We start from the raw sequence: 54,463 nt of genomic DNA on the forward strand, positions 1-54,463 counted from the left end.
GCGCCCGTCGGACGCCGCCACAAGCAGCCTGTCGGTCGTGAACGCCGGAACCAAAAAGGCCAGGGCGTCGCCTTCCTTGAATTTCAACTCGGACGGATCCTCGACCTTGCCCTTGGCGGCGCGGATCCAGCCGCGTTCGGACAGGATGACCGTGATCGCCTCGCGCGGCACGAAGGCGTCGATCGGCGGCGGGGCCGAGACGTCGACGGCCTCGGCGATGGTCGTGCGGCGCGGCGAGACCAGCGCCTTGCGGACGTCCGCCAAGCCCACGGCCAGCAACTTCGTCTGCTTGGCCGGCGAGGCGAACATCTCGTTCAGCCCGGCCAGTTCTTCCGACAACTCCTTGAACTCATTCTCTATCGCCATCTCCTCGATCCGCGCCAACTGGCGCAGACGGGTGTCGAGGACGTAGTCCGCCTGGACCTCGCTCAGGCCGAAACGCGCGATCAGCACGGCCTTCGGCGTCTCCTCCTCGCGCACGATGCGGATGACCTCGTCCAGGTTCAGGAAGACGATCCTCAGGCCTTCCAGCAGGTGCAGCCGCGCCTCGATCTTGTCCGCCCGCCAGCGCGAGCGGCGCAGCAGCACCTCGCGCCGGTGATCCAGGAAGGCGACCAGACACTGTTTCAGGCCCATGACCCGCGGCGTGCCGTCGGCGTCCAGCACGGTCATGTTGATGGGAAAGCGGATTTCCAGGTCCGACAGGCGGAACAGGCTCTCCATCATCACGTCGGGCGTCACCGTGCGGCTCTTGGGCTCCAGTACGATCCGCACGTCCTCGGCCGACTCGTCGCGCACGTCGGCCAGCAGCGGCGACTTCTTCTGCTCGATCAGGTCGGCCAGCTGCTCGATCAGCCGGCCCTTCTGGATCTGATAGGGCACCTCGGTGACGACGATGCGCCACATGCCGCGGCCCAGGTCCTCCGTCTCCCAACGCGCGCGCAGTCGCACGCCGCCACGGCCGGTTTCATAAGCTTCCAATAGGCCGGCGTGCCCTTCCACGGCCACGCCGCCGGTCGGGAAGTCCGGGCCGGATACGAGAGCGACCAGCTCTTCCGTCGTCGTCTCAGGCCGCTTCAGCAATTCCTGGCAGGCGTCGATCAGCTCGACGGCGTTGTGCGGCGGGATCGACGTCGCCATGCCCACGGCGATGCCCGACGAGCCGTTGGCCAGCAGGTTCGGGAACCCCGCCGGCAGCACGACCGGCTCGGTGTCCTGGTCGTCATAGGTGGGACGGAAGTCGACGGCGTTCTGGTCGATGCCCTGCAGCATCAGGGTTGCGGCCGGCGTCAACTTGCACTCGGTGTACCGCATGGCCGCGGCGTTGTCGCCGTCGATGTTGCCGAAGTTCCCCTGCCCGTCGACCAGTGGGTACCGCTGAGCGAAGTCCTGGGCCAGGCGGACCAGGGCGTCATAGATCGAAGCGTCGCCGTGCGGGTGATAGCCGCCCATCACCTCGCCCACGACCTTGGCGCACTTGCGGGCCGCCGCCTGCGGGTTCAGCCGCATCTGGTGCATGGCGTACAGGATGCGGCGGTGCACCGGCTTGAAGCCGTCGCGCACGTCCGGCAGGGCGCGGTTGGTGATCGTCGACAGCGCATAGGCCAGGTAGCGCCGGCTCAGCGCCTCGCTCATGGGCTCTTCGACGATGCGGCCGCCTTCCGGCGGCGGGGCGTGAATGGTCATGCTGTCCAGAATCAAGAAGCGGAGCGCCAGTCTAGCGCCCCGCTCCCCGATGGTCTCAGTCCGCGCTGTGGATCAGTTGGCGGGACGCTGCGCCGTCGGACGGTCCGGCGAGGCGAACGGGCTGTCGGCGTACCAGAGGGGCCGCTCGCCGTTCGCGATCGTACGGGCGATCGAGGTATTGACCACGGCGAACCGGGCCGCGGCGTTCCAGTCGAACGGCAGATCGATCTCGTCGGAGACCTTATGATAGTGGTTTTCCAGGAAGTCGGCGCTGGCCACCTCGCCCGGACCGGCCGGACCTGGGTCCAGATAGACCGACGGCACGCCCGCCTTCACGAACTCATAGTGGTCGGAGCGGACGAAGAAGGCCTCTTCCGGCGTCGGATCGGGCGTCAGCCCCACGCCCACAGCTTCCGTGGCTTCCTTCACCACCACGCCCAGCGTCGAATGCTCCGCGCCGAAGGCCACCAGATCCTCGAAGGCGTAGGTCAGGATCGGCATGTCCAGGTTCACCGCCGCGACGATGTTCTCCAGCGGCACGGTCGGGTTGGCGGCGAAGAAGCTGGAGCCCAGGAGGCCCTTCTCCTCGCCGGTAACGGCCAGGAAGATCACCGAACGCTTCGGGGGGTTCTTCGACAGCTCGCGCGCCACCTCGATCATCGTCGCGATGCCCGACGCGTTGTCCATGGCGCCGTTGAAGATCTTGTCGTCGCCTTCCTGCTCCGGATCGACGCCCTCATGGTCAAGGTGGCCAAGGACCACGACGTATTCGTTCTTCAGTTCGGGATCCGAACCCTCCAGCACGCCGACCACGTTCGGGCTTTCGATCATCTCGGCCGAAGTCGAGATGGAACCGCTCATGCGACCCGGCAGGGCGAAGCCCTCGACCCGCTCGGTCGCGCCCTTGGTCTGGACCTCCTGCGCCGACATCGGGGCGCCGACGAACAGGGCGTCGGTCATCGCCGTCGACAGGTAGCCTTCGAACTGCAGCCCCTTGGCGTCGGATTGCGGGCGGCCCTGCGCGTCGGTCCACTTCATCTGGGGTTCGCCCAGGAAGGTCATCAGATAGGCCCAGGGCGCGGGTCGCGCCTGAGCCGGCAGCAGGGTGAGCACGCCGATCGCGCCGCGCTCGGCCGCCGTCGTGGCCTTGGACGACTGGATGTGGGCGCTCAGCTCGCTGGGCAGGCCCTGGGGCATGTCGTAGAGCACCACGACGACCTTTCCGCGCACGTCCAGCCCGGCATAGTCGTCGATGCCCTCGGTCGGGGCGACCACGCCGTGTCCGACGAAGACCATCTCTGCGTCGAAGGTCTGGTCGCCGATCACGGTGCTGTACAGGGCGGCGTGTTCGGCCTGGTTGAAGACCTGGTCGCCGACCCGCATCGTGCCGCCGGTGGTCGTGATGTTCGCGAAGGTGATCGGCTGGCGCCAGCTGGTGCGCTCGGCGTTGCCCAACGGCTTCAGGCCGAACTCGGCATAGTGGCGCTCGACGTATTCGGCGGCCAGGATGTGACCGGCCGAGCCGGTGTCGCGGCCCTCCAGCTCGTCGGACGCCAAATAGGTGATGTGGCCCTTCATCCGGTCGCCCAGTTGGGCGTCGACGTTCTGTGCCATCGCGGCGGACGACGCGCCCGCCAGCAGGAGGGCCGACAGGCCGGCGACGAAGACGCGCTTGAACATGGTGAGGTATCCCCGATCTCGATGCGCCGCAGCTAACATCGCGGCCGCGGCGAAGTCACGCGCGCCCGGATTACGTTTCGGTCATCAAGCCAGCCCGGCGGCCCACAGGCGTTCGATCATCCGGTCTCGCGCCTCGGGCAACGGGCGGTTCAGCGGATCGAACACGCAGCGCGTCAGGAAATGTCCGGACAGGTCCAGCCCGGCGCGGACGTCGCCCTCCCCCAGCCCCGCCTGGGCGCCCAGCAGGAAAGGCGGCAACCGCAGCAGGCGATCCATGTAGGGCGCGCCCGCGCTCATCGACACGGCGCGTCCCGTGCGTGGGCTGACCCAGGTCAGGTAGTCCCGACTGCCCGATACGGCGCAGACGCTGAGATCCAGCCCGAAGCCCAACTCCTCCAGCAGACCCAGCTCGTAGCGCACATAGACCGCGGGCCAGACGTCCGGCAGGCTCAGGACGCCCGACAGGGCCTCCAGCGCGAAGAAGGCGCCCGGATGAGCCTCCCGTTCCGGCAGGGCCCCCTGCGCCACCGCCGCGGCCGCCGAGAGGCCCGCCAGCGCCAGAGGGTCGTCGAACAGGGCGCTGGGCCCCTCGCCCACCGGCTCCAGCCGTGCCGAACCCAGTTGATCCGAGGTGCGTGCCCTCAGCTCCACCTCCACGCGCGCCCCGGCCTGCAGGAACGGCTTCATCCGCCGCGACGCGCCGCCGGCGACGTAGGCCAGACGACGCCCATGCTCCCGCGTCAGCAGATCGACGACGGCGCCCGTGTCGCCATGCGCCCGGGCCGCCAGCACGAAGGCCTCGTCGGTGATCTCCATGCCCGAGGCTTAGGGGCCCGGGCCTCGCACGGGAAGCCTCTTGCCGCGACCGGCGCATTGAAGCTTACTGGCGCAAGGGGGAGTTGCGTCATGGACAAGTTTTCAGGCTCGCGTCGTCGCACGTGGCAATCGCGCGTGCCCAGCTGGCCGTTTCTGGTCGTCGGAGCCGTCGCCGTCGCCGGCGCGGCCTGGTGGGCGTCCGGCGCCCTGGACGTCGAGGCGTTCGGAGACGGCACCGACCGCGGCAGCCTGAACATCTGGGTCACGACCGTCGGCACGCTGGTCCTGACCTCCTTGCTGATGGCCGCGGCCGTGGGCGGCCTGATCAACGCCGTGATCCTTCAGCCCGCCAACCGCCGGCACGGCATGGCCTACGCCGCCGGGCTGGCCGGATTGGCCCTGGTGGCCGGCGCGCCGCAGACCGTGGCGCGCACGATGGAGGCTGATCGCGCGGGCTATGCCGCCCGGCTGCTGGAGGCTCTGCAGGACTCCCGCAACAAGCAGGCGTGGGCCTATGCCGCCGTGCATCGGGAGCTGAACTTCGCCGCCGGGCGCAGCTCGTTCAGCCCCCGTGGACTGGACCGCGCCGGCGGCTTCGACGAGGCGCGGGAGCGATTGAAGCTGGCCGAAGACCTGATCCAGGCCGCGCCCGGCAAGCTGGCCGCCGCCGACGCCGCCGCGCGCCAGGTGCTGGCCGACAACGTCATGGACCGCGAGGCGCGGGAGGCCGTCCTGGCCCGCTTCGACGTCGGAGCGCAGGACAAGGCGCCGCTGCTGGCCCGTTATTGGGCGCTCCAAGCCGAGCTGCTGGATCTGGTCGGCGAGCACCTCGACATGCTTCAGGCCAATCGCGGCGCGTGGGAGCCGATGGGCGGCATGTTCATGTTCCGCAGCCAGGGCGTGTTCCGTCAGTTCGAGGCGCGCCGCGTGCGGTCGATGGAGCTGATAGACGAAGGTCTGGAGATCGAGCGCGAGCTGATGGCCATCGACCGGCGGACCAATGCGGCGGTCGACGCCGTCATCGAGGACGAGGCCGACGGCGCCCTCATTCGGCGGGAGCGGCGATCACCTGAACGACCTGCGCCGCTCGATCGTTCGGTACGGTCAAGCTGAGCACGTACTGGTCGATCTTCCAGCCGTCCTCGGTCAGGCGCAGCACGCCCGAACCCCGCAGATCGCCGTAGCTGTCGTTGGTCAGCTTCTCGTCGAACCAGGCGACGCAGCGGCAGTCGATCGGCGCGATCGTCACCACTCGGTCGCGCGGGACGTAGGTCCAGCCGCGCCCCCGCGCGAAATAGGGCTCGGCATAGGCGCGGAACGCCGCCAGCGGCCAGTGCTCGGTCGCGTCGGTGCCGACGAAGCGCGCCTCCGGCGTGAACTGGGCGAAATAGGCGGCGCCGTCGGCCGCCGAGGCGGCGGCGTGCATGCGGTCGATCGTCGCCTCCACCGCCGCGGTCTCGGGATCGCCGCCGAACGGCAGCAGCAGGGCGACGGCGAGGGAAGCGAACATGGCGGTCTCCGGACGATCGCCGGAGCCTAGTCCTCTTCGTCGCTCTCCGGAACCGGATAGGTGGTCTTCGAGATCGCGCCCGCGATGGCCAGCATGTTGCGCGCGGCGTTGCGGCCGACGCGGTCCGAATAGTCGTGGCCCTGATCCGTCTCGACGTAGTCCGGGCCGGGGCCCGGACCCAGGTGCCAATAAGTCCAGCTCTGCCCCGGAAGGGTGAAGCCCAGGTCGATCAGCGACTGACCGACGGTTCCGACGATGTGGTGCGCGCCGTCCTCGTTGCCGGTGATGACGATGCCGCCGACCTTGCCGAACAGATGCGGCCGGCCGTCGTCGTCGGTCTCCGAGAAGAAGGCGTCCATCCGCTCCAGCGCGCGCATGCAGACGCTGGACGCCTGCCCCAACCAGATCGGCGTCGCCATGATCAGGATGTCGGCGGCCAGGATCTTCTCGCGCACGCCGGGCCACTCGTCGCCATCGCCCATGTCGGCCTCGACGCCCGGCTTGATGTTCAGATCGACCAGCCGGACGAACTCGACCTCCGACCCGCCCTCCTCGAGCTCCGCGGCAACGACCTTCGCCAAAGCCTCCGTGCTGGACGGCTCGGGAGACGGCTTCAGGGTGCAGTTCAGGATCAGCGCGCGCATGGAAGTCTCCGGGTTGAGCGGGACGAACGGCGAGCGTGGGTCGGCGTTCCGACACTTTATTCAACTAGTCGGTTGACTTCGGCGTCGCAGGATCGTATTCAACCTCTCAGTTCAATGAAGGTTCGCCATGTCGACCGACCCGCTCAGCCAGAAGTTCGCCGCCCTCGCCGATCCGACGCGTCGCGCGATCCTGGCGCGCCTTTGCGAAGGTGAGGCCTCGGTGAACGAACTGGCCGAGCCGTTCGACATGAGCCTGGCGGCCGTGTCGAAGCATCTCAAGGTGCTGGAGCGCGCCGGCCTGATCAGTCGCGGCCGCGAGGCGCAGTGGCGCCCCGCCAAGCTGGAGCCCATGGGGCTGAAAGGCATCGCGGAGTGGATCGAACACTACCGCCGCTACTGGGACCAGAGCTTCGACCGCCTGGAAGAATACCTTCGCAACATTCAGAAAGGAAACGACGATGGGAAAAGAAATTGAAGCCAACCCCTGCGACACAGACGGCGTCGCCCATACCTTCGACCTGGTTCTGGAGCGCACGATCGACGCGCCGCCGGAGAAGGTGTTCCGCGCCTACACCGACCCCGCGATCCTGTCTCAGTGGTTCGCGCCCAAGCCCTGGAGCATCAGCGACATGGTGCTGGAGCCCCATCCGGGCGGCCGTTTCAACTTCGTCATGCACGGGCCGGAGGGCGAGCGCTTCCCGAACTCGGGGATCTACCTCGAAATCGTCGAGAACCGCCGCATCATCTCGACCGACGCCCTGACGCCGAACTGGAAACCCGCCGGCGCCCCCTTCATGGTGGCCCGCATCGACCTGGAACCGACGGCCGACGGCAGGACCCGCTACAAGGCCACCGCCAGTCACTGGACCGAAGAGGCCATGAAGCAGCACGAGCAGATGGGCTTTCACGACGGCTGGGGCCAGGTCGCCGATCAGCTGAACCAGATCGTGAAGACCCTCTGACATGGCCGTCGCCGCAGCCCTGCCCGAGTTGCCGACGCTCCTGCCGCACCGGTTGGACCTGACGCGCACCTTCGCCGCGCCGCGCGCCCTGGTCTGGATGGCCTGGACCCGGCCTGAGATGCGCGTGAACTGGATGGGGCCGGTCGACTGGCCGATGGTCTCCGGAACCAACGATCTGCGCGTCGGCGGCGAATGGCGGGCCTGCCTGCGCTCGGTCGAGACGGGCGAGGATCTCTGGCAGGGCGGCCACTATCGCGAGATCGTGGAGCCCGAGCGGCTGGTCTTCACCTTCCGTTGGGACGAGAGCCACGAGGACGGCCCGCCGGCCGACACCCTGGTCACCGTCCTGCTGCACGAGACCGCCGACGGTCGGACCCGCATGGACTTCACCCACGAGGGCCTGAAGTCCGAACGCAGCCTGACCGGCCACGAATACGGCTGGAACTCCACGCTGGATCGGCTGGAGACCTGGCTGGCCGCCCATCCGGACTGAAACCAAATCAAGGGAGAGACGACCATGAAGATCGTGACGAGCCTGAGCTTCAAGGGCGAATGCCGAGCCGCATTCGAGTTCTACGCCGAGGTGCTGGGCGGCAAGATCACCGCCGCCATGCCCTATGGCGACGGCCCGCCGGACATGCCGGTGCCGCCGCACTACAAGGACTGGCTGATGCACTGCTGGCTGGAGGTCGGCGACCAGGCGATCATGGGGGCCGACATGGATGCCCAGTGGGCGCCCAACATCGACAAGCCCAAGAACGGCTTCGACGTCACCTTCCACACCGACGACATCGAGGAAGGCCGTCGCGTGTTCCGCGCCCTGGCCGAGGGCGGCAAGGTCGGCATGGACTTCTCCGAGACCTTCTGGTCGCCGGGCTACGGCAGCCTGACCGACAAGTTCGGCATTCCGTGGATGGTGAACACCAATCCGTCGCAAGGCTGGACGCCGGGCCAGGCCTGACATGGAGAAGGCCAAGCCCGGGCTGACGCCCGACGCCTACGCCGCCTCCTTCGACGACTGGCGCGGCGAGGAACTGCGCCGTCTCCGCGCCGCCGCCCTTGCGGCGGGCGGCGTGGAGGAGGTCATCAAGTGGGGCCACCTCGTCTATCTGTCGAACGGCCCGGTCGCCCTGATCCGGGCGGAGGGCAAGCGAGTGCTGTTCGGCCTGTGGCGCGGCCAGCGACTGCGGGAAACCGAGCCGCGCCTCAAGCCCGGCGGCCAGTATGAGATGGCCTCCATCAGCCTGGCCGAGGGCGAGACCCTGGACCCCGCCGTGGCGACCGCCCTGGTCCGCGCCGGCGTCGCCCTGAACGCCGAGCTCGGCGACCCGACCAAGGCCGCCAAGACCTGAGGAGACGCTCCATGCGCAAGGTTCGACTGTCGACCTTCCTGACGCTCGACGGCGTGATGCAGGCCCCCGGCGGTCCGACCGAGGACTGGACCGGCGGCTTTCCCTACGGCGGCTGGCTGGCCCCGCATTTCGATGAGACGGTCGGCGAGATGATGGAGGGCTGGATCGGCCGCGACTATGACCTCCTGCTGGGCCGCAAGACCTATGAGATCTTCGCCGCCCACTGGCCGGAACAGGACGACGAGATCGGCCGCGTCTTCAACGCCATCGACAAGTTCGTCGTCGCGGGACCAGACACGCCCCTGACCTGGGCCAACAGCCACCGGCTGGACGGCGAGGCCGGCGAGGCGGTGCGGCGGCTGAAGAGCTCCGGCGACCGCGACCTGCTGATCCAGGGCAGCGGCCAGCTGGTGCAGGCGCTGTTGGCGGCGGACGTGATCGACGAGATCACCCTGATGGTGTTTCCGATCGTGCTCGGTCAGGGCAAGCGGCTGTTCCGCGATGGGGTCGGCGCGACAGCCTGGCGGATGTCTGAGACGCGCCACTCCCCGTCTGGCGTGGTCTGCAGCCGGTACGTCCGCGCAGGCTCCGTCGAGGTCGCCGCCATCGCTCCCCAGGTCCAGAACGACCGCGAGACGGCTCGACAGGCGCGGATGCGCCGCGAGGGCTAGCGGAGCAGCGCGGTCGGGAACGGCCGTCCCAGCGCTTCGGCCAGCGCCTGCTGGCTGATCAGGAACACTTCCGGCTGGCGGTGATAGTTGTTCGACAGGACGATCACCGTCACGTCGCCCTCCGGCTGATGCGCCACCATGTTGCGAAAACCCGACCAGCTGCCGGTGTGATAGATCTGGCGGTCCGGAAACCCCGGCGTCACCCGCTCCCCCAGCCGGTTGGCGAACAGACCATAGCCCCAGTCCCGGCGCGGTCGGCCGCGCTCGGGCGGCGCGTCCGCCGGGCCGTGGTCCCGGATCATGTCGGCGTAGCTCTGGTCCGTCAGCAGGCCCCCGCCGTGCAAGGCGCGGTTCCAGACCAGCAGGTCGTCGGCGGTCGAATAGAGCGCGCCCGCGCCCGTGATGACGCTGACGTTGGCGTTCGGCTGGGGCGTCACCCCGCCGGCGAGGTCGGCGTAGCCCATGACGATCGTGCCGGACCCGTCATAGCCGGTGTCGAGCATGCCCAGCGGCGTGAAGAAGTTGGCCTGCAGCCAGGCGTGGAACTCCATCCCGCTGGCCGCCTCCACGACGGCCGCCAGCAGGTTGTAGCCCGCGTTGGAGTAGCGAATCTTCGTCCCCGGCTCGAACTGCAGGCGATAGAAGCTCGACGCCGTCGTCAGGTCGGCCAGCGTCGTCGGCGCGACTCGGCGCCGGCCCCAGTTCGCCTGCGCCATCAAATCCGGCACACCGGCGGTGTGCGACAGGAGGTGCCGCAGCCGGATCGGCGCCCACGCCTCCGGGCACGGCTGGATCCAGCGGCACAGCGGATCGTCGACCGACAGCATGCCTTCGTCCTGAAGACGCAGGATCGCGGCGGCGGTGAACTGCTTGCTGATTGACGCAAGGCGAAACCGCGAATTCAGCCGAATCGGTTCACCGGTCGCCCGATCCGCTGGGCCGTGGACTTGGCGAAACAGGATGCGGTCGCCACGCGCCACCAAAACCGCACCGCTGAACCGCCCACGCGCGGCCTGATCCTCCAGTGCCGCCTTCAGACGGGGCAAATCCTCGACGACCGCCAGCGGCGGTCGCGTCGGGGCGAACGGCCGTTCTACGGCCGTCTGCGTCGTGGCCTGCCACCAGATCAGGCCCAGGCTCCCGATGATCAGCGCGGCCGCCACGACCATGCCGGTCCAGTTGGCGCCCCTACGCCTCATGGCGACCCGGATTGTCCTGCTCTTCCCGCATGTGTCCGAAAATGTCCCCCTTGTGCCCGCGGATATCTCGCATGTCCTCGGGGGGAAATGTCCCTATTGTCCCGCTCGAAACCCGGCGTTCGGATCCGAGGCGTTCAGGCGTCATAGTCCAGACCGAACTGGGCGTAGAGCGCGCGGCTGTCCTGCCACTTCGGATCGACCTTCACCGTCAGGAACAGGTGCACGGGACGGCCGAGGATCTCGGTCAGGTCCTCGCGCGCCTTCTGGCCGATCCACTTCAGCGTCTGCCCGCCCTTGCCCAGGACGATCGGGCGCTGGCTGTCGCGCTCGACGTAGATCGTCTGCTCGATGCGGGCCGAGCCGTCCGGCCGGTCGTCGAAGGCGGTGGTCTCCACCGCCGCCGAATAGGGCAGTTCTTCGTGGACGCGCAGATAGACCTTCTCGCGCGTGATTTCGGCCGCCAGCACGCGCATCGGCACGTCCGCGGCCTGGTCTTCCGGATAGAGCCACGGGCCCTGCGGCATCGCCTCGGCCAGACGCGCCTTCAGGTCGTCGACGCCGTCTCCGGTCGCCGCGGAGATCATGAAGACTTCGGAATAGGCGCCCGTCGCGTCCAGCTTCTGCGCCAGCGCCAGAAGCGTGTCGCGGCGCATGCCGTCGATCTTGTTCAGCGCCAGGATCACCTGTTTGCCGGCCTCGGTCAGGGCCTTGACGATCGTCTCGGTGTCCTCGGCCCCCCGCCGATCCGCGGCCGAGCCGTCCTTCGTCTCCGACGCGATGTGCGACGCCGCGTCGATCAGGTGCACCACCACGTCCGCGTCGTCCGCCCCGCCCCAGGCCGAGGCGACCATGGCCCGGTCCAGCCGCCGGCGCGGGCTGAAGATGCCGGGCGTGTCGACCAGCACGATCTGGGCGTCGCCGTGCATGGCGATGCCGCGCACGGGGAAGCGGGTCGTCTGCACCTTTTGCGTGACGATGGAGACCTTCGACCCCGCCAGCCGGTTCACCAGGGTGGACTTGCCGGCGTTGGGCGCGCCGATGATGGCGGCGAAGCCGGCGCGGGTTTGGGGGTCGGTATCGGTCAAATCACGCCTTCACGGGACAACAGGGCGACGGCCGCCGCCTTCTCCGCCTCCTGACGCGAGCGCCCTTGCGCGGTCAAGGGCTCCCCGCCGGAAACCGCGACCTCGACGGTGAACGTTGGAGCGTGGTCCGTGCCCGTCCGCTGGACCACCCGATAGCTGGGCAATCCCCGCCCGCGCGCCAGCGACCACTCCTGCAGCGCAGACTTGGGGTTGCTGACGCCGGGCGGCGCCGGCGCGGCCAGTTCCTCGGCCCAGGCGCGTTCGAACACCGCGCGGGCGGCGTCCAATCCTCCGTCCAGATAGACGGCGGCCAGCACCGCCTCCATGGCGTCGCCCAGCACGCCCTCGCGGCGGCGACCGCCCTGCTTGGCCTCGCCGCCCGACAGGCGCATGGCCGGCCCGACGCCCAGCCGTTCGGCGGCACGGGCGCAGGCGGCCTTGTCGACCAGGGCGTGCAGCCGCGACGACATCTCGCCCTCGTCGGCGTCGGGCAGGTCGCGCATCAGCCTCTCGGCCACCAGCAGGCCCAGAACCCGGTCGCCCAGGAACTCCTGCCGCTGGTTATGCGCATAGGGCCGCCCGCGGGCGTCGCGCTCGGCCCCCTCCCCCACGCTGGCGTGGGTCAGGGCGATCTCCAGCAGTTCCGGCCGCGCGAAGGCGTGACCCAGGCGCGCGGTCAGCTCACGGACGGCTTCCGCGCGCCGGTTCTGGCCGCGGGCCTCAGTCAAGGACCGTGAAGAAGCGGCTGGGCCGCACCTTGGTGAACCAGCTGACGGGGTTCACCAGCGAGGCCCCCGGCGACCAGGAGAACAGGATGATCTCGGCCTTGCCGATCAGATTCTCTTCCGGCACCAGACCGACTCCCTGCGAAGACTGGTCGCGGCTGTCGACCGAGTTGTCGCGATTGTCGCCCATCATGAAATAGTGGCCCTCGGGCACCTCGAACACCGCCGTGGAGTCCAGCATGCCGCCGGGGCCGAAGTCCTGAATGGCGAAGCTGCGGCCGTTGGGCAGGGTTTCGCGCAGCTGGGTCGCCGGGCGGGCCCCGAAGGCCTCGCCGATGGCCTCGTTGCTGATCACCACGTCGCGAACCGGCTGGCCGTTGATGTGCAGCGTGCCCTCGATCATCTGCACCCGGTCGCCCGGCAGGCCGATGACGCGCTTGATGTAGTCGGTCTTGTCGTCCCGCGGCAGCTTGAACACCGCGATGTCGCCGCGCTGGGGCGCCTTGCCCATGATGCGGCCCTCGAACAGAGGCGGGCTGAACGGGATGGCGTGCTTCGAATAGCCGTAGGACCACTTGGTCACGACGATGTAGTCGCCCTCATACAGGTTGGGCTCCATCGACGCCGACGGAATGGTGAAGGGCTGGAACAGCACGATCCGCAGGATGACGGCGATCAGCAGGGCGAAGACGACAGTCTTCAGGATCTCGACGAACTCGTTGCCGCCGCCGCCGGACTTCTTCTTCTCCTTGCGGGGCTTGTAGACCGGGGTCGGGCCGGAATGGTCGGGGGCGTCGCCGTGGTCGCTCCAGATCGGCGAGGCGGCGTCGACGCGGCCCGACGCCGCGGCGACGGTCGCGCCCGCCACTGCGGCTGCCGCCATCGGCTCGGCCGGGGGCACGGGCACGGGTTCCGGAGCGGGCTCCGGATGGGCCTCGACGACGGGCTCTGCCGCGGCGTCTTCGGCGTGCGGCTCGGAAGCCGGCTCGGCGTGATCGTCGGAGTGGGCCTCGGCCGCTTGCGCAGGCGCGTCGTGAGCCTCCTCCGCGGGATGGGTCTCAGCCTCCCCCGGGTGCGCCTCGGCAGACGGCGCATGATCCGGCTCCGGATGCGGATCGGCAGTCGGTTCGTGGCCCGGCGCGTCGGGCTCGTGCGGCTTTTCGGCTTCGCTCATCTCGATCGTCCCCCGCCCGCGCGTCGGCGGGTCTTCATGGCGTCGCAGGCGTATAGTCTCATTTTGTGACGGGCAAGGCTTCGATCACCACGAAGGCGAGCGCATAGGGATGCTCGTCGCTGAGCGTCAGGTGCACGACCGCCTCATGCCCTACCGGCGTCAGCCGCTTTAGGTGCTCCGCCGCCGGACCCGTCAGGGCCAGGGTCGGTCGGCCCGAGGGCAGGTTCACCACCCCCATGTCCTTCCAGTAGACGTCGCGCCGCATGCCGGTGCCCAGCGCCTTGGCGCAGGCCTCCTTGGCCGCGAACCGCTTGGCGTAGCTCCAGGCCGCGTCCGGCTTGCGGTCGGACCGCGTGCGCTCGATCTCGGTGAAGCAGCGCCGCTTGAACCGGTCGCCGAAGCGATCCAGCGACTCCTCGATGCGGCGAATGTCGCACAGGTCGGCGCCGACCCCGACGATCACCGAGGCGCTCCGTCCATCGCCGCCCGCATCCGCCCGATCGCCTCGGCCAGACCCACGAACACGGCCTCTCCGATCAGGAAATGGCCGATGTTCAGCTCGCGCACCTCCGGGATCGCCATCATTTCGGCGGCGGTTGCGTAGTCCAGGCCATGACCCGCATGAACTTCCAGCCCCAGATCGACGGCCCGCGTCGCCGCCGCCTGCAGCCGGTCGAACTCCACCGCGCGATCGTCGCCGGACAGGTGGCAATAGCGTCCGGTGTGGAACTCCACGACCTGCGCCCCGACCGCATGCGCGGCTTCGACCTGAGTCGGGCTCGGCTCGATGAACAGGGAAACGCGAATCCCGGCGTCGGCCAGGGCCTTCACCACCGGAGCGATCCGGGCCCCATGGCCCGCGACCGCGAGTCCGCCCTCGGTCGTCACCTCCTCGCGTCGTTCCGGCACCAGGCAAGCGGCGTGCGGCCGGTGTCGAAGGGCGATGGCAAGCATTTCGTCCGTGACCGCCATCTCCAGATTCAGCGGGCGGCCCGCCTCGGCGCACAGGTCGCTCAGCGCGGCGATGTCGCCGTCCGTGATATGTCGGCGATCCTCGCGCAGATGGGCGGTGATCCCGTCCGCGCCGGCGGCCAGCGCCTCGCGCGCCGCGCGCACAGGATCGGGATGCGAGCCCCCGCGCGCGTTCCGCACCGTGGCGACGTGGTCGATGTTGACGCCGAGTCGGGCGTGTCCGGCCACGCTGCCCTCCTATTTCGCCAGCCGACGGCTGCCGGGATCCTCGACCGGCAGGGCCGCCAACTCTGACGGCAGAGAGTCGGCCGGATAGGCAGGCACGTCCAGCGTCGCCAGCGCGACCAGGGGAACGCCCACATCGGCGCGCCCACCCGAGCGATCGACGATGCAGGCCGCTGCGACCACGTCGCCGCCCACCGTGCGGATGGCGGCGATGCATTCGCGCGAGCTGAGGCCCGTGGTGACGATGTCCTCGACCATAACGACCTTCTGGCCGGGCTCGACATGGAAGCCGCGCCGCAGCTTGAACGCCCCGCCTTCGCGCTCGACGTACATCGAGGGAACCTTGAGCCAGCGCGCCGTCTCATAGCCTGGGATGATGCCGCCGACCGCCGGCGAAATGGCCACGTCCACGCCGCCGACCGCCGCCGTGATCTTCTCCGCCAACGCCTTGCACAGACGGGCGCAGCGCTCGGCGTCCATGAAGACCAGGTTCTTCTGCAGGAAGACGGGGCTGTGCAGGCCCGACGAGAGCACGAAATGCCCTTCGCGCAGAGCGCCCGCGGCGCGGAACTCGTTCAGCACGTCTTCGGAAGTCATGCCGGTCCTTTGCTCCGCTTCGACCGCCAAGCCAAGTCGTTCAGTCGATGACCTGGTGCGGCTTCAGGCCGCCGTCCAGCAGGCATTGCCAGATTTCCTCGGCCGTCTCGGCGTGGCTGTAGAGCTCCAGGTCCGACGGCCGGATCATCTCCGTCTTCACCAGCACGTCGAGGTTCAGGACCGAGGTCCAGAAGGCGTGGTCGACCAGCACGATCGGGATCGGCGGCGCCCGACCCACGCGGCGCAGCGTCAGGATCTCAAACAGTTCGTCGAAGGTGCCGAACCCGCCCGGAAACACCACCAGGGCGTTGGCCCGCATGGCCAGGTGCATCTTGCGCACGGCGAAATAGTGGAACTGGAACGTCAGGTCCGGCGTGGACCAGGCGTTCGGCTCCTGCTCCGTGGGCAGGGTGATGTTGAAGCCGACCGAGGGCGCGCCGGCGTCGGCGGCGCCGCGATTGGCCGCCTCCATCACGCCCGGCCCGCCGCCCGTGGCGATGACGTTGTCTCTCGGCTGGCCCACCTCCCCGATCAGGGCGCCGCCGCGCTCCGAGGCGATGCGTCCGAACTCCCGCGCCTGCGCGTACCAGCGGCCGTGCGGCTCTGAGTCGCCGTCGCGCGACCGCGCACTGCCGAACACCACGATGGTCGAGCGCACGCCCCAGGCGTGCAGCGCCTCCTCGGCCTTCGAGTATTCAATCTGCAGGCGGACGCCGCGCATCGTCTCGCCCATCATGAAGTCGGAATCCAGCGCCGCCAGTCGATAGGACGGCGCGGTCTTCTGGGCTTCGTTGGGACTGCGCGGTCGCCTCACCCGCGCACGCGCTCCACGGTGTCGACCGACGGATTGGTGCGCAGAGCCGCCATGATGCCGGTGGCGTGCTTGGCGTCCTTGACCTCCACGTCGATGTCGACGTCGAAAAAGTCCTGCTGCCGACGCGTCATGCTCAGGTTCAGGATGTTGCCGCCCGCCTCGCCGATCACCGTGGCGACGGCGCCCAGGACCCCCGGCGCGTTCTGGATGGTGGTGCGCAGGCGCGTGGCGGCCAGGCCGCTGGTTTCCGCCCGCGGCGTCCACTGCAGATCCTGCCAAATGGAGTCGTCGTCGGCGACCTGGGCCAGCCGGTTGCAGTCGATGGTGTGGACGGTCAGCCCCTTGCCCGGCTCCAGGATGCCGACGATCCGGTCTCCCGGCAGCGGCGAGCAGCAGGCCCCGAAATGGATGCTGACTCCCGGCGTCAGGCCGCCGCCGTTGACGAACAGCCGGGCCTCGTCGTCGCTGATCCGCTTGCGCGCCTTGACCGAGGTCACCGTGCCCTTCAACGCCGGGAACAGCGTCTCTGCCACCTTGGCCGGAGAGACGCGGCCCTGACCGATGGCGGTGAACAGATCGTCCTCCGTGGCGATGGCCAGGGTCTCCAGCACGGGGGCCAGGGCGACCTCCTTCAGGTTCTTGCCCACGCGGCTCAGCGTCTGCTCCAGCGTGGCCTTGCCCAGCTTCTGATACTCGCTGCGTTCGGTGGAGCGGATGTTGCGGCGGATCGCCGAACGGGCTCGGCCCGTGACGGTCAAACTGCGCCAGTCGGACGGCACCTCGCGCTTGGCGCCGCGCACGATCTCCACGACGTCGCCGTTCACCAGAGGCGTGCGCATCGGCTTCAGCTCGCCGTTGATCTTCACGCCCACGGCCGTCTCGCCGATGCCGGTGTGGACGGCATAGGCGAAGTCCAGCGGCATGGCCCCCCGCGGCAGGGTGATCAGCGCCCCTTTCGGCGTGAAGACGAAGACCTGATCAAGGTACATCTCCAGCTTGGCGTGCTCGACCCAGTCGTCGTTGCCCTCGTGCCCCTCGCCGCTCTCGACGACCTGCACCAGGTGCCGGAGATTCTGCAGCGGGTCGCGCCCACCGTCCTTCTCCATCGCCTCGCGGTCGAAGCCATAGGCGTGGTTCTTGTAGGCCCAGTGCGCCGCCACCCCGTCCTCGGCCACGCGGTCCATCGCCTCGGTGCGGATCTGCATCTCGATGCGCAGGCCGCCGGGTCCGACGACGGTCGTATGCAAGGACCTGTAGTTGTTGGATTTCGGGGTGGAGATGTAGTCCTTGAACCGATCCGGCACCATCGGCCAGCGGCGGTGGATCACCCCCAGCGCCGCATAGCAGTCCGCGTCGTCGTCCACGATCACCCGGAAGGCGTAGATGTCCGACAGGGCGGAAAAGCCGACCGACTTGCGCTGCAGCTTGCGCCAGATCGAATAGGGCGTCTTCTGCCGCCCGGCGACCTGGGCCTGAATGTCGGCGTCCGCCAGCACGGCCCCGACCTCGCGCGTGACCTTCTCCAGCGCCTCGCCGTGCTCCAGCTTCAGCGCGTCCAGCCGCCGCTGCAGGGCGTTTCGGGCCGCGGGGTTCAGGTGCTCGAAGGACAGCTCCTCCAGCTCCTGGGCGATGGAGTGGATGCCGATGGACCGGCCCAGCGGCGCATAGACCTCCAGCGTCTCACGGCTGATGCGCTCGCGCTTCTCCGGCTTCACGAACCGAAGCGTGCGCATGTTGTGCAGTCGGTCCGCCAGCTTGACCAACAAGACGCGCACGTCCTTGGAGATCGCCAGGATGAACTTGCGCAGGTTTTCGGCCTGACGCGTGTGCTCGGCTTGAAGTTCAAGTCGGCTCAGCTTGGTGACGCCTTCGACCAGGCTGGCGACTTCCTCGCCGAACCGCTCGGCGATGTCGTCGCGGGTGGCCGTGGTGTCCTCCACCACGTCATGCAGCAGGGCCGTCACGATGGTCGCCGTGTCCAGCTTGTAGTCGGTCAGGATGCCGGCGACCTGGATAGGATGGGCGAAATAGGGATCGCCCGAGGCTCGCAGCTGCGAGCCATGCATCTTCATGGCGTAGACGTAGGCCCGGTTCAGCAGGGTCTCGTCCGCCGACGGGTCATAGGCCTTGACCGCGTCGATCAGCTCGAACTGACGCAGGACCTTGCTGCGCCCGGGCGCAGGCGCCGCCTCGATCGTCTCAGCTTGGAGGTCCGGCGCGGCATCGCGCGCCGGAAGAATGGTGACGCCGCTGTCGCCGTCCGGCGTCAGTAGCGCTCCTCCTGGCCGCCGTCCCGGTCGCTCTGCAGCGCGCGGATCAGCTCGGCCTCGGCCATGTTCATGTGCTGCGGCTCGGCCAGCAGGGCGACGGTTTCCGCCTCGTCCTCGGCCTCGGTGCGCTCGTCGACGCGCTGCAGGGTGGTGACGATGGCCTCGCGCAGTTCGTCCGGCACGACCGCGTCCTCGGCCAGTTCGCGCAGGGCGACGACCGGGTTCTTGTCGTTGTCGCGGTCAAGCATCAGCGGCGCGCCGTTGGCGATGTTGCGCGCGCGGTGCCCCGCCAGCAGCACCAGGCCGAAGCGATTGGGAACCTTCTCGATGCAGTCTTCGACGGTGACGCGGGCCATGAAATCCTCGGGCGGCGGGGAGAACCGCAGAAAATAGCGGTTCTCGCACCGTTGTGCAACGCGGCGAAGGCGGAATCACGGCGCTTGCTTCGCCGCATCGCGTTCAGCCTTCCGCTCCTCCCTGTATCGCCTGACTCCCGGCGGAGCGGGCGAACAAACGATCGCACCCTCGCCGTGCCTTCGGCAGATCACTGCGGGATCCGTTGAGGCAGCTGACCCCCAGATGTCTCCTTGCGGCCCGTATTTCTGACCCAGTCTCCAAGCCACAGCTGAGAAGGCGAGGAACGTAAGGAGCCCAACCAGAACGGCATATCGCGCCTCGACGACACGCAGCCAGTAATATCGTGACAGTCGAAAGGTCACAGTCGCCGCGCGTCCAGTCCAACGGTGACGTGCTTCGACAGGGTAGCCGCGGTCTCCCCGAGCAGCGGATGGCGCCACCCCGGCGCGATCTCGGCCAGGGGTCCCATGACGAAGCCCCTCTCCGCCGCGCGCGGATGCGGCAGGATCAGGCCCTGAAGGTCCCCGGCGTGCCGGCCATAGGCGATCAGATCAAGGTCCAGGGTGCGGGGGCCGTTGCGGCGCATCGATCGGTCGCGGCCGAAGATGTCCTCGATCCGGCCCAGCGCCGCCATCAGGTCGTTGGGCGCCAGCTCTGTCCTGATCACGACGACGCCGTTCAGGAACGACGGATCGCTGGGGTCGGGCCAGGCGTCCGACCGCCACCACGACGACCGGGCGACCACGTCCACGCCCTCGTACCTCAACCGCGCGACCGCCGCGTCCAGCGCCTGCGCGCAATCGGCCCAGACGCCCTTGTCATTGCAGCCGAGGGCGACGATGACGGCCTGATCCAGATCGAGGTCGGCCACGCATTCCGGTCCGGCCGGACGCGCATTCTCCTCGCCATGTTCGCCCGATGAGCCTTCCATGACCGACATCATGCCAGAACGTCTCGCCCTTTTCATCGACGGCGCGAATCTGCACGCCACGGCCAAGGGGTTGCACGCCGACCTCGACTTTCGGAGGCTGCTCGACCTGTTCGCCGGCCGTGGACGGCTGGTGCGGGCGATCTACTACACCGCCGTGGTCGAGGGGGAGGAGTTCTCTCCCGTCAAACCCCTGATCGACTGGCTGGACTACAACGGCTTTTCGGTGGTGACGAAGCCGGTGAAGCGGTTCACCGACGCGGACGGCCGGTCGCGCATCAAGGGCAACATGGACATGGAGATGGCGGTCGACCTGCTGGAACTCGCCCCCCGCCTGGACCATGCCGTCCTGTTCACCGGCGACGGCGATTTCCGCCGCGTAGTGGAGGCGGTGCAGGCCAAGGGCGTGCGGGTCACCGTGGTCTCGACGCTCAAGACCCAGCCGCCCCAGGTCGCTGACGAACTGCGGCGTCAGGCCGACGTCTACCTCGACCTCGCCGACCTGCTGCCCGAAATCGCCCGGCCCCGCGCATGACCGCCGTCCCGCCCGAGGCTCCCCGCGGCTGCCCACTGTGCCCCCGCTTGGTCGCCTATCGACAGGAGAATGCGCGCAGGGAGCCGAACTGGTTCAACGACCCGGCGCCCTCCTTCGGCGACCCGCAGGCGCGGCTCCTGATCGCCGGCCTGGCGCCCGGCCGCACCGGCGCCAATCGCACTGGCCGCCCGTTCACGGGCGACCACGCCGGCTGGCTGCTGTACGAAACCCTGATCACGACCGGCTTCGCGCGCGGGATCTATGACGCCCGGCCCGGCGACGGCCTCGAACTGGTCGACTGCATGATCACCAACGCCGTCCGCTGCGCCCCGCCGGGCAACAAGCCGACGCCGGAGGAGGAGCGCACCTGCCGCCCCTTCCTGATCTCGCGGCTCGCCGCCCTGCCCCGGCTGAAGGTGATCGTCACCCTGGGCGACGTTTCGCGCCGCAACGTGCTCAAGGCTCTGGGCCGGCCCGTCTCCGCCATGCCCGCCGGCCATGGCGCCGAGGGACGCGTCGGAGACTTGATCCTGCTGAACAGCTATCACTGCTCACGCCTGAACACGAACACGGGACGCCTGACGCCGCAGATGTTCCGGGACGTCTTCCTTCGCGCGCGAGACCTCATCGAATCGTGATCGCCGAAGAGCGGCGACCAGCGTGGCTGTTGCTCTCCGGACACGCGAATCTCGCCTGATCGTGATACCCTCACTGGGCGTGCAACCGGGCTCCGACATCCCGCGTTCTGGGGCCCGGAGGAGGCTCACATGCGCAGGTCGAATGGGGTGTTCACGCCGTCCGAACGTCGGGCGGCCGTTTGGGTGGTGATCGGCTGCCTGATCGTGGCGTCGCTGGGCGCCGCGGCGGATCGGTTCATGAGACCGTCGCTGGGCTGGTACGCCGACTCCGGCGTGTCCCAGACCCTGGACGGCGTCGTCGAGGCTCGGCCGCTGGGCTGAGGCCGTCTAGCCCCGGTCGCGCAACAGGCGCGCCTTGTCGCGCGCCCAGTCGCGGTCGGCCTGGGCCTCGCGCTTGTCGTGCAGCTTCTTGCCCTTGGCCAGGGCGATCTCGATCTTCGCCTTGCCCGCGTCGTTCAAATACAGCCGCACGGGGATGATGGTCTGGCCGTCGCGCTGGACCGCCCCGATCATGCGGTCGATCTGCTTCCGGTGCAGCAACAGCTTCCTATGCCGGCGCGGCTCGTGATTGAAGCGCGACGCCTGCTTGTAGGGGGGGATGTCGGCGTTGATCAGCACAAGCTCACGCCCCTCCGGCGCAACGTAGCTCTCGGCGATGTTGGCCCGCCCTTCCCGCAGCGACTTGATCTCCGTCCCCAGCAGTTGAATCCCGGCCTCGGTGAACTCTTCCAGGAAATAGTCGAAGCGCGCCCGGCGGTTCTCCGCAAGCGTCTTGGCCTGCGACGTCTTCTCGGCCATCAGGCCACGCCCGCCGCCGCCATGGCGCGGTCGATCAGCGGACGCGCGGCCTCGTTCGTCGGCGCCAGCGGCAGGCGGACATCCTCACCGCAAAGTCCCAGCTTGGCCAAGGCGTACTTCGTCGGCGCAGGGGAGTTGTCGAGGAACAGCGCCTTGTGCAGGGCGATCAGTCGATCCTGCCACAGGCGTGCGGACTCAAGATCGCCGCGCTGGACCGCGTCGTACAGCGCCACCATGCCCTCCGGCGCGGCGTTGGAGCTGACCGAAATCACGCCGTGGCCGCCGTGCGCCAGATATCCCAGGAAGCTGGGGTCGTCGCCGCTGATCAGGGCGAAGCCCTCGCCGATCTCGGCGCGCATCCGGCTGACCCGGCCCATGTCGCCGGTCGCGTCCTTGATGCCGACGACGTTCGGATGCTTCGCCAGGGCGACGGTCACGTCGTCCGGCAGGTCGACGCCGGTGCGGCCCGGCACGTTGTAGAGCAGGATCGGCAGCTGCACGGCGTCGGCCACAGCCTCGAAATGCGCCTTCAGCCCCGCCTGCGACGGCCGATTGTAATAGGGCGTCACGACCAGGGCCCCGTCCGCGCCGACGGTCTTGGCGTGGCGGACCAGCTCGATCGATTTGTCGGTCGACGGCGAGCCGGCGCCGGCGATCACCCGCACGCGGCCCGCGGCCTTTTCGACGCACAGCTCGACGACGCGCTTGTGCTCCTCGACCGTCAGAGTGGCGCTCTCGCCGGTCGTGCCCATCGGGACCACGCCATGAACCCCCGCCGCGATCTGGCGTTCCAGCAGGCCGACGAACGCGGCTTCGTCCACGCTTCCGTCACGAAGAGGTGTGATCAGGGCGGTGATCACGCCCTTGAACAAGGGGCCGGTCATGGTGACGATGGGTCCTGTCCGGCGGCGCTGCGCCGCCGTCTCAACGGTTGAAGGTTTAGGGATGGGCCCGCGCGGTCGCAACCCGGTGCGGAGAAGCATGGCTCAGAACGTCCTCGCCTCGATCCTGGCCGCCGTCACGGCGCTGTTCGCGCCCGCGCCGGAGAAAATCGCCGCCGCGGTCGCGCCGGCGCAGGAACGACCCTATGCGCCTCAGGTGCGGATCCTGTCGTCCGCCGACGCCGAGATATTCCCCCGCGCCCTGGCCGCCGCCCGCAACCGCGACGCCTTCGGCGCTCGTTCCCTGGCCCAGCAGATGGCCGACCCCACGGCGCGCAAGCTGATCGAATGGGCCATCGTCGACGTGTCCGGCCGCGACATGAGCTTCGCGGAGCTGGAGGTCGCCGACCGCGCCTTCGCCGCCTGGCCACGCATCGAGTCGCGCCGCACCGAGGCCGAAACCGCCCTTGCCCGCGCCTATGCGCCGCCGCAGACCGTGATCGCCTTTTTCGAGGGCCGGGAACCGCTGACGGCCCAGGGCGCCTTCGCCCTCGCTGAGGCCCTGTCGGCTTCGGGGCGCGAGCAGGAGGCGGTGACGCTGGTCCGTCGCTGGTGGACCGGCCAGTCGTTCGAGGCCGACCTGCAGTCCCGCGCGCTCGCCCGCTGGACCCCCGTCCTGACGACCTCCGATCATGACCAGCGCTTGGGCATGCTGATCCTCGGCCCGCACGGCCCGGCCACGCGCGCGATGATGGACCTGGCCTCGCCAGACATGCGCGCCGTCGCCCAGGCCGTGATGAGCCTGCGCACCGCCTACGCGCCCGATTCGATCGTCGCAGGACTCAGCCCGTCGCAGGCGGCGCACCCGGCCGTCGTGCTCGAGAAGGTGCGTCTGTTGCGTGCACAGAACCGCCAGTCGGAGGGATTCGCCCTGCTCGCCGGCCTGCCGCCTTCGCCCTCGCACGAGGCGGGTGAGGACACATTGTGGACCGAGCGGCGCAACTGGTTCCTCGACGCGCTCCAGCGCAACGACTGGCAGGGAGCCTACGGCGCCATGGCCGGCCACGGCTTCCCCGGCGGCGAACGTAAGGTCGACGCCGAGTTCTTCGCGGGCTGGGTCGCCCTGACCAAACTGAACGACCCTTCCCTGGCCGCCCGGCATTTCGAGGCCCTGCGGACCTATTCCTCCACCCCGATCACCCAGGGCCGCGCCCTCTACTGGCTGGGCCGCGCCGCCGAGGCCCGGGGCGACGCCGCCGGGGCCCGCGTCTGGTACGACCAGGGCGCCCGCCACATCCAGACCTTCTATGGCCAGCTGGCCGCCGAGAAGGCCGGCATCACGACGCTCGCCCTGCCCGCGGACCCCGTCGTCACCGACGCCGACCGCGCCCGGTTCGAGGCCGACGAAGTGGTCCGCGCCACGCGCATTCTGGGCGAGATGAACGAGCAGGGCCTGATGCGGGTCTTCGCCTATCACCTGGACGACCGCCTGCCTGAAGCCGCCGACCTGGCCCAGTTGATGGACATGGTCCTGGCCTATGGCGACCGCTTCGGCTCGATGATGGTCGGCCGGGCCGCCAGCCAGCGCGGCTTCCTGATGCCCGACCGCCAGTACCCGATCCGCATCCCGCCCGAGGTGCCGGGCGCCGCCCCGCTGGCCTTCACCCTGGCCATCACGCGTCAGGAATCCAGCTTCGACCCCATGGCCCGGTCGTCGGCCGACGCACGCGGCATGATGCAGTTCCTGCCGTCCACGGCCTCGGGCGTGGCGCGCCGTCTGGGCATGCCCTGGTCCGCCGAGCGCCTGTGGGACCCGGACTACAACATGAGCCTGGGCAGCTATCATCTGGCCGAGCTGACCGGCCAGTTCGGCGGGTCGATGCTGCTGGCCACCGTCGGCTACAACGCCGGCCCGGCGCGCCCGCCGCAGTGGATCGCCCGCTGCGGCGACCCGCGCGGACGTCAGGTCGATCCGGTGGACTTCATCGAGTGCGCGCCCTTCACCGAGACGCGCAACTACATGATGCGGGTCATGGAAAACATGGGCGTGTACAAGGCCCGACTGGCCGGCGGCTCGGCGCCTCTGACGCTGTCGGACGATCTGGCGCGCGGGGCGGGCTCGGGCCCGATCCCCTACGATCAGCTCACGCCCTGAAGCGGTCGAAGCGCGGCCGCCCGTCGATCCAGTCGGCCCGCACGCCGAACACGGCGGCCAGAACCTCGTCGGCCAGGGCCTGACGCGGCGCGGCGTCGGCGCGCACACGCCCGTGGTGCAGCACCACGATCCGGCTCGCGAACCGGGCCGCAAGGTCCAGGTCGTGCAGGCTGACCAGCACCGCCTGCCCGCCCTTCGCCCGCGCCGCCAGCCGCTCCATGACCAGCAGCTGACCGTCCGGATCCAGTCCCGACGTCGGCTCGTCCGCCAGCAGGGCCGCCGCCGGCTGCGCCAGGGCCCGCGCGATCAGCACCCGCGCGCGCTCTCCGCCCGACAGGTCGTTTATGCCCCGGTCGGCCAAGCCGTCCGCCTGCATGTCCGACAGCGCCGCCGCCACGCGCGTCTCCGATCCCGGCGGCGACCCGAGCGCGGCGACGTCGCCCGCCCGCAGGTTCCACGCCACCGTCCGCTCCTGGGCCAGATAGGCGACCCGACGCGCGCGTTCCGCCGGCGACAGCCCGGCCACCTCTTCGCCCCCCAGCCGCGCCGAGCCCGCTTCCAGCGCGATCGGCCCCGCCAGTGCCCGGATCGCCGTCGACTTGCCCGCCCCGTTGGGCCCGCACAGCGCCACCAGTTCGCCCGCCCGGACGGCAAGATCGACGCCGTCCAGCGCGGTCCGGCCGCCCAGGGTGGCCCGTGCGCCGCTCAGCTCCAGCGCGCTCACGACCGCCAGCTCCGCGCCGCGCGGGCGGCGATCAGGGCGAACAGCGGCGCACCGACCAGCGCCGTCAGCACGCCCAGCTTCAACTCCTGCTCGGTCGGGATCACGCGCACCGCCAGATCGGCGACGACGAGGATCAGCCCTCCGGCCAGTGCCGACGGCGCCCAGATGCGCGCCGGATCGTCCCGCACGAAACGCCTCACCAGATGCGGCGCGACCAGACCGACGAAGCCGATCGCCCCGGCCACCGCCACCGCCGCGCCGGCCGCCAGCGACGCGGCCAGAAGGGCCGTCACGCGCAGCCTTTCCAGCGGCAGACCCAGCGTCCGCGCCGTGTCCTCGCCCAGCGCCAACGCCCGCAGTCCCGGCCCGCAGGCGTGCGCCAGCCCGGCCGCGGCCGCCGCCGGCACGGCGATCCACAGCACCTCCGTCCAGCCCCGGTTCTCCACCGACCCCATCAGCCACGCCATCACCTCCGCCCCCGCCAGCGGCGTGGGCGCCAAATTGAAGACCAGCGACGTCGCCGCGCCGCCCAGCGCGGACAGGGCCACGCCGAACAGGATCAACCCGGCCGGCGACGGCACGCGGCTGACGAAGGCCAGCAGCGCCAGGGCGACCAACCCCGCCCCCACAACGGCCGCCAGTTCCACCGCGCCGGGAACGGCCGCCAGCCCCAGCACGATAGCCAGCGCCGCCGCCGCGCCGCCGCCCGCCGACACGCCCAGCACCCCCGGCTCCGCCAGCGGATTGCGCAGCAGCCCCTGCATCACCGCCCCGCCCAGACCCAGGGCGGCGCCGACCGTCAGGGCGCACAGAGCGCGGGGCGCCCGGATGCGCCACAGCACATCCGCCGGACCTGACGTGGGGTCGACGAACGCTTCCGCCCATTGGGCCCCGGTCATCGCCGTCTCGCCGAACGCCGCCGCCAGAACCAGCGCCAGCGCGCACGCCCCGCCCAGCGCCAGGTTCAGCCGCGCGAATCCGTTCATTCGGCCACGATCTCGACCGCCTCGACTGTGAACCAGGCGGGGCAGGACAGCAGCGCCGCCGGGATCACTCGCGTCTCCTCGGCGGCGACGGCGCGGCGAAGCACCTCATGTCGCCCCACGCCGTGTCGATCCGAGCCCGGACGATCAAAAAAGCTCAACACGAACCGGTCTGGAGGGTCCAGGGCCAGCGCCTCAAGCCCGACCGGACCGAAGCCTGGCGTCTTCGTCACGTTCTCCACCCCGCCTGCGGCCATCACGGCGTCCACCAGGGTTCCGGGCCCCGACGTCCATCCCGAAGCGGTCAGATAGAGCGCCGGCTCACGCAGACCGGCGCTGTCGCGCGCCTCCTCCAATCGCGCGTCCATGCCGATCGCCAGGCGTTCCCCGACCTCGGCCCGACCCAGCTCTCGCGCCACCCTGACCACGTTGGCCCGGACGTCGCCCAGGTCGGAGGCGTCGCCGATCTCCACGACCCTGACCCCACGCCTCTCAAGCGCGGCCAGCAGCCGGGCGTCGCCGCCCCACTGGCGCACCACCACGTCGGGCCGGAAGCCGACCGCCGCCTCAAGCCCCGGTCGGATGCGCCGCCGCCCACGCGCCTCGTCGGCGAAGTAGGAGTCCGCATCGTCCGCGCGCGGCGACAGCGCCAGTTCGGCCTCCGGGACCATGGCCAGCACATACTGGTCCGCGCACCCATCCAGGGACATGACTCTCAGGCGGCCGGCGTCCCGCTCGGGCGCGGCGACGCACCCGCCGACCGCCAGCGCCGCGACCAGCGCCGCCCCCCGGATCATGGGCGGAACAGGCCCTCGAACAACCCGTCGAGCACCGTGGCGGTCAGTGTCTCGCGCGCGGTCCAGTCGAAATAGGGCTTGGTGATCATCAGCGACACGACGCCGTGCCCCCCGGCCCACAGGGCCTGGGCCGTCTCCCGGGTTCCACGCTTCATTTGGCCGGCGGCCTCGGCCTCCCGCACCACGTCCTCAAACGCCCTGAAGAGGCCCAGCCCCACCTCCTGCGCCGCCGTCTGAGCGCCCTCTCGCGCCTCAGCAGGGCGGGTCAGATAGATCAGGCGATAGGCATTGGGATTTGCGAAGCCGAAATCGACATAGGCCTGCATCATCTTGCGCAGCCGGACGACGGGCGGCTCCGGCTCACCGATCACGGCGGCGTTGGCGGCCGTCAACGCCTCGAACGCCTCGCGGCAGATCTCGTGCAGGATCTCCGCCTTGTCGGCGAAGTGCATGTACAGAGCGGTGGACGACAGCCCGACCTCGTCGGCGATCTTGCGGATCGTCGCGCCCTCATAGCCATGCTCGACGAATATCCGCTCGGCGGCTGACAGGATTTCGGCGCGCCGCGCGTGGCCCTCGCCCTTCGGCTTGCGGCTGGAACGCACGGCGGTGGCGGCGACGGACAAGGCGGGGCTCCCAGGACGGCTATCGACATAGCGGCATTCGACTTCACTCGACAACTGCGAGACTGCGCCTTGTCGCCGAACGACATGCAGCCTATCGATGCATTTCTTGGCTTAACGGAGACCAATGGTTGAGCGCTGACGGGGAAGAGCGCCGGCTGCATGTCTTCGCGCTTGAAACACGCGACAGCGCGCGAATGCGTGGTCTTTCTTCATTTCAGTGGGCAAGCGCCATCGTCTTCGGTTTGGTTGTGGCTCTTGGTCTGGCGTTCCGGGCAGAGCACGTGGGGACGGCAGCTCTGATCGCCGCGCATACGGCTTTCGGGTTCAGCGCTGCATGGCGCATTGTGATGGCCGTCGCCAGCCTTAAGCCGTCACCAATCGCCCCTGAACCCGCGCGACTTCCGTCATACGCCGTCCTGGTCGCACTGCACGACGAATCTGAAGTCGTGCCCCAACTCGTATCGGCACTGTCGCGGATCGACTACCCTGGGCATCTTCTGGAAGGCTTTCTTCTCCTCGAAACCCATGACCAGGCCACGCGAGAAGCGATTGAGGCCGTGACATTGCCTGCGTGGCTTCGTGTTCTCGTCGTTCCGCCAGGAAGCCCGACGACAAAACCACGCGCGCTGAACTACGGGCTTGCCCGTTGCCGCGCGGATCTCGTGACCGTCTATGACGCAGAGGACCGACCTCATCCTTTGCAACTGCGTGAGGCGGCGGCTCGCTTCTCCGGAGATGTCTCCCGACGTCTCGCCTGTCTGCAGGCTCCCCTTCGTGTCTTGCGAGTTGGACCGTCGAAGTCGCCCATGTTCGACCGCCAGTTTGCGCTTGAGTACGCCGCCCTCTTCGAGGTCATGCTGCCGGGGCTCGCTAGACTTGGCTTGCCGTTTCCTCTTGGCGGGACCAGCAATCATTTCCGTGCCGACGTCCTACGGGCGATCGGGGGGTGGGACGCCCACAACGTCACTGAGGATGCGGATTTGGGTTTCCGTCTGCACCGCGAGGGTTGGCGGATGGACGTGATCACACGTGCGACGATCGAGTCTCCACCCGGCGACCTGCAGGACTGGCTGCCGCAGCGCGTGCGCTGGATGAAGGGATTCATGCAAACCTGGGGCGTGCACACACGTCGGCCCTGGACATTGGGCGCAAGGGGCGGTCTCAGCCTCGTCATGACGCTGGGCATGGCGCTTGCCGCCGCCGCCGCCCACGCACCTTCGGTGGCCTGGGTCACGGCGTCGGTGCTGGTGGCGGCGGTGATGGGCTTGGCTCCGGCCACGCCGCCTGGGGCCATGGCGATCCTGACATGCGGCATGGTCTGCGCCTGGCTGACAATAGGTATCGGCGCACGTCGCGCCGGCCTGCGCTGCGGCCTTCGCGCGATGATCGAGTCCCCTGCTTACTGGTCCATTCTGACCCTAGCCTTCGGCCATGCGGTCTGGCGTCTGATCAGTGAGCCGTTTCTTTGGGACAAGACGCGGCATCGCCCCGACGTCGTTCCGGATGCTGGACCCGAAGGCTCGGCACGGCCTATCAGCATCCGATGAGCCCCGCCCTTGCCGCCGATCCCATAACGCTGATCACCCGCCCGTGGGACGACTTCGGCCTGCTGGACTGTGGCGACGGTCGGAAGCTGGAACGTTACGGCCGCATCTCCGTGGTGCGTCCTGAGCCCCAGTGCTTTTGGAGTCCACACGACGCTGTTCATTTCGACCGTGCCGATGCGGTGTTCGACCCTCAGGGCGAGGACGACGAGGGCCGCTGGCGCTTTAAGCGCGCGCCGATCGATCCGTTCGTCATGTCCTGGCGCGAGGTCAGCTTCACCGCCCGCCTCACGGCCTTCCGCCACCTGGCCGTCTTCCCTGAACAGGCCGCGAACTGGGCGTGGCTGGACGCGCGGATCCGCACCCTGGACAGGCCGCGCATCCTGAACCTGTTCGGCTACACCGGCGTCGCCAGCCTGGTCTGCGCCGCCGCCGGGGCGGCGGTCACCCACGTCGATGCCTCCAAGAAATCGGTGGCTTGGGCGCGGGAGAACGCCGAGCTTTCCGGACTGTCGGCGGCTCCAGTACGTTGGATCGTCGACGACGCCCGCAAATACGTGGCGCGCGAGGTGCGACGCGGGTCGAAGTACCACGGCATCATCCTCGACCCACCCAAGTACGGCCGGGGCCCGACGGGTGAAGTCTGGCGCCTGTTCGAGGACCTGCCCGGTCTGATGGCCGACTGCGCCCAACTGCTGGCCGACGACGCAGACTTCCTGCTGCTCAACGCCTACGCCGCGCGCATCTCGGGCCTGTCGCTAGGCCACCTCGCGGCCGACGCGCTGAAGGGCCGGTCCGGCACGATCGACTGGGGCGAACTGGCGCTGGGCGAGGCCGACCCCGCCGGCCGCTCCATCGGCCTCAGCTTCTTCTCGCGGTGGACGGCGTGAGCGAGCGCCTGATCACCAGCCTGACCAACGAGACGGTCAAGGCCGTGCGCGCCCTGCACATGCGCAAGGAGAGGCAACAGACCGGCCGCTTCCTCGCCGAAGGGCTGAAATTCATCGGCGAAGCCCTCGATCTCGGCCGCGCGCCCCGCCTGCTGCTGGTCGGCCAGGATGCCCGGCCGCATTCCCTGCTCGACCGCGCCCGTGTGGAAACGACGAAGGTCGGCGGCGAGGTGGTCATCGTCACCCACGCCATCCTCGAGAAGATCAGCCGGCGCGAGAACCCGCAAACCGTGCTCGCCGTTTTCGATCAGGAGTATCTGCCGCTGACCTCCATCCGCCCTGAAAGCGCGCCCTGCTGGGTCGCGCTGGAGCAGGTGCGCGACCCCGGCAACCTGGGGACCATCATCCGCACCGCCGACGCGGCGGGATGCGGCGGAGTGATCCTGATCGGCGACTGCGTCGATCCCTTCTCCACCGAGGCCGTGCGTGCGACCATGGGCTCGATCTTCGCCGTGTCGATCTCGAAGGCGACCGTCGAGGAGTTCCTGGCCTGGCGCGCCGCCTGGCCCGGCGCCGTCGTCGGCACTCGGCTGGACGCTACCGTGGATCACTACGCCGCTGCGCTGACTCGCCCCGCCCTGATCCTGATGGGCAACGAACAGGCCGGCCTGACCGACCGGCTGGCCGCCGCCTGCGACGTCAACGTCAAGATCCCCATGCGCGGCCGCGCCGACAGTCTGAACCTGTCGGTGGCGACGGGGATCATGATCTACGCAGCGACGGAGGAGCTTTAGGCCTTCGGAACGGCTCCCAACATCCGTCGACAGGCCTCCGCCTCCTCCACGACTTCGCGCCGACGCTCGGCGCTCCAGCCGTCCAGAGTCCGATAGGGCATGGCCAGGCGGACGTTGTCGCGCAGGCGTTTGCGGTTTCGCTCCAGGAAGCCCCAGTACAGGCGGTTGAAGGGACACGCCCTCTTCCCGCTCTTCGCCTTCACGTCGTAGCGGCAGCCGCCGCACCAGTCGCTCATGCGGTCGACGTAGGCGCCGGACGCGGCATAGGGCTTGGACCCAACGATCCCGCCGTCGGCGAAGGTGGCCATGCCGCGCGTGTTGGGCATCTCGACCCATTCATAGGCGTCGGCGAAGACGACCATGTACCAGTCGTCGACCTCGTCCGGATGCACGCCCAGCAGCATGGCCAGATTGCCGGTGACCATCAGCCGCTCGATGTGGTGGGCATAGGCGTGGTCGCGCGTGCGGGCGACCACGTCGGCGACGCAGGCCATGTTCGTCTCGCCGGACCAGTAGAACCAGGGCAGGGTCCGGTCGGCGTCGAGGAAGTTGCGCGCGCGGTATTCCGGAACCTTCAGCCAGTAGACGCCGCGCACGAACTCCCGCCAACCCAGGATCTGGCGGATGAACCCCTCCACCGCGTTCAGCGGAGCCCGCCCCGCCGTGAACTCCGCCTCGGCCCGGCGGCAGACCTCCAGCGGGTCCAGCAGGCCCAGGTTGATCGACGTCGACGTCAGCGAGTGCCACATCCACGGCGCCCCGTGCTTCATCGCGTCCTGCCAGTCGCCGAAGCCCGGCAGGCAGTCGCGCAGGAAATGCGCCAACGCAACCTCCGCCTCCTCAGCCGTCGTCGGCCAGTCGAAGGCGTCCAGCGTGCCGAAATGGTCGGCGAACAGGCGCGCCACGTCCGCCATGGCCTCTTGCGTCACGGCGTTCGGCGGAAACCGCTTCCGGCCCGGCGGCGTCATGCCTTTCGGCAGCTTCTTGCGGTTCTCGGCGTCGAAGTTCCATCGCCCGCCCACGGGCTCGTCGCCGTCCATCAGCAGGCCGGTCTTGCGTCGCATCTCGCGATAGAAGAACTCCATCCGCAGCTGCTTCTTGTCCGCCGCCCAGCGTCGGAAGCGGTCGTGGGAGCAGATGAAGCGCCGGTCCTCCCGCACCTCGACCGGCACGCCCGCGTCCCCTGCCCAAGCCTTCAGCGTCTCCGCCAGCCGCCACTCGCCGCACTCGGTCATGACGACGCGCACGGGCCGCAGCGCCTCGACGGCTCGGGTCAGTTCGCCGGCGATCGAGCCCGCGTTCCCGGCGTCGTCGATCCGGACGTAGCGCACCCGCACCCCGCGCCCCTCCAGCCGCGCCGCGAACTTGCGCATGGCGGCGAAGACCAAGGCGATCTTCTGCTTGTGATGCCGGACATAGGTCGCCTCGTCCCGCACCTCGGCCATCAGGACGAGGTCCCGCGCCGGATCGAGATCGGCCAGCGCAGACAAGCCGTCCGACAGCTGGTCCCCCAGCACCAGTCTCAGCGAATGCGTCATGCTCAGCCGTCGACGTCGCGGCACATCAGCATCGGACCGATTTGGGATTCCTTTTCCGGGGCGAACCCGCACTCGACCCGGCCTTCACGCGGATTGCGCCATGTCCCGAGCATCAGGTCCCAGAGCGGCAGCCCATAGTTGTTTCGGTGCGCACCCCGCTCATGGTGCAGCCGGTGCATCTCCGGCCTCTGGGTCAAGAACCCAAGCCACCAAGGCGTTCTTTGATCCGCATGGGCGATGAGATTGAACAGGGTCACGCCCACCAGCGACAGGCCCGCCGAAAGGCCGCCGACCCCCAGAAGCCCATAGGCGACCAAGGCATTCAGCAGCGTGGCGGCCAGCGCGTCGAAGGGGTGCACATAGAATGCCGTCAGGGCTTCGATCCGTGACGGGCTGTGGTGCAGTTGATGCGTCCATCGCCAAAGACGGTCGGACTTGTGGATCAGCCGATGCCACCAGTAGGCGACGAAGCTTGAGACGAGGAACGTAAGGACCGCTCCGGTCACCGCGTCCACCTTGCTCGACAAACCGAGCAGCGACGATCCCGATATCCGTCCCTCAAAGAGGAATCCCGCGGCGACGACTACTACCAGATTGGCCGCGTTCAGGCCTCCGGCATACAGCCGCCAACGCTTGTCGCACGACGCGCCGGAGGCTGGCGCGACGACCTCTCTCGTGAAAACCACGACAAAAGCGGCGAAGGTGACGAAATAAACCAGCAATGCCATGTCCGGACGCTAGTTGAGGCCTGCGCCGGTGGCGAGGACCCACTTGTCGCGGTCACGTCCCCCGCGGCTTGGTCCGCGTCGTCGCCTCGGCCTTCGACGGCTCTTCCGGCCATGGGTGGCGGGGATAGCGCCCCCGCATCTCGGCCCTGACGGCGCTCCATGACCCCGCCCAGAAACCCGGCAGGTCCTTCGTCACCTGCACCGGCCGCCGCGCCGGCGACAGCAGGGCCAGCGTCAGCGGCACGCGCCCGCCGCCCACCGTCGGGTGCGTCGTGACCCCGAACAGCTCCTGCACCCTGACGTCCACACGCGGTCCCCCGTCCGCCGCATAGTCTATGGCCGCCGATCCCAGCGGCGTTTCCAGTCGCGCGGGCGCCAGACGGTCCAGATCGCGCTGTCGGTCCCAAGGCACGAGCGCCTTCAGCCCCTGCTCGAGCGCCGCGTCCGAAACCGCGTCCAGCGCCTGCACCTCGTCCAGCAGCGGCCACAGCCAGGTCTCCCGCGCCTCAAAGAGCCCAGCCTCCGACACGTCCGGCCAGCCCTCTTCCAACCTCGCCAGAAAAGCCAACCGCGCCCGCAGCGCCGACGCCCGATCGGCCCAGCGCAGATCCTTCAAACCCCGCCGCTCCAACTCCGCCCGCAATGCCTCCGTGACCTGTGCGCGGTTGGGAGCGCCGATCACGGCCTCGTCCAGCACCAGCGCCCCGATCCGCCGCACGCGCCGTAGTTCCAGCCGTCCTCCCGGCGTCCGCGCCAGCCGATCTTCATCCTCCACCCGGTGCACCAGGTCGGCCGGGTCCACCGGCGCCGCCAGCCGGATGTGGTCCCCGGCGTCGCCCCCCGTCAGATCGGCCACCGCGAGCCAGGGCTCGCGCGCCAGCGGATCCGTCGGGTCCAGATGCACGCCCCGGCCCGAGGCGAGCTGCGCCTCTCCTGCCTTGCCGCGCGCACGCGCCACCCGCTCCGGAAACGCCTCCGCCATCAGCCGCCCGGGCTCGACGTCGCCGCCCGCACCGCCCCCCGCCGACCGGGCCCAACGCTCCGCCAGCTTCACGGCGTCCCGCGCCCGTGCAGAGCGGTCCCGATCCAGCTCGCGCAGGCGGTCGCGAAGATCGGTCGAGCTCCCGCCCAGCCCCGGCTCCGACAGGATCGCCGCGATCCGCGCGCCCGTCGCGGCATCGCCCGCGTCTGAAGCGACGGCCACCATGTGCGCCAGCCGGGGGCTCAGCGGAATGCCCGCCATCCGGCGTCCGTGGGCCGTCAGCGCCCCCTCCGCATCCAGCGCGCCCAGCCGCGTCAACACGGCCCGCGCCTCGGCGAACGCCCCCTTCGGCGGCGGATCCAGCAGGTCCAGCCCCTCGGCGTCGCGGGCGCCCCATCGCGCCAGATCCAGCGCCAGACCGGTCAGGTCGGCCTGCGTGATCTCCGGCGGCTGATGCGGGATCAGGCCGCGCGACTGCTCCTCGTCCCACAGCCTCAGACAGACGCCCGGCTCGGTCCGGCCGGCCCGCCCGCGTCGCTGTTCCGCCGAGGACCGGCTGACCCGCACCGTCGCCAACCGCGTCAGGCCCCCGGCCGGATCGAAGCGCGGCACGCGCGACAGACCGCCGTCCACGACCACGCGCACCCCCTCGATGGTCAGACTGGTCTCGGCCACCGAGGTCGCCAGCACCACCTTGCGCCGGCCCGGACCCGCCGGCTGGATGGCGCGATCCTGCTCCGCCTTGTCCATGGCGCCGTACAGCGGCGCGATCTCGACCGCCGGATCGCGCACCCGCTCGGCCAGCAGCCGGGCGACGCGATGGATCTCGCCCTGGCCGGGCAGGAAGGCCAGGATCGATCCCGTCTCCTCGGCCAGGGCGGTCCGGATCGCCCGCGCCATCGCCTCCTCGAACCGTTCGCGCGGATCGCGGCCCAGATGCCGGGTCTCGACCGGAAACATTCGTCCCTGCGCCTCGATCACCGGCGCGCCGCCCAAAAGCTTCGACACCCCCACCGCGTCCAGCGTCGCCGACATGACCAGCAGCCGCAGATCCTCGCGCAGCAGCTTCTGGCTTTCCCGCGCCAGCGCCAGCCCCAGATCGGCGTCCAGGCTGCGCTCGTGGAACTCGTCGAACAGCACCGCCGCCACGCCGTCCAGGCCGGGGTCGTCCAGGATCATCCGCGTGAACACGCCCTCGGTGATCACCTCGATCCGCGTGCCCGGCCCGATCCGGCTCTGCAGCCGCGTCCGGTACCCCACGCGCCCGCCCGACGCCTCTCGCAGCGTCGTCGCCATCCGCTCCGCCCCAGCCCGCGCAGCCAGGCGCCGCGGCTCCAGCACCAGCACCCGCCCGTCGCCCCGCCACGGCGCGTCCAGCAGGGTCAGCGGCACGACGGTGGTCTTGCCCGCTCCCGGCGGCGCCGCCAGCACGGCGACGTTCGACGCCGCCAGCGCTGCGGTCAGCGGCTCCAGAACGTCGTGGATGGGCAGACGCATCGTCGGTCCCTAGCGCGGCGCCACGGTCACGGCCAAGCGCCGCGCTCCGTCACACGGCCTTCATCAAACGGAAACCGCGTTGCCACGGGCGCCGGGCGCCGCTAGCGTCCGCGCCAGCATCAAGCTGCCCATCTGGGGGGAGGAGTTCATATGTGGCGCGTTAAGTCACTCGACGCCATTCTGGCCACGGCCGAAAAGAAGTCTCTGCATCGTTCGCTGGGCTGGTTCCAGCTGACCCTGTTCGGCATCGGCTGCGTCATCGGCACGGGCATCTTCGTGCTGACGGCCGCCGGCGCCCAGAAGGCGGGCCCGGGCCTGATGCTGGCCTTTGCCATCGCCGGCCTGATCTGCATCGTCGCGGCGCTCTGCTACGCCGAGATCGCGGCTATGATCCCCGTCGCGGGATCGGCCTACACCTACAGTTATGCGGTGATGGGCGAGCTTCTGGCCTGGACCGTCGGCTGGGCCCTGGTGCTCGAATACGCCGTGGCGGCATCCGCCGTGTCGGTGGGGTGGTCCGGCTATTTCACCGGCACGATATTGAATGAGTTCCTGGGGATACAGCTTCCAGCCTATCTGGCCGCCGGACCGCTGGCCCTGGGCGGCGCCGAGGGCGGCTTGATCAACTTGCCGGCGGTCGTCATCGCCTTGCTGATCACGGGCCTCCTGGTGCTCGGCACCAGCGAGAGCGCCAAGGTCAACGCGGTGCTGGTGGCCATCAAGATCACGGCCCTATCCGCCTTCATCTGGCTGACCCTGACGTCGCCCCAGTTCGACGCCGCGCGCTTCAACCCCTTCCTGCCGGCCGGCGTGTTCGGCGGCTTCGGCACGGGTCTGGGCGCGGTGGGCGCGGCGGCGACCATCTTCTTCGCCTATGTGGGCTTCGACGCCGTCTCGACGGCGGCGGAAGAGACCAAGAACCCGCAGCGCAACGTGCCGATCGGCCTGATCGCCTCGCTGCTGATCTGCACCGTGTTCTACATCCTGGTGGCGGCCGGCGCGATCGGGGCCATCGGCGGCCAGCCGATCATGGGCCCGAACGGCGTGCCCTTCCCCGCCGGTTCCGAGGAACTGGCTCGTCAGTGCGCCCTGCCGGCCTACGCCGACCAGTTGGTCTGCTCCAACGAGGCCCTGGCCCACGTGCTGCGTGAAATCGGCTTCGGGCCCATCGGCAACGCCCTCGGCGTCGCCGCCTTCCTGGCCCTGCCATCGGTGATCCTGGTGCTGATCTTCGGCCAGACCCGGATCTTCTTCGTCATGAGCCGCGACGGCCTGCTGCCCAGCTTCCTCAGCAAGGTCCATCCGAAGTGGAAGACGCCCCACATCGTCACTATGGTGACGGGCGTGGCCGTGGCCTTCGCCGCCGCCTTCCTGCCGGTCGGACAGCTGGCCGACATCGCCAATGCGGGCACGCTCTACGCCTTCATGATGGTGGCGATCGCCGTGCTCCTGCTCCGGCGCAAGGAGCCGACTCGCCACCGGCCGTTCAAGACGCCGCTGGTGTGGCTGGTCGCGCCGGCCACGATCATCGGGTGCGTGTTCCTGTTCTTCAACCTGCCGGCGGACGCCATGATGGTTCTTCCGATCTGGGGCGGGATCGGCCTGGTGATCTACCTGCTTTATGGGGTCCACAAGAGCCACATGCGCAAGGGCGCGGTCGAAGTTCACGAGAGCGACGCCGACCTGCCGCCTCCGCCTGGAACGACCTGATCGGTCCTCCGAACGCGAAACTGGAAAGGCCCGGGAGCGATCCCGGGCCTTTCTCTTTTCCGACCGGCGCCCTATCCGGGGCGCGGACCTGCGGATGTGGCGGAACTGGTAGACGCACTGGATTTAGGTTCCAGCGCCGTGAGGCGTGGAGGTTCGAGTCCTCTCATCCGCACCAGTCTGCTTCGCCCTCACGGGCTTCGCGGGCCAAGCCCTGCCGACGGCCAGCGAAGCAGGGCCGCCCAAACACTCACTCCCATGGTCTTGCCTCGCGACCTTCGCCTTGCCTAAAGTGTTCTTGCTTTGTTCCGATTTCCTGCTAGCCTCTCCCCCATGGCCGAGGTGAGGGGCAGAGGCGCGAGATCCAATGCGACCGGACGATATGAATCCGAGACCGTGCACGACGTCGATGACGGCTGGACCGACGCGGACGCGGAGGTCGCCCCGCTCCGCACCCAGCTCACGCCCGAGCGGGCCCGCACGATCATCGCCCGCAATCAAAGCCCCGACGTCGGCTTCGACCGCTCCATCAACCCCTACAAGGGCTGCGAACATGGCTGCATCTACTGCTACGCCCGTCCGTCCCATGCCTTCATGGGCCTTTCCCCGGGCCTGGATTTCGAGAGCCGGATCTTCTGGAAGCCGGACGCCGCACGTCTCCTGGAACAGGAGCTCGCCAAGCCCCGCTACGTCTGCAAGCGCATCCACATAGGCGGCAACACCGACCCCTATCAGCCGGTCGAACGCGAGCTGAAATCGACGCGGGCGATCCTGGAGGTGATGCGGCGTTTCAATCATCCGCTGTCGATCATCACCAAGTCGGTCCTGATCAGCCGTGATCTCGATATTCTGGGGCCGATGGGGCGCGAGGGGCTGGCCTCGGCCTTCGTGTCGATCACCACCCTGGACCGCGCGCTGGCCCGCGCCATGGAGCCCCGCGCCTCGACGCCCGCCAAGCGGCTGGAGGCGATCTCCCGGCTGGCGGACGCGGGCATTCCCGTCGGCGTCGGCTTCGCGCCAGTCATCCCCGGTCTGAACGATCATGAACTGGAGGCGGTGCTGGAGGCGGCGAAGAAGGCGGGCGCATCGACGGCCATGTACGTGACCCTGCGTCTGCCTCTGGAGATCAAGGATCTGTTCCGCGAGTGGCTGGCCGACGCCCGGCCGGATCGCGCGGCCCGCGTGATGTCCCTGGTGCGCCAGACGCGCGGCGGACGCGACTACGACCCCGACTGGTCCCAACGCATGAAGGGCTCCGGCCCCGTCGCCGACCTGATCGCCGCCCGCTTCAAGGCCGCCGTCAAACGCCTCGGCCTCGACGGCCCCCGCCACGACCTCGACGTCAGCCGCTTCCGCGTCCCCCCGGAAATGCGCCCCCAGATGGACCTGTTCGACGCCGCATGATCGTCACGAAAGCGGTTCACCGTCACGTTGCCGGGTCTCGGCCGACGCAGTCAGTGAGCGTGAGTGATGTTCGATCGACGGAGCCTTCTTCTGGCAGGCGGCGGCCTCGCCTTGGCCCCGGTCGCCTCGGCCCAGTCCGGTCCCGTCGAGGCGGCCATGGAGGTCGGCGATCACCGTGTGCGGATCGCGGTGACCTTGAACGGCCAGGGTCCCTTCCCTTTCGTGCTGGACACCGGGGCGGAGATCTCCGGCATCCAGGTCGACCTTGCCCGCAGGCTGGGTCTTGCGGTTCAGCGCCAGGTGCGGCTCGGCGGTCGGCCTTTCGACCTCTATGCCATCGACGAACTGGTTCTGGGCGGAGCCGTCCGACAGGAGGACGCGGCTCTGTTCGGCCTCGACCGATCCCCGAATCTTGGCGGCGACGGCCTGCTGGCGGCGGGTTTGGTCACCACTCTGGATTCCGAACTGCTGTTCGAGAGCGGCCTATGGCGTGTGCATCCGGACGGCCTGATCGATCCGCCGGGCTATGAGGCGATCGAAGCGCGGCTGGAAGCCCCCCGCGTGGCCGGCCTGTCGACCCGCATCCACGGTCCTGTCGACGTGGGAGGTCAAAGGGTCGATGCGGTGTTCGACACGGGGGCGCCGCACGCCTTTTCGGTCCCCGTCGCCGTCGCCGACCGTCTGGGTTTGATGAATGAGGATCGCCCGTTCGCCCCGGTTGCCAGCAGCGGGATTCAGGGACGCGCGGCCGCACCCGCCCGCTTGATGAAGGCGCCTCCGCTCACCGTCGGCTCGGAGACGTTCGACGACGAGCGCATGATCGTGCGGATCGCCGACGACACCGCCGGCGCCGTGATACTTGGCTACCCGGTCCTCAGGCGTCTCGACCTCGCGTTGTCGAACGGCCGGCGGAGCATCGGCGTGCGCCGCAACGCCTTGCGCCCCGTGGATCGGCCGTACGGGCTTTCCGGGCTCTGGGTCGAGGCCGCGGGAGACGCGGTGCGCGTCGAAGTGGTCGGGGCGCGCTCTCCGGCGGCGGAGGCCGGGCTGCTGAGGGACGACGTCATCACCAATCTCGGCCCGCTTGATCGTGCTCTGCCGGCGCTCAGGGGGACCTCGGGAACGGAAATCCCGCTGACCGTCCGTCGCAGGGGCGAGACCCTCCAGATGACGCTGCGCCTGAGGGATTTCCTCAACGACTGAACGTGCCCACCAGCTCCACATGGCCGGACCACAGGAACTGGTCCACAGGCAGCACGCGCTCCAACCGGTACCCGCCGGCCACCAGCGCGGCGCCGTCTCGGGCGAAGGTGGTCGGATTGCAGCTGACGTAGACGACGCGCTCAATCTTTCGCGCGTCCACCAACTGGCGCGTCTGCTCTATCGCCCCGGCCCGTGGCGGGTCCAGCACGGCGACGTCGCAGCCTTTTAGATCGAAGGGCGACAGGGGACGTCGGAACAAGTCGCGGGCCTGCGCCTCGATCCCCTTCAGGCCCGTCGCCGTCTTCCGTCCGGCGTTCAGCGCCGCCACCGCTTCCGCGCCCGCGTCTGCGGCCATCACCGGCGCGATCTCCGCCAAGGGGAAGGTGAAGGTGCCCGCGCCGCAGAACAGGTCGGCGATCCGCTTGGCGCCCTGCGCGGCGGCCATGACTTCGGCCACCATGATCCGCTCCGCCTCGGGCGACGCCTGCAAGAAGCCCCCTGGCGGCAGCACCACCTGGGCCCGGCCGAAGGTTACGATCGACGGTCGCCGCGCGACCAGCGTTTCGCCCGCCAGGCTCAGCCGGGCCAGATCGGCCCGCGTCGCCCCCTTGATCGCGCGCGCGCGCGCGTCTCCGGACAGTCCCCCGCCGGTCCGGCGCTCAACTCCCGTCACGTCGACGTCCAGCCCCGCCTCCGTCGCCGTCACGTGCAGCGTCGGCGCCGACTTGGGATGCTCAAAGACCGCGGCGGCCGCCTCGGCCAGCGCCGGCAGGGCGGCGACGATGCGCGGGTCGGCGATGACGCAGGTCCGGATCTCCACCAGCCGCCAGGACCGTCGCGCCTTGAACCCCAGCGCCACGGACCCGTCAGGCCTGCGCCGGGCATGCAACGCCACGCGCCGCCGACTGGCCGGGGGCGTCGCCGCCGTCGGCGGCACCTCCGCTTCCAGACCCTCACGGGCCAAGGCGTGCACGACCTGTGCCCGCTTCCAGTCCAGATACGGGGCATCCGCCCAGTGCTGCAGGGCGCAGCCGCCGCAGGCTCCGAAGTGCGGGCATGGCGGCGCGACGCGTTCCGCGCTCTGCTGGATCACCTCGACCAGTTCGCCCCGACTCTGCGCCACCTCGGCTTCGACGATCTCGCTCGGCAGGGTCAGCGGCACGAACACGGGCCCGTCGGGTCCCCGCGCGACGCCGTCGCCCTGCCCCGCCACGCGCTCGATGTTCAGCCGCATCGTCATCGACGGCTTCTCGCCGGGCCGACCCGCGCGCGCAAGGCGGAAACCTGAACGAACATGAACGGCCCGCTCAACGGCCGTTCAGGCCGCGGGCTCCATAAGGGTCACACTGGCGATCCCGCCCAACAGACACGAGACAGTTTCATGGCCCGTCCGAACCGCCCGCTCGTCGCCCTCGCCTCCGCCGCCGCAGCGGCCGGCATGCTGGCGACCGCCGCCGCCCCGGCGCAGGCCCAGAGCTACGATCCCTACGGCCGCGCCTATGGATATGGCTACGATCCCGATTACGCCCAGCGCAGCGCGCCGGGCTACTGCGATCGGGATCGGGGCCAGCGTCAGGCCGCTGGAGCCACCTTCGGCGCCGCCATCGGCGCCGTCGCCGGCTCTCAGATGGCCGCCCGCGGCCGTCGCACCGAAGGCAGCGTCCTGGGCGGCGTGGTCGGCGCCCTGATCGGCGCCGGCGTCGGGTCCAGCTCCTCGGACTGCCGCGCCTACGACGACCGTTACGGCTACGACGACCGTCGAAACGGCTACGGCCAAGACTACGGTTACCAGCAGCCGTACCGCGACGACTATGGCCGCGACCCCTATGCCCGTTCCGGCTACGGCTATGACGCCTACGACCGAGACGACCGGTGTCGCACCGTCACGGTTCAAGAGCGCGACTGGCGCGGCCGGACCGTGATCTCCAGCCGCGAGGTCTGCGACGACTACGGTTACGGCTACTGACGAGATCCCGTCGCCGCTCTTTTCCAGCCCCCCTGTCGATCGGCGACGGGCCGGAAGCCCCCGGTGGAGCGATCCGCCGGGGGTTTTTCCTTGCGCTCAAGGTTCGGAAAGCGCGCGCACGGTCGGCGTGCGGTCCAGAGCGTCGTCCGGGATCGGATCGCTGCGCAACGCCAAATGGGCGAACAGCGTCCGCGCTCCGGCCAGGTCGTCGGCCCCCACCGGCCGGGGGTGCGCGCTCCCCTCCCCCGTCAGCGGGATCAGGGTCAGGGTCACGCCTTGGATCACGTTGCCGCCGATCACCGCCACCCGGTCGTCGAACACCCGCACCACCACGTCGCAGTGCATGGCGGCATAGTCGCCGACGTCGGGGCGCCTGTCAGCGACCGTCTCATAACGCCAGCGCCCGCGGCTGTTGCACAGCAGATCGCCGGGCTGCAGCGGCCGCTCGCCCGGATCGTGGGCTTCGTATGCCGCCTTGGGCTCCTGCCCATCCGCCGCGCGGATCGCCTGATCGACATAGACCCGATGCGAGACGTCGCGCCGGAACAGGTCCGGCGCGTCCAGCCCCGACTCGCACATCGTCCAGCTGACGAAAGCCGCCGACCATGGCTCGACCCAGTTCAGCTCGCCGTCGCCGTCGCGCCACTGACGGTTCTGCCGCGCCAGAACGTCGGGCCCGTCGGGCGTCGCCGACCAGTATCCGGCCACGACGGCATAGGTCGCCGGATCGCTCTCCCACCGCCCGATGCGGCTCAGCGGCCGGGCCTGACGCGGCGCGGGCAAAGGCGGATTGGCGTCGTCGGCCACCACTCCCTCGGGCAGCCGCCGGGTCTGCACTTGCGTGGCGTCCACGGTCTGGAAGCCGAACACGCCCCACTCCCCCGCCGCCACGTCGACGATCCGCTGGCGGACGCCCGCCAGGCCGCCGGGCCGGCACCGGTTCTCCACGATCCGCATGGACCCCGGCCGTCCCTCCACCCGGCTTTCAGCCGGAATGACGTCCAGCGCCTCGCGCGGCAGGCGGTTGACCTGCGCCTGCGCCGGCGTCGCCGCCAGCGCGAGCGTCAGGATCAGAGCGGCGCGCACTGCCGCTCCAGCCAGTCCCGGACCTCGCCGTCCAGCAGCGGCCCGACCTTGGCCATGGTCTCGGCGTGATAGGCGTCGACGTAGGCCCGCTCGTCGGCCGTCAGCAGGTCCACGTCGATCAGCCGCCGGTCCAGCGGCGCGAAGGTCAGCTGCTCGAACCCGTGCATCGCCCGCTCCCCGCCTTCGATCGCCGTCGGCTCGGTCACGACCTGCAGCGTCTCGATGCGGATGCCCCAGTGCCCCTCGCGATAGTAGCCGGGCTCGTTCGACAGGATCATGCCGGTCAGCAACGGCTGCGTGTTGACCATCTTGGCGATCCGCTGCGGCCCCTCGTGCACGCCCAGATAGCTGCCGACGCCGTGCCCCGTGCCGTGGTCGTAGTCGAAGCCCTGCATCCACATCGGCAGGCGGGCCAGCGCGTCCAGCTGGTGCCCCGTCGTCCCGGCGGGGAAGCGCACCACCGCCATCGCGATATGCCCCTTCAGCACCAGCGTGAACATACGCCGCTGATCCGCCGACGGCTCGCCGACCGCCACCGTCCGCGTCACGTCCGTGGTGCCGTCCAGATACTGGCCGCCGCCGTCGACCAGCAGCAGCGATCCCTTCTCCATCCGCCGCAAGGTGCGGGTCACGGGCTTGTAGTGCGGCAGGGCGCCGTTCGGCCCCGCCCCGGCGATCGTGTCGAACGACAGGTCCTTCAGCGCGCCGGTCTCCTCGCGGAACCGCTCCAGCGCCTCGGCCACCTCGCGCTCGTCCGGCAGGGTCTCCTGCGCGACCGTGTTCACCCAGTGGAGGAATCGCGCCAACGCCGCGCCGTCGCGAATGTGCGCCTGACGACTGCCCTCGATCTCGACCGGGTTCTTGGCCGCGCGCGGCAGGGTGCACGGGTCCATGCCGCCCACGACCTCTGCACCACCCGCCTCCAGCCGGTCGAACCACCACGCCGACGACTGCGCGGGATCGATCAGCACGCGCCGGCCCTTCAGCTCGCCCAGCGCCGCCTCGATCGTCGCCGGGTTCTCAGACGTCACGTCCTCGCCCAGCCAGCCCGGCAACTCGTTCGTCATCTTGCGCGGGTCGAGAAACAGCTTGGCCGTCCCGTTGGCGTGGACGATCGCCTGCCCCAGCGGCAGCGGCGTCCGGATCACGTCCCCGCCCCGGATGTTGAACAACCAGGCGATGGACGCCGGCGCCGTCAGCACGGCGCAGTCCGCCCCCTTCGCCTCGATGGCCGCGCCGATCCGCTTGCGCTTCGAGGCCGCGCTTTCGCCGGCATACTGATCCGGGTGCGAGACCACCGACGCCGTCGGCTGCGACGGCCGGGCGTCGCCCCAGGCGAGGTCCAGCGGATTGACGTCGACGGGCTTCAGTTCGGCGCCCGCTTTCGCCGCCGCCCGCCTCAGCGTCGCCAGCGCGTCCGGGCTGTGCAGCCGGGGGTCATAGCCGATCACGGATCCTTTCGGAGCCTTCTCGAGGTAGGCGGGCACCCCGCCCTCGACCAAGTCCAGGATCTCGAACTGCGCCGCATCCACCTGCGCACGCACCTGCACGGTGTAGCGCCCGTCGGCGAACACCGCCGCCCGGTCCTTCATCACCACCGCCGCCCCGGCCGAGCCGCTGAACCCCGTCAGCCAGGCCAGCCGCTCGTTGGCCTCCGGCAGATACTCGTTCTGATGCTCGTCCTCGTGCGGGACCAGAAAGCCGTCCAACCCCTGCTCCGCCATGCGGGCGCGGACCAGCGGAAGGTGCTTCGCCCCGAAGGACGGATGAGTGGTTTCGTCGAAGGACTGGCGCATGAGGCGGGCTTAACACCCGCTGAGGGATCAGCGAAAGGAGCGCGGACCTCCAGGTCCGCGAAACCCCTCTCCACCGCAAGACGCGGACGTGGACGTCCGCGCTCCTTCGTCCGCGCTCACCCCTGCGGCGTCGTCGGCGTCACCACGGCGGTCCCGCCGGTCGAGGGGGCGGGCGCCGGCGTCTGCACCACCACCGGTACCTCCCGCTCGATCACCACCGGCTCGGCTGTGCGGGCCTGGGCGGCGCGGGCCTCGGCCTCGGCGCGCGCGGCGTCGGCGCGGGCGACCTCGACGCTGGCTTGGGCCCCGGCGATCTGGCCGGCGGCGGCGGCTTCCAGCGCGCGGGCCTCGGCCTCGGCGGCGGCCACCTCGGCGGCCAGTATCTGGTCGTCGGTCTGCGGCGCCTGTCGGTTGAACAGGATGAACATGACGGCGATGACGACCAGCCCGCCCAGGATGCCGGCGATCCACCAGCCGGTGTTGGACTCGCGCACGACCACCGTCTCGGTCGTCTCGGTATAGACGGGCGCCGGATCGACCACGACGGTCGGGCGGTTCGGGTCGTTCGGATCGGTGTAGGTCATCGGAGTCCTTCCAGGTTCGCCCTGAAACGGCTCCGCTGCCCTCCCCGTTCCTTAACCTTTCAGACGCAGCGCCAGCGCGCTCCACGCATCGTGATGGATCGTCCGCTCGACCACGAAGCCCAGCGGTCGATACGCCTCCAGCACCCGCTCCTCCTGCGTCCGCAGCAGGCCCGACAGGATGGCAACCCCGCCCGGCTTCAGCGCGCCGGCGATCTCCGGCGCCAGCTCCACCAGCGGCGCGGCCAGGATGTTGGCGAACACCAGATCATACGGCACGTGTTGAGCGATGCGGGGATCGCTCAGTCCGTCGGCGAAGTAGAAGTCGCACTTGGCCCCGTTGATCTCGGCGTTCTCGTTGGCGATCCGCGCCGACGGCTCGTCGATGTCGGTGCCGACCGCGACCGCCGACCCGGTCTTCGCCGCCGCGATGGCCAGCACCCCGGTGCCGCACCCGACGTCCAGAACCTTGTCGAACGTCTCGGTCTTCAGCAGTTCGTCGAACGCCTCCAGACATCCGACCGTGGTGCCGTGATGCCCGGTGCCGAAGGCGGCCCCGGCGTCGATCTTCAGCGTCACACGGCCTTCGGGCACCTTGCCCTGATCGTGCGCGCCATAGACGAAGAACCGCCCGGCCTCGACCGGCGGCAGGCCCGACAGCGACATGGCCAGCCAGTCGGCGTCGGCCAGCTTCTCGACCGCCACCTCCAGACCGTCGTGGGCGCGCAGCGCCGCCGCGATGCCCTCGGCCTCTTCCGTCGTGGTCGGAAAGGCGTCGATGCGCCAGGCGCCGCGATCCTCGTCCTCCTCCAGGATGGAATAGGTCGCCGCTTCCAGCAGCGGATCGGCGTCCAGCGCCGCCGCGGCGGCCTCGGCGACCTCGCGGGGCCCGCGGGCGACGATCTGAACGGCGGACTCGGACATTTCTCAAACCTCGTTATCATGCCGAATCGAGCGGGCGCGGGGCACAGGGTCTTGCGTCGACCGAACACGCAACCGAGGGGTCGGGGAGTTCATGGCCAAAGCACCGTCCAAGTCCAGCGCAGCGTCGAAGCCGGCGTCCGCCGCTTCCAAGCCCAAACCGGCCGCGAAGTCGAGCGCCCCGGCCAAGAAGCCGGCCGCGCCCAAGGCCGCAGCCACGCCGAAGGCGGTCGCCGCCAAGGCTCCGGCCAAGCCGAAATCGACCCCCGTCGCGAAGTCGGCCCCCAAGGCCGCGGCCAAGCCTGCGGCCGCCAAAAAGCCCGTCGCTGCGAAGAAGCCCGCCGCAAAACCTGCGGTCGCCAAGGCTCCGGCCAAGACCCCCGCCGTGAAGGCCGCCGCCAAGCCCAAGCCGGCGGTGAAGGCCGCTCCGGCCAAGACAGCGGCGCCCAAGCCCGCCGCCGCCAAGCCAGCCGCAAAGCCCGCTGCGGCTCCGAAACCCGCCGCGGCGCCCACGCCCAAGCCGGTCGAAACGCCTGCCCCGGCTCTGGCCGCCGCCCCGGCGAAGAAGCCCGAGCCCAAGGGCTTCTTCGCCAAGATCGCCGACATGATCTTCGGCACGCGCTGACCGGCCTCAAGCAGCGAGCGACCGCGTCGCGAGCGATAGACCAAGCGAACAGAGGAGGCCGGAGCGTCGCCGCTCCGGCCTTTTCACGTCGGGCGCCGACCCCGCGCCACCAGATAGACCTCCGAGGAATCCTTCCGGCTGGCTTTGGGCTTGATCGGCCGCACGTCGTCGAACTCGGCCCTCAGCCGCGCCAGCACGCCCCCGGCGTCCCCGCCCTGGAAATTCTTCGTCACGAATGCGCCGCCCGGCTTCAGGGTGCGGATGGCGAAGTCCGCCGCGATCTCGATCAGGGCGATGATCTTCAGGTGGTCCGTCTGCCGGTGTCCCACGGTGTTGTGCGCCATGTCCGACAGCACCAGGTCCGGCGGGCCGCCCAGGGCCTCGATCAGCTGTTGATCCACCCCCGCATGGGTGAAGTCCGCCTGGATCAGCTCCGCCCCCGGGATCTCCTCGATCATCAGCAGGTCGACGCCGACCACCGCTTTCGCCCCTCGCTGCAAGGCCACCTGCACCCAGCCGCCGGGCGCCGCGCCCAGATCGATGACGCGCGAGCCCGGCCGGATCAGGTTCAGCCGGTCGTCGATCTCCATCAGCTTGAAGGCCGCCCGGCTGCGCCACCCCTCGGCGCGCGCCCGCTCCGACCAGGGATCCGACAGCTGCCGCTTGATCCATTGCTGGCTGGACATCGACTTGGTGTCGGCGGTCTTGATCTTGCCGCCCATGCCGCGCCCGGCGGCGGTCCCGCCCGTGGGCGGTCGCACCATGCGGCGGCGTCCTGACGCGTCTTGGGGCGGCTTCTCGTCCTCGCTCATCCCCCCCCATAGCCTCGCGGGCCGCCAGCGGCTATCACCCGCGCAAATCGAAAAGGAGCGCCCTCATGGCCGACACCCTGACCCTCACCCTCGACGTCGGCGACGGCGAAGCCCGCGACGTGGTGATCACGCTGCGTCACGACCTGGCCCCCGGACACGTCGCCCGTATCACGGAACTGGCCCAGGAAGGCTTCTACGACGGCGTCGTCTTCCACCGCGTCATCCCGGGCTTCATGGCCCAGGGCGGCGATCCGACCGGCACCGGCACGGGCGGATCGAAGAAGCCGAACCTGAAGCAGGAGTTCTCGGCCGAACCGCACGTCCGCGGCGCCTGCTCAATGGCCCGCACCTCGGACCCGAACAGCGCCAACAGCCAGTTCTTCATCGTCTTCGACGAAGCCACCTTCCTGGACCGCCAGTATACGGTATGGGGCAACGTCACCTCCGGCATGGAGCACGTCGACGCCCTGCCCAAGGGCGAGCCGCCGCGCAGCCCGGGCAAGATCGTCAAGGCGACCGTGAGCTGATCCCAGCATGACGCGCGTCCTCACCCTGATCCTCGCGGCGATGACGTCGGGCATCCTGGCGGGGCTGGTCGGATCCATGACCCTGAACGCCGTGCTGCGCACCCAGGGCGTGGAGGGCGACGCCACCAGCGGCTTCCTGGTGTTCGGCACCATCCTGTCGCTCTACGGCTTGGCTGCCGCGCTGGTGCTGGGATTGCCCGCGCACGCGGTGCTCAGCCGCATGGGCCGGACCCGGCGCGGCGCCTATGTGCTGGTCGGCGTCGTGGCCGGGCTGCTGGTCGGCCTGCTGTTCTCCGGCCTCCGTCCGGACGGCTGGATGGTGCTGCTGACCGGCCTGTGCGCCGGGGCGGCCGGCGGGTTCGGCTTCTGGATGGTGGCCCGCCCTGACCGTCGCCCCCGCGCCTAGCGCGACAGGCCGGCGTCCAGCGCGCGGAAGCTCTGGATCGCCAGCGTCGTCGAAGACTGGAACACCTCGGGCCTCACCCGCTCCACGTCGTCGGTGGGCTGGTGATAGTCGGGGTGGAACTCCACGCCCAGATACAGGAACGGCACGTTGGCGCGGAAGAAGGCGCCGTGGTCCGACGCCTCGACCCAGTTGTTCGCGCCCGTGTCCTGCGGCGTGTCCTTGCCGAACGCCAGCGAGATCCCGCCCACCGGCGCCATTCCTTCCAGCAGCGGCCGGAAGCTCGGGTGCTGATAGGTGCCAGTGACCCACAGCTTGCCGTCGGTCTCGGCACGCGCCGTCATGTCGAAATTCAGGTTCAGCGCGATCGATTCCAGCGGCACCGGCGGCGCCTCGACGAAGTGCTTGGCGCCCAGCAGGCCGCTCTCTTCCGCGTCGAAGGCGACGAAGATCACGCTGTGCTCCGGGGCCTGCCGCTTCAGCTCGGCGGCCAGCGCCAGCATCGTCGCCACGCCCGAGGCATTGTCGTCGGCCCCGTTGTGGATCACCCCGTCCGGCGCGCCGACGTGGTCGTAATGCGCCGTCACGACGATGTAGCGGTCGGCGCGCCGCGTGCCGGGGATCACGCCCAGCACGTTGACCCCGTTCACCGCCGCCCCGCGCCGGCTGGTCGCCTGGAACGGCTGCAGCCGCCCCATGGCCGGGGCCGCGATCCCCATCTCCTCGAACCGCGAGACGATGTAGGCCCGCGCCTTCTCCCCGCCCGGGGTCGAGGGACCGCGCCCCTGCATGTCGTCGGCGGCCAGGATCGACAGATCGGACCACAGCTGGGCGTCCACCGTCGGCGTGGCGGGCGCGGGCGGCGCCTCGGCGGCGGTCATGCAGCCGCTCAGGATGAGCGCGGCGATCAGGGCGGCGGACGAGACGTGCAGGCGCATGCGGGCTCCTTCGAAAACTCATCGCAGGCTAGCCCGACCGAACGTCCTCGTCAGCTTAAGTTCGCGTCATGCCCACGACCGCATGCCTTGTGATCGGTGCAGGTTCGTCACCAAGGACACCAAGGAAACACGAAGGACACCAAGGGACCTGTCCGCGCAGCCGCGCGCAGCGCCTTGATCCCAAGCGTATCGACGAGCGCCTGCGGCGCCTCGCGCTCGGTGGCTTCGTGTCCTTCGTGGATTTTCTTCTTGGTGTCCTTGGTGAAGAACCAACAGACCCCGCCGTCCGCTCAGCCGCGAAGGAGCGGACCCCGGTTGCGGGCCGCTTCGCCCTGAGGCACTGCTCCCCACATGAGCCAGATCGCCGTCGACGCCCTGACCCCCGACCTGGCCCGCGAGGAGCTGGCCCGGCTGACGGCTGAACTGGCTCACCATGATCGGCTTTATCATCAGCAGGATGCGCCCGAAATTTCCGACGCAGATTACGACGCGCTGAAGCGTCGGGCCCTGGCGATCGAGGACCGCTTCCCCGAACTGACCCAGGACGACAGCCCTTCCCAGGTGGTCGGCGCCGCCGTTTCGAGCCAGTTCGCCGAGGTGCGCCACGGCGTGCCCATGCTGTCGCTCGACAACGCCTTCGACGCCCAGGAGGTCCGGGACTTCGAAGCCCGCGTCCGCCGTTTCCTGAAGCTGCCGGCCGACGAACTTGTCGCCTTCGCCGCCGAGCCCAAGATCGACGGCCTGTCCGCCAGCCTGCGCTATGAGGACGGCGTCCTGACCGTCGGCGCCACGCGCGGCGACGGCCGGACGGGCGAGGACGTCACCGCCAACCTGCGCACCCTGAAGGACGTGCCGCAGACGCTGCGGGGCTCCGGCTGGCCCGCGGTGATCGAAATCCGGGGAGAGGTCTACGCCCCCAACGACGGCTTCGACGCCTTCAACCGCGCCGCCGAGGCCGAGGGCCGGCGCACCTACGCCAACCCCCGCAACTTCGCCGCCGGCTCGCTGCGCCAGAAGGATCCGGCGATCACCGCGTCCCGGCCGCTGAAGTTCTTCGCCTATGCCTGGGGCGAGACGTCCGCGCCTTTCGCCGACACCCAAAGCGAGGCGCTGAAACGGCTGGCAAGCTGGGGTTTTCAGGTCAACCCGCGCTCGACCCGCGTCGAGGGCGCCGAGGCCCTGCTCGGCCTCTACGACCGGCTCCAGGCCGACCGCGCCACGCTCGGCTATGACATCGACGGCATCGTCTACAAGGTCGACCGGCTGGACTGGCAGCAGCGTCTGGGTTTCGTCTCCCGCACCCCGCGCTGGGCCATCGCGCACAAGTTTCCGGCCCAGCAGGCCCAGACGGTGCTGGAGGGCATCGACATCCAGGTCGGCCGCACCGGCTCCCTGACGCCCGTCGCCCGCCTGCATCCCGTCACCGTCGGCGGCGTCGTCGTCCGCAACGCCACCCTGCACAATGAGGACGAGATCGCCCGCAAGGACGTGCGCATCGGCGACGTCGTGATCCTGCAACGCGCGGGCGACGTCATCCCCCAGATCGTGGGCGTGGTCATCGACCGCCGTCCGGCGGATGCCGCGCCTTATGTCTTCCCCACCCTTTGCCCCGTCTGCGGGTCAGAGGCCGAGCGGCCCGAGGGCGAGGTGCGCCGTCGCTGCACCGGCGGCCTGATCTGCGACGCCCAGCTGGTCGAACGCCTCAAGCACTTCGTCGGCCGTCGCGCCTTCGACGTTGAAGGTCTTGGCGAAAAGCAGCTGATCGCCTTCCACGAGCGCGGCTGGCTGAAGGAGCCCGCCGACATCTTCCGCCTGGCCCGCGACGGCGAAAAGCTGGACGCCCTGCGCGCTGAGGACGGCTATGGCGAGACCAGCGTCGCCAATCTGATCGCCGGCATCGACGCCCGCCGCACCATCGCGCTCGACCGCCTGATCTTCGCCCTCGGCATCCGCGAGATCGGCGAGCAGACGTCCCTGCTTCTGGCCCGTCATTTCGGATCGTGGGCGGCCTTCCATGCCGCCGCGCTGGAGGCCGCTTCGGGCGTTCCGTCGGCCGCCTGGACCCGACTGGCCGAGGGCCACGGCGTCTCGCCTCGGACCCTTTCGGTCATGGCGGCCGCCGACCTGCCCGCGGCCGATCCCTGGCCGGAGGCCCCCGTCGACCAGAAGCTGGCCCTGGCCTTCCCCGGCGTGGCCGCCCCCGCGCGCCGCGCCTTGGCTGAGATCGCGCCCGACTGGCCCTCGATCGTCGAACTGGCCCGCGTCGCTTGCGAGGACGGACCCTCCGCGACCCTGGGAGAGATCGCGGCCATCTCCGGCGTCGGCCCCGTCGCCGCGCGCGCCATAGCCGCCTTCTTCCACGAGCCGCACAACCGCGCCGTCGTCGATGCCCTGATCGACCAGCTGGACCGCGTCGAGGACGCCGAACGCCCCAAGACCGACACCGTCGTCGCCGGCAAGACCGTCGTCTTCACCGGCGCGCTGGAGCGCTTCACGCGCGACGAGGCCAAGGCCCGCGCCGAATCCCTGGGCGCCAAGGTGTCCGGATCCGTGTCGAAAAAGACCGACTTCCTGGTCGCCGGACCCGGCGCCGGTTCCAAGCTGGCCGACGCGCAGAAACACGGCGTGACGATCCTCACAGAGGACGAATGGCTGGCCCTGATCGGCGCGTCTTGAAGCCGCCCAAGCCCGCCCCTACTCTGGCGCCATGATCTTCATCCGCTCCGTCATGCTTCTGGCGGGCGTCCTCGCGGTTATGCTGCTGGGCGTCGGCACGGCCGTGGGCGCCGCGCCGCACCATGCTGCGCCACCCTGTCATGGGTCGCCCGCGACCCCGAACGACGGCGGATCGCACCAGCCTGACCTCGACGACATGAAAGCCATGGCCTGCTGCGTCGCCTGCGTCGCCGCCGACCTGCCCGCGGCTCCGCCCGCGCCTGACGCCGCCCTCGCGCGAAGCTCAGACGACGCCGCCCTGCCCGGCCCGCTGACCGGTCTGACCCCCTCACCGGAGCCGCATCCTCCCAGAGACGTCGCGATCTGATCGCCGGGCGCACGCGCCCGATCCCGACATCTCTGAACAGGAGGCCGACTTGGCCCTTCGACACCTCGCGCCCTTGACCGGCGCCTACCTGCTCACGCACGCGCTTCCCACGGCGGCGCAGGACCACGCCCACCAGCCAGCGCCGCCGCCGGCCAATCCCCACGCGACGCATCAGCCCGCGGCCGATCCCCAGGCCGGACACGCCGACCACCGGACGGCGGCCGACCCGGATCCACACGCCGACCACGCCGCGCACGGGGCCATGACCAGCCCGCTCGGCGCATGGTCGATGAGCCGGGACGCCTCCGGCACCAGCTGGCAGCCAGATCTGGGCCGTCACGGCGGCGTCCACTGGGCGCGCGGCGACTGGACCTTCATGGGCCACGCCCTGCTGAACCTGGTCTACGACCGGCAGAACGGGCCGCGCGGCGACGACGAGACCTTCGTCGCCGGCATGGTGATGGGCTCCGCCCGCCGCGACTTCGCCGACGGCGCCACGCTGAACCTGCGCGCCATGTTCAGCCCCGATCCCTTCATGGGCAAGGACGGCTATCCGTTGCTGCTGGCCGCCGGCGAGACGGCGGACGGGGTCACCACCCTGATCGACCGCCAGCACCCTCACGAACTGGTCATGGAACTTTCGGCCAGCTACGCGCGCCGCTTCTCCGACGGTTCCAGCGTCTTCGGCTACGTCGGCCTGCCGGGCGAGCCCGCTTTCGGCCCGCCGGCCTTCATGCACCGCATGAGCGCCATGGACAGCCCCGAGGCGCCCATCACCCACCATTGGCTCGACTCCACCCACATCGTCTTCGGCGTAGCCACCTTGGGTTGGGTGCGCGACGGCGTGAAGCTGGAGGCCTCGTCCTTCCGAGGCCGGGAACCCGACCAGGACCGGTACGACATCGAAAGTCCGGAGTTCGACAGCTGGGCGGTGCGTGCCAGCTGGAACCCGGCGCCCGAATGGTCTCTGCAGGTCTCCCATGCGGACGTCACGGCGCCCGAACAGCTGGAGCCGGACGAGGACGAGACCAAGTGGTCGGCCAGCGCGCTGCACGCCCGCCCCGTGGGCGTCGGCGGCTGGTGGGCCTCGACCTTGGCCTGGGGCCGCAAGACCAACGACCACGACGAATCGAAGGACGCCTGGCTGGTCGAAACGGCCTTCAGCCCCGACGACCGCTGGACCGTCTTCGCGCGTCTGGAGCGCACCGAAACCGACGAGCTCCTGCCTGCCGTCGGCGGCGGTCATGGCGAACTCTTCACCGTCTCCAAGGCGTCGGTAGGCATGATCCGTGACTGGCGCCTGTCGGACGACCTCCGCTTCGGCGTCGGCGCGCTCTACGCGGTCAACCGCGTGCCCGAAGGGCTGGAGTCGGCCTATGGCGGCGACCCCGACGGCGGCATGGTTTTCGTCCGCCTGAAAATCGACTGATGAGGATCGCATCCCCGCCCTTCCTGCGGGGATGCGACTTCAAGACGGCGCGTGCCCTTGCCCCCTCGCCGCCGCCCCGCCTATACGCGCTGACGGGCGATCCTCGCCGCGCTGATCCCGGACCGTTTCATGATCTCGATGTTCCGCAACTTCGCCAAATCCAAGTGGGCGATGGGCCTGCTGGTGCTGCTGGCGCTCAGCCTGCTGATCACCGGCGGATCGCAGATGGACGTGTTCGCCAGCCT

Annotated in this window: 57 protein-coding genes and 1 tRNA gene (2 of these 58 running past the window's edge); 26 read left to right on the plus strand and 32 right to left on the minus strand. The window is 69.7% G+C overall.

From position 1 onward, the window contains the following. The 3 genes from parC to recO all read right to left on the minus strand — a co-directional run. Window positions 1–1,686, minus strand: the 5' portion of a protein-coding gene (gene parC, locus VGN45_RS07870) for a DNA topoisomerase IV subunit A (RefSeq protein WP_327461077.1). Its footprint begins 516 nt before the window's first position; the window shows 1,686 of its 2,202 coding nt (coding positions 1–1,686); its start codon is at window positions 1,684–1,686; its stop codon lies beyond the left edge, outside the window. A gap of 72 nt (window positions 1,687–1,758) precedes the next feature. Further along, complete coding sequence (locus VGN45_RS07875; RefSeq protein ID WP_327461079.1) at window positions 1,759–3,366, minus strand: M28 family metallopeptidase; 1,608 nt, start codon at window positions 3,364–3,366, stop codon at window positions 1,759–1,761. 84 nt (window positions 3,367–3,450) lie between these two features. Further along, window positions 3,451–4,182 carry a DNA repair protein RecO gene (gene recO, locus VGN45_RS07880; protein WP_327461080.1) on the minus strand — a complete coding sequence of 244 codons (732 nt, stop codon included), beginning with the start codon at window positions 4,180–4,182 and terminating at the stop codon, window positions 3,451–3,453. A gap of 90 nt (window positions 4,183–4,272) precedes the next feature. Between recO and VGN45_RS07885 the strand changes: the two genes are divergently transcribed. Then, on the plus strand, window positions 4,273–5,295 hold the full coding sequence (locus tag VGN45_RS07885; protein ID WP_327461082.1) for a hypothetical protein: 1,023 nt from the start codon (window positions 4,273–4,275) through the stop codon (window positions 5,293–5,295). On the opposite strand, the gene VGN45_RS07890 is transcribed toward VGN45_RS07885, so the two are convergent. Further along, window positions 5,228–5,692: a nuclear transport factor 2 family protein gene (locus VGN45_RS07890; protein ID WP_327461084.1), complete on the minus strand. Its 465-nt coding sequence runs from the start codon at window positions 5,690–5,692 to the stop codon at window positions 5,228–5,230. The genes VGN45_RS07885 and VGN45_RS07890 overlap by 68 nt on opposite strands. A 26-nt stretch (window positions 5,693–5,718) precedes the next feature. Continuing rightward, the gene (locus tag VGN45_RS07895; RefSeq protein WP_327461086.1) at window positions 5,719–6,336 is read right to left on the minus strand and encodes a flavodoxin family protein; all 618 of its coding nucleotides are present in this window, start codon (window positions 6,334–6,336) and stop codon (window positions 5,719–5,721) included. A gap of 127 nt (window positions 6,337–6,463) precedes the next feature. Between VGN45_RS07895 and VGN45_RS07900 the strand changes: the two genes are divergently transcribed. The 6 genes from VGN45_RS07900 to VGN45_RS07925 are packed head-to-tail and all read left to right on the plus strand — an operon-like array spanning window position 6,464 to window position 9,321. Then, window positions 6,464–6,811, plus strand: a complete 348-nt coding sequence (locus VGN45_RS07900) for a metalloregulator ArsR/SmtB family transcription factor (RefSeq protein WP_327461088.1) — start codon at window positions 6,464–6,466, stop codon at window positions 6,809–6,811. Next, window positions 6,795–7,298 carry an SRPBCC family protein gene (locus VGN45_RS07905; RefSeq protein ID WP_327461090.1) on the plus strand — a complete coding sequence of 168 codons (504 nt, stop codon included), beginning with the start codon at window positions 6,795–6,797 and terminating at the stop codon, window positions 7,296–7,298. The genes VGN45_RS07900 and VGN45_RS07905 overlap by 17 nt, the downstream gene beginning before the upstream one ends. 1 nt (window position 7,299) lies before the next feature. After that, window positions 7,300–7,791, plus strand: coding sequence for an SRPBCC domain-containing protein (locus VGN45_RS07910; RefSeq protein ID WP_327461092.1), 492 nt, complete (start codon window positions 7,300–7,302; stop codon window positions 7,789–7,791). Window positions 7,792–7,815: 24 nt separating this feature from the next. Next, window positions 7,816–8,259 (plus strand): VOC family protein, encoded by a 444-nt coding sequence (locus VGN45_RS07915; RefSeq protein WP_327461094.1) that lies wholly within the window; start codon window positions 7,816–7,818, stop codon window positions 8,257–8,259. Window position 8,260: 1 nt separating this feature from the next. Continuing rightward, the gene (locus VGN45_RS07920; RefSeq protein ID WP_327461096.1) at window positions 8,261–8,650 is read left to right on the plus strand and encodes a DUF1801 domain-containing protein; all 390 of its coding nucleotides are present in this window, start codon (window positions 8,261–8,263) and stop codon (window positions 8,648–8,650) included. An 11-nt stretch (window positions 8,651–8,661) separates the two neighbouring features. Then, window positions 8,662–9,321 carry a dihydrofolate reductase family protein gene (locus tag VGN45_RS07925; RefSeq protein WP_327461098.1) on the plus strand — a complete coding sequence of 220 codons (660 nt, stop codon included), beginning with the start codon at window positions 8,662–8,664 and terminating at the stop codon, window positions 9,319–9,321. On the opposite strand, the gene VGN45_RS07930 is transcribed toward VGN45_RS07925, so the two are convergent. The 11 genes from VGN45_RS07930 to folK all read right to left on the minus strand — a co-directional run bounded on the left by VGN45_RS07930 (window position 9,318) and on the right by folK (window position 19,682). Further along, window positions 9,318–10,520, minus strand: a complete 1,203-nt coding sequence (locus VGN45_RS07930) for a serine hydrolase domain-containing protein (RefSeq protein ID WP_327461100.1) — start codon at window positions 10,518–10,520, stop codon at window positions 9,318–9,320. The genes VGN45_RS07925 and VGN45_RS07930 overlap by 4 nt on opposite strands. Window positions 10,521–10,654: 134 nt before the next feature. Further along, window positions 10,655–11,605: a GTPase Era gene (gene era / locus VGN45_RS07935; protein ID WP_327461102.1), complete on the minus strand. Its 951-nt coding sequence runs from the start codon at window positions 11,603–11,605 to the stop codon at window positions 10,655–10,657. Next, entirely contained in the window at window positions 11,602–12,333 is a 732-nt protein-coding gene (rnc, locus tag VGN45_RS07940) for a ribonuclease III (protein ID WP_327461105.1), read from the minus strand. The genes era and rnc overlap by 4 nt, the downstream gene beginning before the upstream one ends. Continuing rightward, on the minus strand, window positions 12,326–13,213 hold the full coding sequence (gene lepB / locus VGN45_RS07945; RefSeq protein WP_327461258.1) for a signal peptidase I: 888 nt from the start codon (window positions 13,211–13,213) through the stop codon (window positions 12,326–12,328). The genes rnc and lepB overlap by 8 nt, the downstream gene beginning before the upstream one ends. Before the next feature lie 349 nt (window positions 13,214–13,562). Beyond that, window positions 13,563–13,967, minus strand: coding sequence for a holo-ACP synthase (gene acpS / locus VGN45_RS07950; RefSeq protein ID WP_327461107.1), 405 nt, complete (start codon window positions 13,965–13,967; stop codon window positions 13,563–13,565). Continuing rightward, window positions 13,964–14,704, minus strand: a complete 741-nt coding sequence (locus tag VGN45_RS07955; RefSeq protein WP_327461109.1) for a pyridoxine 5'-phosphate synthase — start codon at window positions 14,702–14,704, stop codon at window positions 13,964–13,966. Before VGN45_RS07955 ends, acpS begins: the two co-directional genes overlap by 4 nt. A 9-nt stretch (window positions 14,705–14,713) precedes the next feature. Continuing rightward, the gene (gene pyrE, locus VGN45_RS07960) at window positions 14,714–15,298 is read right to left on the minus strand and encodes an orotate phosphoribosyltransferase (RefSeq protein WP_327461111.1); all 585 of its coding nucleotides are present in this window, start codon (window positions 15,296–15,298) and stop codon (window positions 14,714–14,716) included. 40 nt (window positions 15,299–15,338) lie between these two features. Further along, window positions 15,339–16,112, minus strand: coding sequence for an LOG family protein (locus VGN45_RS07965; RefSeq protein ID WP_327461113.1), 774 nt, complete (start codon window positions 16,110–16,112; stop codon window positions 15,339–15,341). Next, window positions 16,109–18,184, minus strand: a complete 2,076-nt coding sequence (locus VGN45_RS07970) for a RelA/SpoT family protein (protein WP_414643411.1) — start codon at window positions 18,182–18,184, stop codon at window positions 16,109–16,111. The genes VGN45_RS07965 and VGN45_RS07970 overlap by 4 nt, the downstream gene beginning before the upstream one ends. A 194-nt stretch (window positions 18,185–18,378) precedes the next feature. Then, entirely contained in the window at window positions 18,379–18,738 is a 360-nt protein-coding gene (rpoZ, locus tag VGN45_RS07975) for a DNA-directed RNA polymerase subunit omega (RefSeq protein WP_327461115.1), read from the minus strand. A gap of 359 nt (window positions 18,739–19,097) precedes the next feature. Further along, window positions 19,098–19,682 carry a 2-amino-4-hydroxy-6-hydroxymethyldihydropteridine diphosphokinase gene (gene folK / locus VGN45_RS07980; RefSeq protein ID WP_327461117.1) on the minus strand — a complete coding sequence of 195 codons (585 nt, stop codon included), beginning with the start codon at window positions 19,680–19,682 and terminating at the stop codon, window positions 19,098–19,100. On the opposite strand from folK, the gene VGN45_RS07985 reads away from it, so the two are divergent. From VGN45_RS07985 to VGN45_RS07995, 3 genes are all read left to right on the plus strand, one after another. Then, entirely contained in the window at window positions 19,669–20,202 is a 534-nt protein-coding gene (locus tag VGN45_RS07985) for an NYN domain-containing protein (RefSeq protein WP_327461120.1), read from the plus strand. The genes folK and VGN45_RS07985 overlap by 14 nt on opposite strands. Beyond that, window positions 20,199–20,840 (plus strand): uracil-DNA glycosylase, encoded by a 642-nt coding sequence (locus VGN45_RS07990; protein ID WP_327461122.1) that lies wholly within the window; start codon window positions 20,199–20,201, stop codon window positions 20,838–20,840. Before VGN45_RS07985 ends, VGN45_RS07990 begins: the two co-directional genes overlap by 4 nt. A 129-nt stretch (window positions 20,841–20,969) precedes the next feature. After that, entirely contained in the window at window positions 20,970–21,161 is a 192-nt protein-coding gene (locus VGN45_RS07995; RefSeq protein WP_327461124.1) for a hypothetical protein, read from the plus strand. Window positions 21,162–21,167: 6 nt separating this feature from the next. Here the strand turns inward: VGN45_RS07995 and smpB are convergent, their stop codons facing one another. Beyond that, window positions 21,168–21,638, minus strand: coding sequence for an SsrA-binding protein SmpB (gene smpB, locus VGN45_RS08000; RefSeq protein WP_327461126.1), 471 nt, complete (start codon window positions 21,636–21,638; stop codon window positions 21,168–21,170). Next, window positions 21,638–22,522, minus strand: a complete 885-nt coding sequence (gene dapA / locus VGN45_RS08005; protein WP_327461128.1) for a 4-hydroxy-tetrahydrodipicolinate synthase — start codon at window positions 22,520–22,522, stop codon at window positions 21,638–21,640. Before dapA ends, smpB begins: the two co-directional genes overlap by 1 nt. A gap of 97 nt (window positions 22,523–22,619) precedes the next feature. Here dapA and VGN45_RS08010 point away from each other — a divergent pair, with 97 nt between their 5' ends. Then, window positions 22,620–24,674, plus strand: a complete 2,055-nt coding sequence (locus VGN45_RS08010) for a lytic transglycosylase domain-containing protein (protein WP_327461130.1) — start codon at window positions 22,620–22,622, stop codon at window positions 24,672–24,674. Here VGN45_RS08010 and VGN45_RS08015 read toward each other — a convergent pair. Genes VGN45_RS08015 through VGN45_RS08030 form a run of 4 tightly spaced genes read right to left on the minus strand, consistent with a single transcriptional unit; the run spans window position 24,664 to window position 27,804 of the window. Beyond that, window positions 24,664–25,398 carry an ABC transporter ATP-binding protein gene (locus VGN45_RS08015; protein ID WP_327461132.1) on the minus strand — a complete coding sequence of 245 codons (735 nt, stop codon included), beginning with the start codon at window positions 25,396–25,398 and terminating at the stop codon, window positions 24,664–24,666. The genes VGN45_RS08010 and VGN45_RS08015 overlap by 11 nt on opposite strands. Beyond that, on the minus strand, window positions 25,395–26,384 hold the full coding sequence (locus VGN45_RS08020) for an iron ABC transporter permease (protein ID WP_327461134.1): 990 nt from the start codon (window positions 26,382–26,384) through the stop codon (window positions 25,395–25,397). Before VGN45_RS08020 ends, VGN45_RS08015 begins: the two co-directional genes overlap by 4 nt. Next, window positions 26,381–27,178, minus strand: coding sequence for an ABC transporter substrate-binding protein (locus VGN45_RS08025; RefSeq protein WP_327461136.1), 798 nt, complete (start codon window positions 27,176–27,178; stop codon window positions 26,381–26,383). Before VGN45_RS08025 ends, VGN45_RS08020 begins: the two co-directional genes overlap by 4 nt. Beyond that, on the minus strand, window positions 27,175–27,804 hold the full coding sequence (locus VGN45_RS08030; RefSeq protein ID WP_327461138.1) for a TetR/AcrR family transcriptional regulator: 630 nt from the start codon (window positions 27,802–27,804) through the stop codon (window positions 27,175–27,177). Before VGN45_RS08030 ends, VGN45_RS08025 begins: the two co-directional genes overlap by 4 nt. 128 nt (window positions 27,805–27,932) lie before the next feature. Between VGN45_RS08030 and VGN45_RS08035 the strand changes: the two genes are divergently transcribed. Genes VGN45_RS08035 through VGN45_RS08045 form a run of 3 tightly spaced genes read left to right on the plus strand, consistent with a single transcriptional unit; the run spans window position 27,933 to window position 31,032 of the window. Beyond that, a complete protein-coding gene (locus VGN45_RS08035) occupies window positions 27,933–29,351 on the plus strand; it encodes a glycosyltransferase (RefSeq protein WP_327461140.1) in 1,419 nt (472 codons plus the stop codon). Next, window positions 29,348–30,238: a class I SAM-dependent methyltransferase gene (locus tag VGN45_RS08040; RefSeq protein ID WP_327461142.1), complete on the plus strand. Its 891-nt coding sequence runs from the start codon at window positions 29,348–29,350 to the stop codon at window positions 30,236–30,238. Before VGN45_RS08035 ends, VGN45_RS08040 begins: the two co-directional genes overlap by 4 nt. Then, window positions 30,235–31,032 carry an RNA methyltransferase gene (locus VGN45_RS08045; protein ID WP_327461144.1) on the plus strand — a complete coding sequence of 266 codons (798 nt, stop codon included), beginning with the start codon at window positions 30,235–30,237 and terminating at the stop codon, window positions 31,030–31,032. Before VGN45_RS08040 ends, VGN45_RS08045 begins: the two co-directional genes overlap by 4 nt. Here VGN45_RS08045 and VGN45_RS08050 read toward each other — a convergent pair. The 3 genes from VGN45_RS08050 to hrpB are packed head-to-tail and all read right to left on the minus strand — an operon-like array spanning window position 31,029 to window position 35,777. Then, on the minus strand, window positions 31,029–32,570 hold the full coding sequence (locus tag VGN45_RS08050; RefSeq protein WP_327461146.1) for a cryptochrome/photolyase family protein: 1,542 nt from the start codon (window positions 32,568–32,570) through the stop codon (window positions 31,029–31,031). The two genes, VGN45_RS08045 and VGN45_RS08050, sit on opposite strands and share 4 nt — an antisense overlap. 2 nt (window positions 32,571–32,572) lie before the next feature. Further along, the gene (locus VGN45_RS08055) at window positions 32,573–33,298 is read right to left on the minus strand and encodes a sterol desaturase family protein (protein WP_327461148.1); all 726 of its coding nucleotides are present in this window, start codon (window positions 33,296–33,298) and stop codon (window positions 32,573–32,575) included. 52 nt (window positions 33,299–33,350) lie between these two features. After that, window positions 33,351–35,777, minus strand: coding sequence for an ATP-dependent helicase HrpB (gene hrpB, locus VGN45_RS08060; RefSeq protein WP_327461150.1), 2,427 nt, complete (start codon window positions 35,775–35,777; stop codon window positions 33,351–33,353). A gap of 150 nt (window positions 35,778–35,927) precedes the next feature. Between hrpB and VGN45_RS08065 the strand changes: the two genes are divergently transcribed. From VGN45_RS08065 to VGN45_RS08080, 4 genes are all read left to right on the plus strand, one after another. After that, window positions 35,928–37,487, plus strand: coding sequence for an amino acid permease (locus VGN45_RS08065; protein WP_327461152.1), 1,560 nt, complete (start codon window positions 35,928–35,930; stop codon window positions 37,485–37,487). A gap of 90 nt (window positions 37,488–37,577) precedes the next feature. Beyond that, window positions 37,578–37,662, plus strand: a tRNA-Leu gene (locus VGN45_RS08070). A 155-nt stretch (window positions 37,663–37,817) separates the two neighbouring features. Beyond that, a complete protein-coding gene (locus VGN45_RS08075) occupies window positions 37,818–38,888 on the plus strand; it encodes a PA0069 family radical SAM protein (RefSeq protein WP_327461154.1) in 1,071 nt (356 codons plus the stop codon). A gap of 66 nt (window positions 38,889–38,954) precedes the next feature. Continuing rightward, entirely contained in the window at window positions 38,955–40,091 is a 1,137-nt protein-coding gene (locus VGN45_RS08080) for an aspartyl protease family protein (RefSeq protein ID WP_327461156.1), read from the plus strand. On the opposite strand, the gene VGN45_RS08085 is transcribed toward VGN45_RS08080, so the two are convergent. After that, a complete protein-coding gene (locus VGN45_RS08085) occupies window positions 40,081–41,325 on the minus strand; it encodes a class I SAM-dependent RNA methyltransferase (RefSeq protein WP_327461262.1) in 1,245 nt (414 codons plus the stop codon). The genes VGN45_RS08080 and VGN45_RS08085 overlap by 11 nt on opposite strands. A 147-nt stretch (window positions 41,326–41,472) precedes the next feature. Between VGN45_RS08085 and VGN45_RS08090 the strand changes: the two genes are divergently transcribed. Then, window positions 41,473–42,057, plus strand: a complete 585-nt coding sequence (locus VGN45_RS08090; protein WP_327461158.1) for a hypothetical protein — start codon at window positions 41,473–41,475, stop codon at window positions 42,055–42,057. Window positions 42,058–42,153: 96 nt separating this feature from the next. Here VGN45_RS08090 and VGN45_RS08095 read toward each other — a convergent pair whose 3' ends face one another. The 4 genes from VGN45_RS08095 to VGN45_RS08110 form a co-directional block, all read right to left on the minus strand. Then, window positions 42,154–43,143: a DUF2272 domain-containing protein gene (locus tag VGN45_RS08095; RefSeq protein WP_327461160.1), complete on the minus strand. Its 990-nt coding sequence runs from the start codon at window positions 43,141–43,143 to the stop codon at window positions 42,154–42,156. Continuing rightward, window positions 43,128–44,939 carry an aminopeptidase P family protein gene (locus VGN45_RS08100; protein WP_327461162.1) on the minus strand — a complete coding sequence of 604 codons (1,812 nt, stop codon included), beginning with the start codon at window positions 44,937–44,939 and terminating at the stop codon, window positions 43,128–43,130. Before VGN45_RS08100 ends, VGN45_RS08095 begins: the two co-directional genes overlap by 16 nt. A 116-nt stretch (window positions 44,940–45,055) precedes the next feature. Next, window positions 45,056–45,523: a hypothetical protein gene (locus VGN45_RS08105; protein ID WP_327461164.1), complete on the minus strand. Its 468-nt coding sequence runs from the start codon at window positions 45,521–45,523 to the stop codon at window positions 45,056–45,058. A 51-nt stretch (window positions 45,524–45,574) separates the two neighbouring features. Beyond that, on the minus strand, window positions 45,575–46,444 hold the full coding sequence (locus tag VGN45_RS08110; protein ID WP_327461166.1) for a 50S ribosomal protein L11 methyltransferase: 870 nt from the start codon (window positions 46,442–46,444) through the stop codon (window positions 45,575–45,577). 91 nt (window positions 46,445–46,535) lie between these two features. Here VGN45_RS08110 and VGN45_RS08115 point away from each other — a divergent pair, with 91 nt between their 5' ends. Further along, complete coding sequence (locus VGN45_RS08115; RefSeq protein ID WP_327461168.1) at window positions 46,536–47,066, plus strand: hypothetical protein; 531 nt, start codon at window positions 46,536–46,538, stop codon at window positions 47,064–47,066. 83 nt (window positions 47,067–47,149) lie between these two features. On the opposite strand, the gene VGN45_RS08120 is transcribed toward VGN45_RS08115, so the two are convergent. Then, complete coding sequence (locus VGN45_RS08120; RefSeq protein WP_327461170.1) at window positions 47,150–47,878, minus strand: RlmE family RNA methyltransferase; 729 nt, start codon at window positions 47,876–47,878, stop codon at window positions 47,150–47,152. 65 nt (window positions 47,879–47,943) lie between these two features. Here VGN45_RS08120 and VGN45_RS08125 point away from each other — a divergent pair, with 65 nt between their 5' ends. Then, window positions 47,944–48,405 (plus strand): peptidylprolyl isomerase, encoded by a 462-nt coding sequence (locus tag VGN45_RS08125; RefSeq protein ID WP_327461172.1) that lies wholly within the window; start codon window positions 47,944–47,946, stop codon window positions 48,403–48,405. Window positions 48,406–48,412: 7 nt separating this feature from the next. Next, window positions 48,413–48,811, plus strand: a complete 399-nt coding sequence (locus VGN45_RS08130; RefSeq protein ID WP_327461174.1) for a hypothetical protein — start codon at window positions 48,413–48,415, stop codon at window positions 48,809–48,811. Here VGN45_RS08130 and VGN45_RS08135 read toward each other — a convergent pair. After that, a complete protein-coding gene (locus tag VGN45_RS08135; RefSeq protein ID WP_327461176.1) occupies window positions 48,808–49,746 on the minus strand; it encodes a M20/M25/M40 family metallo-hydrolase in 939 nt (312 codons plus the stop codon). The genes VGN45_RS08130 and VGN45_RS08135 overlap by 4 nt on opposite strands. Before the next feature lie 351 nt (window positions 49,747–50,097). Here VGN45_RS08135 and ligA point away from each other — a divergent pair, with 351 nt between their 5' ends. The 4 genes from ligA to VGN45_RS08155 all read left to right on the plus strand — a co-directional run. Then, window positions 50,098–52,422: an NAD-dependent DNA ligase LigA gene (gene ligA, locus VGN45_RS08140; RefSeq protein ID WP_327461178.1), complete on the plus strand. Its 2,325-nt coding sequence runs from the start codon at window positions 50,098–50,100 to the stop codon at window positions 52,420–52,422. A gap of 31 nt (window positions 52,423–52,453) precedes the next feature. Continuing rightward, on the plus strand, window positions 52,454–52,789 hold the full coding sequence (locus VGN45_RS08145; protein ID WP_327461180.1) for a hypothetical protein: 336 nt from the start codon (window positions 52,454–52,456) through the stop codon (window positions 52,787–52,789). 49 nt (window positions 52,790–52,838) lie between these two features. Continuing rightward, window positions 52,839–54,218: a hypothetical protein gene (locus tag VGN45_RS08150; protein ID WP_327461182.1), complete on the plus strand. Its 1,380-nt coding sequence runs from the start codon at window positions 52,839–52,841 to the stop codon at window positions 54,216–54,218. Window positions 54,219–54,347: 129 nt separating this feature from the next. Continuing rightward, a protein-coding gene (locus VGN45_RS08155; RefSeq protein WP_327461184.1) for a peptidylprolyl isomerase crosses the window boundary here: on the plus strand, window positions 54,348–54,463 show its 5' end (the start). Its footprint extends 1,792 nt past the window's final position; 116 of the gene's 1,908 nt are visible here — the first part of the coding sequence; the start codon lies at window positions 54,348–54,350; its stop codon lies beyond the right edge, outside the window.

Origin of the sequence: Brevundimonas sp. (assembly GCF_035999125.1) — a bacterium.
In the GTDB taxonomy this organism is placed as follows: domain Bacteria; phylum Pseudomonadota; class Alphaproteobacteria; order Caulobacterales; family Caulobacteraceae; genus Brevundimonas.

What these genes read in the sequence shown, in the direction of transcription:
- VGN45_RS08130 (WP_327461174.1), top strand. Translation starts at nt 48,413, where the DNA reads ATGACGCGCGTCCTCACCCTGATCCTCGCGGCGATGACGTCGGGCATC.
- VGN45_RS08010 (WP_327461130.1), top strand. Translation starts at nt 22,620, where the DNA reads ATGGCTCAGAACGTCCTCGCCTCGATCCTGGCCGCCGTCACGGCGCTG.
- VGN45_RS07885 (WP_327461082.1), top strand. Translation starts at nt 4,273, where the DNA reads ATGGACAAGTTTTCAGGCTCGCGTCGTCGCACGTGGCAATCGCGCGTG.
- VGN45_RS08055 (WP_327461148.1), bottom strand. Translation starts at nt 33,298, where the DNA reads ATGGCATTGCTGGTTTATTTCGTCACCTTCGCCGCTTTTGTCGTGGTT.
- VGN45_RS08115 (WP_327461168.1), top strand. Translation starts at nt 46,536, where the DNA reads ATGGCCAAAGCACCGTCCAAGTCCAGCGCAGCGTCGAAGCCGGCGTCC.
- VGN45_RS07890 (WP_327461084.1), bottom strand. Translation starts at nt 5,692, where the DNA reads ATGTTCGCTTCCCTCGCCGTCGCCCTGCTGCTGCCGTTCGGCGGCGAT.
- VGN45_RS08100 (WP_327461162.1), bottom strand. Translation starts at nt 44,939, where the DNA reads ATGCGCCAGTCCTTCGACGAAACCACTCATCCGTCCTTCGGGGCGAAG.
- VGN45_RS08075 (WP_327461154.1), top strand. Translation starts at nt 37,818, where the DNA reads ATGGCCGAGGTGAGGGGCAGAGGCGCGAGATCCAATGCGACCGGACGA.
- VGN45_RS08090 (WP_327461158.1), top strand. Translation starts at nt 41,473, where the DNA reads ATGGCCCGTCCGAACCGCCCGCTCGTCGCCCTCGCCTCCGCCGCCGCA.
- VGN45_RS08080 (WP_327461156.1), top strand. Translation starts at nt 38,955, where the DNA reads ATGTTCGATCGACGGAGCCTTCTTCTGGCAGGCGGCGGCCTCGCCTTG.
- hrpB (WP_327461150.1), bottom strand. Translation starts at nt 35,777, where the DNA reads ATGCGTCTGCCCATCCACGACGTTCTGGAGCCGCTGACCGCAGCGCTG.
- VGN45_RS07905 (WP_327461090.1), top strand. Translation starts at nt 6,795, where the DNA reads ATGGGAAAAGAAATTGAAGCCAACCCCTGCGACACAGACGGCGTCGCC.
- ligA (WP_327461178.1), top strand. Translation starts at nt 50,098, where the DNA reads ATGAGCCAGATCGCCGTCGACGCCCTGACCCCCGACCTGGCCCGCGAG.
- VGN45_RS08120 (WP_327461170.1), bottom strand. Translation starts at nt 47,878, where the DNA reads ATGAGCGAGGACGAGAAGCCGCCCCAAGACGCGTCAGGACGCCGCCGC.
- VGN45_RS08110 (WP_327461166.1), bottom strand. Translation starts at nt 46,444, where the DNA reads ATGTCCGAGTCCGCCGTTCAGATCGTCGCCCGCGGGCCCCGCGAGGTC.
- folK (WP_327461117.1), bottom strand. Translation starts at nt 19,682, where the DNA reads ATGATGTCGGTCATGGAAGGCTCATCGGGCGAACATGGCGAGGAGAAT.
- VGN45_RS08145 (WP_327461180.1), top strand. Translation starts at nt 52,454, where the DNA reads ATGATCTTCATCCGCTCCGTCATGCTTCTGGCGGGCGTCCTCGCGGTT.
- VGN45_RS08025 (WP_327461136.1), bottom strand. Translation starts at nt 27,178, where the DNA reads ATGATCCGGGGGGCGGCGCTGGTCGCGGCGCTGGCGGTCGGCGGGTGC.
- VGN45_RS07970 (WP_414643411.1), bottom strand. Translation starts at nt 18,184, where the DNA reads ATGAAGATGCATGGCTCGCAGCTGCGAGCCTCGGGCGATCCCTATTTC.
- lepB (WP_327461258.1), bottom strand. Translation starts at nt 13,213, where the DNA reads ATGGCGGCAGCCGCAGTGGCGGGCGCGACCGTCGCCGCGGCGTCGGGC.
- VGN45_RS07910 (WP_327461092.1), top strand. Translation starts at nt 7,300, where the DNA reads ATGGCCGTCGCCGCAGCCCTGCCCGAGTTGCCGACGCTCCTGCCGCAC.
- VGN45_RS07920 (WP_327461096.1), top strand. Translation starts at nt 8,261, where the DNA reads ATGGAGAAGGCCAAGCCCGGGCTGACGCCCGACGCCTACGCCGCCTCC.
- VGN45_RS08065 (WP_327461152.1), top strand. Translation starts at nt 35,928, where the DNA reads ATGTGGCGCGTTAAGTCACTCGACGCCATTCTGGCCACGGCCGAAAAG.
- recO (WP_327461080.1), bottom strand. Translation starts at nt 4,182, where the DNA reads ATGGAGATCACCGACGAGGCCTTCGTGCTGGCGGCCCGGGCGCATGGC.
- VGN45_RS07995 (WP_327461124.1), top strand. Translation starts at nt 20,970, where the DNA reads ATGCGCAGGTCGAATGGGGTGTTCACGCCGTCCGAACGTCGGGCGGCC.
- VGN45_RS07900 (WP_327461088.1), top strand. Translation starts at nt 6,464, where the DNA reads ATGTCGACCGACCCGCTCAGCCAGAAGTTCGCCGCCCTCGCCGATCCG.
- VGN45_RS07930 (WP_327461100.1), bottom strand. Translation starts at nt 10,520, where the DNA reads ATGAGGCGTAGGGGCGCCAACTGGACCGGCATGGTCGTGGCGGCCGCG.
- VGN45_RS08050 (WP_327461146.1), bottom strand. Translation starts at nt 32,570, where the DNA reads ATGACGCATTCGCTGAGACTGGTGCTGGGGGACCAGCTGTCGGACGGC.
- VGN45_RS07875 (WP_327461079.1), bottom strand. Translation starts at nt 3,366, where the DNA reads ATGTTCAAGCGCGTCTTCGTCGCCGGCCTGTCGGCCCTCCTGCTGGCG.
- VGN45_RS08040 (WP_327461142.1), top strand. Translation starts at nt 29,348, where the DNA reads ATGAGCCCCGCCCTTGCCGCCGATCCCATAACGCTGATCACCCGCCCG.
- VGN45_RS07990 (WP_327461122.1), top strand. Translation starts at nt 20,199, where the DNA reads ATGACCGCCGTCCCGCCCGAGGCTCCCCGCGGCTGCCCACTGTGCCCC.
- VGN45_RS07985 (WP_327461120.1), top strand. Translation starts at nt 19,669, where the DNA reads ATGACCGACATCATGCCAGAACGTCTCGCCCTTTTCATCGACGGCGCG.
- VGN45_RS08105 (WP_327461164.1), bottom strand. Translation starts at nt 45,523, where the DNA reads ATGACCTACACCGATCCGAACGACCCGAACCGCCCGACCGTCGTGGTC.
- VGN45_RS08085 (WP_327461262.1), bottom strand. Translation starts at nt 41,325, where the DNA reads ATGCGGCTGAACATCGAGCGCGTGGCGGGGCAGGGCGACGGCGTCGCG.
- VGN45_RS08020 (WP_327461134.1), bottom strand. Translation starts at nt 26,384, where the DNA reads ATGAACGGATTCGCGCGGCTGAACCTGGCGCTGGGCGGGGCGTGCGCG.
- rpoZ (WP_327461115.1), bottom strand. Translation starts at nt 18,738, where the DNA reads ATGGCCCGCGTCACCGTCGAAGACTGCATCGAGAAGGTTCCCAATCGC.
- VGN45_RS07895 (WP_327461086.1), bottom strand. Translation starts at nt 6,336, where the DNA reads ATGCGCGCGCTGATCCTGAACTGCACCCTGAAGCCGTCTCCCGAGCCG.
- dapA (WP_327461128.1), bottom strand. Translation starts at nt 22,522, where the DNA reads ATGACCGGCCCCTTGTTCAAGGGCGTGATCACCGCCCTGATCACACCT.
- VGN45_RS07925 (WP_327461098.1), top strand. Translation starts at nt 8,662, where the DNA reads ATGCGCAAGGTTCGACTGTCGACCTTCCTGACGCTCGACGGCGTGATG.
- pyrE (WP_327461111.1), bottom strand. Translation starts at nt 15,298, where the DNA reads ATGACTTCCGAAGACGTGCTGAACGAGTTCCGCGCCGCGGGCGCTCTG.
- VGN45_RS07915 (WP_327461094.1), top strand. Translation starts at nt 7,816, where the DNA reads ATGAAGATCGTGACGAGCCTGAGCTTCAAGGGCGAATGCCGAGCCGCA.
- VGN45_RS08125 (WP_327461172.1), top strand. Translation starts at nt 47,944, where the DNA reads ATGGCCGACACCCTGACCCTCACCCTCGACGTCGGCGACGGCGAAGCC.
- smpB (WP_327461126.1), bottom strand. Translation starts at nt 21,638, where the DNA reads ATGGCCGAGAAGACGTCGCAGGCCAAGACGCTTGCGGAGAACCGCCGG.
- VGN45_RS08135 (WP_327461176.1), bottom strand. Translation starts at nt 49,746, where the DNA reads ATGCGCCTGCACGTCTCGTCCGCCGCCCTGATCGCCGCGCTCATCCTG.